Raw genomic sequence first — 43,524 nt, 5'->3', positions numbered from 1 at the left:
CTTCTGGTGTTTTAATGCTTTTAGCAGCTTCTTTAGCAAAAGCTTCAATATCTTTTTTGTTCATGAGTATCTGCCTATCCTTGACTCTCTATAGAGTACGTGTTGATAAGCAGTTACACAAAATTAGTTACAGCCTCAATAATCACAGCAACAATCAGTTAAACGATTACTTAAATAATCATTTCTACGATCAATTCAAACAGAAAGAATGCCTTTAAAAGCTAGTCTGTTGTCGGCACTTTTTCATCAATACTAACAATTTCCATTTTCTTAAATATCAGCAAAAGTCCGACATACACGCCAACCAAATTTAGCCCTAAACCTATCCGTTATATGACACATGTATCATTCAGTAGAGTCTATTAAACAGTAATTATTTAGTTGATATAAAAGCAATTAATATGTCAGTTTTTTGGTGAATGAACATTGAAAAATAAGCTTTTTTAGCAATAACTCCACCTCTAATGTTAGCGCTAACAACTGTTGTGTGATATAAAATAACTCACTTTTTAACTTTGTCGTTACAAAACAGGTTGCTTATGAGTCAACAAATAAACCCAATTTTACCAGGGTTTCATCCCGACCCCAGTATTGTCAGAGTAGGCGATGACTATTACATTGCCGTGTCGACATTTGAATGGTATCCCGGAGTTCAAATTTTCCATTCTGTGGATTTGGTTAATTGGACATTAGTGAGTAGGCCATTAAATCGGGCTGCACTACTGGATATGACAGGTTGTCCTGACTCCTGTGGTATCTGGGCGCCTTGTTTGAGTTATGCGGAAGGTTTGTTCTATCTCATTTATACCAATGTAAAACGATTTGATGGAAATTTTAAAGATACCCCTAATTATCTAACGACGTGTAGCACCATTGATGGTGAATGGAGTAACCCGGTTTATTTAAATAGCAGTGGTTTTGACCCATCATTATTTCATGATGACGATGGCAGTAAATGGTTAGTTAATATGCTGTGGGATCATCGACCAAATAAACATCCCTTTGCAGGGATAGTATTGCAGCAATATTGCCACAAACAGCAAAAGTTAATTGGCACAGCAGTTAATATATTTGCTGGTAGCCCTCATCGCCTTACAGAAGGCCCACACTTGTATAAGATAAATGATTATTATTATTTATTAACGGCAGAAGGTGGCACCAGTTATGAACATGCTTGCACGTTTGCGCGTTCAAAGCATATCGCGGGTCCTTATGAGATTGATCCCAATGTACATGTATTGACGTCTAAAGATCATCTCGATAAACCCTTACAGCGAACAGGTCATGGAGGTTTAGTTCAAACTCAAGAAGGGCAATGGTATTTAACCCATCTGCTCTCTAGGCCGCTAAAACTAGATGATGGTGTTAAGCGCAGCCCGTTAGGGCGAGAAACCGGTATTCAAGCATTAATATTACATGATGATGCTTGGTTTAGGCTGGCATCGGGTGAAGTGTATGGTGAGGTTAATCCTATAGGCTTAACCGTTACACCCAAAAGAGATTTCTCACATTATGATGACTTTTCAACCTCGATATTACCCTGCCATTATCAATGGTTGAGAATCCCAAATCCTGAATGTTTTTATAGTTTAACGGATAAGCCTGGCGCGTTGACTTTGTATGGTAAACATTCTGTAGGTAGTAGCTTTAAACAGGCACTTATCGCGAGAAGACAACAGCATTTATCTTTTGTGGCACAAACTCAATTACGCTTTAAACCAATGAGCTTTCAGCAACAAGCAGGGTTAATTTGCTATTACAATGCGCATAAGTTTCATTATTTGTATGTTTCATATGATGATGAAAAAGGTGTGCATATCGATGTTATGAGCTGTTTGGGTGATGAATCTTTAAAAGCTGATTTTCCCATTTATCAAAAACGGCTGCCAATTAGCAGCGAGACTGTGAGCCTTAGGGCTGAAGTTGATAATGAGCTGCTGACCTTTAGTTATTCGGTTGAGAAGGATGTGTGGTTACCTATTTGCGAATTAGATTACAGTGTTATTTCTGATGAAGCAGGAAAGGGTGAAGGCGCTAATTTTACTGGTGCATTTATTGGGATGTGTTGCCAAGATTTAACCGGCGCAAATATTGCCGCTGAGTTTAACTATTTTGATTATCAAGAAAAGCATTAGCGATTTAACACTTAACACTTAACACTTAACACTTAACAAGTCAGCGGTATAAAATAGGCCATCTTAATATTAAGATGGCCTATTTTTTATTCATTTAAACCTCAAAATAGGGGCTTAATAGAATTCAATGTTAAATATAGCGATTAACCACATTTTCAAGTAATTCTTGGCGTCCAGAAACCGATGTTGGATTGATATTCTGCTCATGGACTACCTTAGCTAAGCTTTCTAAGCTATGTTGACCATCAAAAATATCTTTACCAAGTCCTTTATTCCAGCCTGCATAACGTTGCTCTACAAATGAAGATAACGGTGCATCTTCAATAAGTTGTGCTGCATTAAGTAGTGATTTAGCCATGGTATCCATACCACCAATGTGACCATGGAATAAATCATCATTTTCACACGATTGACGACGAAGTTTTGTATCGAAATTTAATCCGCCGGTTGTAAAACCACCTGATTTTAAAATTTCGTACATCACTAAGGTACATTCAGCAACATCGTTAGGGTATTGGTCTGTGTCCCAACCATTTTGCATATCACCACGGTTAGCATCGATACTGCCCATAATGCCTTCAGCACATGCTACAGCTACTTCATGATGGAAGCTGTGTCCAGCCAAGGTTGCGTGGTTAGCTTCAATATTTACTTTAATTTCATCTTGTAAACCGTGCTTGTGTAAGAAGCCTGCGACGGTTGCAGTGTCATAATCGTATTGATGTTTAGTCGGTTCTTGAGGCTTAGGCTCGATTAACAAAGTGCCTTTAAAACCAATTTTATGTTTATGTTCTACTACCATTTTTAAAAAGCGTGCGTACTGTTCGCTTTCTTGCTTTAAGTTAGTATTCAGTAGCGAATCATAACCTTCACGGCCGCCCCATAACACGTAGTTTTCGCCACCTAAACGGTTAGTCACTTCCATTGCGTGTTTTACTTGAGCTGCGCCATAGGCAAACACTTCAGGGTTTGGATTCGTAGCACCACCTGCACAAAAACGTTTATTTGAGAACAGATTAGCTGTACCCCAAAGTAATTTAACGCCAGTACGCTGCATTTCTTTTTCTAGAATGTCTGCAATGTGGTTTACGTTAGCATGGCTTTCTTTTAACGTTGCGCCTTCAGGAGCAATATCGGTGTCGTGAAAGCAAAAATAGGGTACACCAAGCTTTTCAAAAAATTCGAATGCAACCTTGGCTTTTTGTTCAGCTAGAGCCAGTTGATCACCTACAGGTTGGATCCAAGGGCGATCGAAGGTACCTTCACCAAAAATATCAAAACCCGTTGAACAGAAGTTATGCCAGTAACAAGCGGCAAAACGCAAATGTTGTTTCATTGTTTTACCAAGAACGACACGATTTTCGTCGTAGTAACGAAATGCTAAAGGGTTTTTACTGGCTTCGCCTTCGTATTTTATTTTTTCGATATTATTAAAAAATTGTTCGCTCATGTTGACTCCGTTTCTTTTAGTTAATTTAATACTATTTAAGGGTTTAATTATTAAAATAGATGTTTGGTTGCTTGGTATAAGGCTTTAAATTTTTGATATTGATCGGCGTAATAAACTTGCATTTCAGGGTTAGGTAATACCAGGTGTTCAAGCTTGCCACTGGTGCAGATTGATTCAAGAGGACTCTGTTCTACAGCAATTCTTGCTAACCTTGCTGCGCCATATGCCGGTCCGACTTCACCGCCTTCACGGTATGAAAGTGAACGGTTCAATACGCTAGCAAGAATATCTCCCCATAATCGACTTTTTGAACCACCGCCAATAACCGTAATTTCATCAATGGTTGCACCCGCATCTAGTAACACCTGTTGACCATCAGCAAAAGCAAATGCCACACCTTCTAATACTGCGCGGCCAAGGCTGGCAGCAGTGGTGTTATGGTCTAAACCAAAGAAAACGCCTTTGGCATTCGGGTTATTGTGCGGGGTTCGTTCACCAGAAAGGTAAGGTAAAAACAACACTGAGTTTGGCTGACTAAAATCACATTTAGCGATTTGTTCTAGTAGGGCTGATTCATTGCCATAACCTGTTAGTTTTGTCACCCAACTCAAACAACTTGCCGCGCTTAATACCACCGACATTTGATGCCAGGTATCACTCAAACAGTGACAAAAAGTATGGGCAGCGTTATCTGGATTAGGTAAATATTGCTCATTTGCAACAAAATAAACGCCAGACGTGCCTAGAGATAAAAATGCTTGGTTTGGCTTAATCACGCCGATACCAATTGCGCCAGCGGCATTGTCACCCGCGCCAGCAACAACAGGCACAGAATCCATGCCCCATAAACTGGCAATATTCGGGCTTAACTTGCCTGTTATATCTGTGCCTTCAAATAGCTGCGGCATATGTTCAATGCTTAAAGAAGTTGCCGTTAGCATCGCTTCAGACCAGCAACGATTCTTGACATCTAACCACAGGGTACCTGCGGAGTCAGACATGTCTGATGCAAAATCCCCAGTCATTTTGAAACGTAAAAAATCTTTAGGTAATAATACCTTGGATACTTTGTTAAAGTTTTCAGGTTCATGCTCTTTTACCCATAACAACTTTGGTGCAGTAAAGCCTGGCATCGCAATGTTACCGGTAATATTACGCGAGTTGGGTTCATTTTCTTCTAAGGTTTTACATTGAATTTCGCTTCGACCATCATTCCATAATATCGCCGGACGAATAACTTGGTTGTCGCTATCTAGTAAAGTCGCCCCATGCATTTGACCTGACAAACCAATAGACTTAATCGCTTTGAGTAATTCAGGCTTTTGGGTTTTAAGCTCTGCCATCGCTGAACAGGTAGCTTGCCACCAATGATTTGGATCTTGTTCTGACCATTGGTCGTGGGGACGAGATATTGTCAGTGCTGAACTGGCTTGTGCTAACAACTGATCATTATTGTCTAAGATAATGACCTTCACACAAGAGGTTCCTAAGTCTATTCCAAGGTACATAATTCTATCCGTTGTTATGAGTTTCTATTTTTTTGTTAGCGCTAACATTATCATTGAGTTTTAAATCTATCAAGTGTATTTTGTTTCATTAATGTTAACTTTGGTTGGCTGTTAATCGAGTTAATAGCAGATAGCGCAGGTTTTACAGCGCGATAAATCGCTTTTGATAAGGCAATTTGATGAATATAAAGGGAGTAAAGTATGGCCAAGCTAAATTGGGGGATTGTTAGCGCAGGAAGGATTGCAGCTTTATTTTGTCAGGACTTAGTCTTTTCTGAGAATAGCCATTTATATGCGGTAGCAGCCAGAAAGCAAACTGATGCCGATGAATTTGCCAAGCAATACCAGGTTGAAAAAGCGTATCAAGGCTACCAAGCATTATTTGATGATCCAAAGGTTGATATTGTGTATATCGGCACCCCACATAATTTTCACTTTCAACAAGCCTTCGATGCGTTGACTGCTGGAAAGCATGTACTGTGCGAAAAACCGATGACAGTTTCAACAGAGCAATGCCAAATTTTGGTCACCTTAGCCCAAGATAAAGGCTTGCTGCTGATGGAAGCCTTATGGACTTACTTTTTACCTGCGATGCAACAAGCTAAGCAATGGTTAAATGATGGCCGAATTGGCAAGCTTAAGCACATTAAAGTTGATTTTGGTTATCCCGTGCCGTTTAACCCAGATGGCCGAGAATATAATGCTGAATTGGCGGGTGGTTGTTTATTGGATATGGGAATTTATCCCTTGGCAATTGCAGATTACTTCCTACAGTCTGATATCGATAATCTCTATGTTCAAGCACATGTCTGCGAAACAGGTGTGGAAGATGATGTCATCATTATTGGCAAAAGCGATGATGTGATGGTCAGTCTTGCAACCTCATTTCAATGTCGATTGGGTAATAATGCTTATCTTATTGGCGATAAGGGTTACATCTTGATCCCTGATGCATTTAGAGCGAAAGAATGTCATTTATTTCATCTTGATGATTTAATCGAAAGTTTTAGTGATGATAGACAATCATTAGGTTATCACTTTGAGGCAGATGAAGCATGCCGACTGATTAAGCAGGGCAAGGCTGAAAGTGCAGTGGTTACCCATCAACATAGCTTATTGTTTCAAGTACAGTTAGCCAAGGTTAAGGCGCTTATTTAAGGCTTAAGGTTAGTGTTTCTGTATCATTAAGTTTTTTAATATTAACGATATATTTATGAAGAACGTGAGTAGCTGTTTATATTTTTGACCTGATAATGATGAGTAGGCAAGTTATGGGTAAGGTAAAAAAAGCACGCATACAGGATGTCGCATTAGCAGCTGGTGTCTCAATGATGACAGTATCGCGGGTTTTAAACCAAGATCCTAACGTCAGTGATAATACTCGCAGTAAAGTGCTAGCTGTGGCTAAGCAGTTACACTATCGACCTAATGAATCTGCACGTCGATTAGCCAGTAATAAATCCTATTTACTCGGGTTAATATATGACAATCCAAGTGATGCCTATATTAGCCAGTTTTTGTTAAGTGCATTGAAAAACTGTCGTGCTAAAGGGTTTCACCTCGTGGTAGATGAAGCAGACAATAACCTTGATATAACACTGCAATCAGTAAATGATCTGATTAACGAAACCAAAGTGGATGGAATAATTTTACTGCCTCCGGTTTGTGACCAAAAGGAAATAATTGATTGTTTACAACGGGCTAATGTTCCGTTTGTAAGAGTCGCGCCGGATAGTCAATTAACTGTTTCACCCTATATTTGTATGGACGACTATCAAGCCGCTTTTGATTTAACGGAAACACTAATAAAACAAGGTCATCATAAAATTGGCCATATTATTGGTGATCCGAAGCAAGGGGTTAGTCGTTTACGCTATCAAGGTTATTTAGATGCACTGCGTTCAAATAGAATAAATACCCCACCGGAATACATAGAGCAAGGTTGCTTTAGCTATCAATCTGGAATGTTAGCTGCGAAGAAAATGTTGTCGTTAACTGATAAACCTAGCGCTATCTTTGCAGCTAATGATGATATGGCTGCCGCAGTCATATCAATTGCCCAAAACCAAGGGCTGAATGTCCCTAATGACTTATCTGTTGTCGGTTTTGATGATACAACGCTTGCTACGATTGTATGGCCAAACATCACTACGGTTAGGCAACCTATCAATGACATGGCCAAGTTAGCGGTGAGTTTATTTACCGCTAATAAAAATAAAGACTTTTCTGATCTAAAAGGCACTCAACTACGCAACATTCTAGACTTTACTATTATCCAAAGAGAGTCGAGTAAAGCGAACACGTAAACGACTAAAAGTGTTAATAAACTGGTTTTAACAATACTCACATCAAAAATTTGGAGGCATAAACACACGTTTACACTTGGGTGTTTATGCACTCAACATTTAACTTTTCAGTCTCTCAAAGTATAAATTGAAATTGTATCAGTCATTTACAATTATGATTTTGATGAGTAAAGTGTTTTATAAATTTCTGTTGTGTATGACTTTAGAATAGGGTGTTTAGCTAGCTATTGACTGCTACATCCCCTCAAGTTGTATCACATTGCTTGCTCTATTATTTGGATACCCCCCGTGAACTTTATAAACGAAGTTATTAATGAAGAAACGATTCCAGCTGATTGTATTAGTAACTTAACCGTTGATAATCTTATTTTTACCTTGCATGAAGGTAAGCTAAAAGTATTGCTCGTTAAATACAATCAAGGGCTTGCAACTAACCAGTGGGGGCTCGTTGGACACTGGGTACGCAGTAATGAGAATCTTGAAACGGCGGCATCTCGCGTCGTTAAAAATACCACGGGTGTCGAAAACTTGTACTTAGATCAGCTAGGTGCATTTGGTGATGTTGACCGTTATCCTGCCAGACGTATTATTACCATTGCTTTTTATTCATTAGTGCGTTTTGATGACACTGATTTAGCTCATGGTGCCAATGCTATTGAGTGTGAATGGTTTGATGTGAGACAAGTCCCTAAATTAATGTTTGATCATGGCAACATTCTCGCCAGCTGCTTAAATCATTTAAAATACAAAGTAAGACATGAACCCTTAGGTTTCAGTCTATTACCTGAGAAGTTCACTTTATTACAACTGCAAGAATTGTATGAATCTATATTGGGTTTAACCTTAGACAAACCTAACTTTCGTCGAAAAATTTTAAAGATGGATTTATTGATAGATTGCAAAGAAAAACAACGTAATGTGGCACATCGCGCTGCCGCATTGTACCGTTTTGACATTGATGTTTATGAAAAGCTGACGCAATTCGGTTATACCTTTGAATACTAAAACATAAGTTTTGCTACCCCATCAAAGACAGCAATCGCTGTCTTTTTTACATCCTGTTAATAATTACCTAAAGCTGTTTACAATGTTAATTAATTGATATAGTGTTTGTGACTATAACCTTTAATTGGAATGTAATGGTAATGGAAAAGACGAATAAGAAACTCACCATTAAAGAAAAGCTTGGCTATGGCCTAGGAGACACTGCAAGTAACATCGTGTTTCAAATGGTCGCCAACTTTATGTTGATTTTCTATACCGATGTTTATGGTCTCTCAGCTGCAGCAGCCGGAACCTTATTGTTATCGGTTAGGCTTTTTGACGGATTAACTGACCCTATCATGGGCGGTCTAGCAGATAGAACTCGTACTCGTTGGGGCTCATACCGTCCATACATTCTAATGTTAGCAGTACCTTATGGCGTTTTAGCCTGCTTAGCGTTTATCACCCCTGATTTTGATAGTACGGGTAAGTTGATTTATGCCTACGTGACTTATGGGCTGCTAATGACATGTTACACGGCAATTAACATTCCATATGGTGCTTTAGGTGGGGTGATGGCTTCAGATCCTAAAGAAAGGACCTCTTTACAATCTTTTAGATTTGCCATGGCGATGGCTGCGCTGGTGGTTATTGTTTGGGCAATACCAAGGTTAGTCGAATATTTTGGTCAAGGGAATGATGCTGTAGGTTATCCATTAGCAATGATTTTCATGGGGACATTAGCCGCTATCTGTTTCTTAATGTGTTTTGCAATGACCAAAGAAACACTCACTAACACGGATGCGAGTAAACGCTCGACTCAGAGTATTTTTAAAGATTTCTTTCAGTTATTTAAAAATGATCAATGGTTAGTCATTGCCATTATTAGTCTAGCGACGTTAATTCTTATCGGTATTCGAGCATCTGTTGCACCGCATTATATTAAATATTACATCGGTGATGAATCGCTGCTATCGAATTTTTTAACATTGGCAGCAGTGGGTTCAGTACTTGGTGCGATATCGACTAATTTCCTGTCTAAGTTTATTGAGAAAAAGATCCTGTTTCAGGTGGCATTAGTGGTAGTGATAATTTCACATTCATTATTTTATGTCATAGGCAGTGACCAAATAGCACTTATCTTTATTGCTTACTTCATCGCCAACTTTGCCCATATGATCATAACGCCCATTATGTTTTCAATGGTTGCTGACACTGTTGATTACGGCGTTGAGAAAATGGGTAAACGTTTAACGGCTATCACTTTTTCAGGGCATTTGTTAGCCATTAAATTTGGGTTTGCTATTGGTGGCGCATTAGCTGGTTGGATATTGTCTGCGTATGACTATGTCCCTAATGAAGTACAAACTGAACATACATTGTCAGGCATTTTATTGGCCTTTGCCGGAATACCTATTGCGTGCACCATCATCTGTTTATTTGTCATTAGTAAATATCGTTTAACAGAAATGGAAGTTAAAAAAATTCAATTAAATCTACTTGAAACAAAATGCAGCTAGTTACTTTTAATTATTGAAAATTGTTAATTTAAAAGTATTCGTTGAAATCTTGGTGTTGTATTGGGTGCTAAGGTTAAATAGAAAAGGGAAACCATGATTAATAAAGAAGTAAGTGATGCTGAAAGGAAGCAGCAATTGGATATTGAAAATGCTCATTCTTTTAAACAGAAGGATGAACCATTAGTATCTCATATATATACAGCCGATCCTTCTGCTCATGTGTTTGAGGATAAAATATATATCTATCCTTCACATGATATAGAAACTGATACTCAAATTAATGACGATGGCGATCATTTTGCCATGAAAGATTATCATGTTTTATCTATTGATAATGATACTAATGACGTGATTGATCATGGTGTTGCTCTGAGTGTAGAAAATGTTAAGTGGGCCAGTAAGCAAATGTGGGCGCCAGATGCTGCTCATAAAAATGGCGCTTATTATTTTTATTTTCCGGCTCGTGATTTACAAGGTATTTTTAGAATTGGCGTTGCAACAAGCCATTCACCAGCAGGACCGTTTGTTGCTGAAGATAATTATATTGAAGGTTCATTTAGTATAGACCCGGCTGTTTTTGAAGATGATGATGGCAGTTATTACTTATATTTTGGTGGTTTATGGGGCGGGCAATTACAAAATTGGCATGAAGGCCAGTTTAGTCAGCAAGACATTTACCCTGAAGATGAGCAAGCTGCATTGCCAGCCAAAATGGCAAAGTTATCAGATGATATGTTGTCTTTAGCCGAAGAGGTTCAAGACATCGTTATTGTCGATGAAAAGGGTCATCCAATCACCACAGCAGATAACCAACGTCGTTTCTTTGAAGCGTCTTGGGTACATAAACATAATGGGAAATATTATTTTTCATACTCTACTGGAGATACCCATAATATTGCTTATGGTATTGGTGATAATCCTTATGGGCCATTTGTATATCAAGGTGTGATATTAAATCCCGTTTTAGGTTGGACTAACCATCATTCAATTGTGGAGCATCAAGGAAAGTGGTTTTTATTCTACCATGATGCCAGTTTATCTTCGGGTCAAACACATTTACGTTGTGTGAAAAAAACACAATTACACCATGATTTAGACGGTCAAATAATAACCGTAACAGCATATGAGTAATGCTTTGTATAAAGCTGGATAGCAGCATTTTTATTTGCCTAAATAAGTTATGGTCAATTTGACCAGTAGATTTAAATGATACAGGTAAAGATTAACGAAAAGTTTACACATTTAAATACGCAATAATGAGCAGAGAATCGACAAACTATAGCTTTATATTGAATTTAACGATTTAATAACATACGAATCGATTGCAGTCTTTGTTAGTACTCTTTATTGGATTTTTAAATCAAACGGTTAGTTACTTCTGGGGAGTAATTAATTGAAAAAGGAGTCATTGCCATTTTGGCAATAACGAAGCGAGGGGAGAATGAGATGTTTAATAAAAAGATAATAGCCACTTCAATTCTAGCAGCATTAAGTTCAATGTCTGCAACACATAGCAGTTATGCTGCAGAAGCAGCTGATGAAGTCGAAGTGATTCAAGTGACAGGTATTCGTGGCAGTTTAATCCGTTCAATGGATCTAAAACGCGAAGCCGTAGGTGTTGTTGATGCCATTTCTGCAGAAGATATCGGTAAATTTCCGGATACTAATTTAGCGGAGTCACTGCAACGTATTACTGGTGTTTCTATTGACCGTTCTAACGGTGAAGGTAGTACTGTGACTGTGCGTGGTTTTGGCTCGGCACAAAATCTTATCACCTTAAATGGACGACAGTTACCTAATACTACAGGTAGTCGTACGTTTGATTTTGCCAATGTCGCTGCCGAAAGTGTATCCGGTGTTGAAGTTTATAAAACCTCTGATGCCAGCATTACTACTGGTGGTATTGGTGCAACGATTAATTTAAGTACTTATAAACCACTAGATGCACCCGGTCTAACAGCCAGTCTTTCAGGTAAAGCTGTAGATGATGCTTCGACTGAAACAGGTGGGGTTACTCCTGAGTTTAGCGGTTTATATTCACAAACTTTTGCTGATGATACTTTTGGTATTGCTATTTCAGGTAGTTATCAAGAACGTGAAAGTGGTATGAAACAGTTTTTAGCCGATCAAGGCTATCGTGCCAGTGACGCTAGCAACACAGGTTGGGGCGGCGTACCAGCAGGTGCTGAAGGCGGAACTAATCGTCCAACTATGGGTATTTACTCAAACCCACAACAGCCACGCTATGTCATGGAAGAACGTCAACGCGAACGTATCAATGGCCAATTAACATTACAATATCGTCCAATTGAAAACTTTACCGCAACCCTTGATTACACCACTTTTAGAAATACTATTGAAGAACAACATACTGATGCTTCAGTTTGGTTTAACTATGCTGGCGATCGCAGTGAATCGGTTTGGACGGGTGAGCCCAATGCTGTGCCATTAATTTATTCTGAAATTTATGACATCAACAGCCCTGGTGATTTAAAAGATACTTCATTAACTGTAGGTGCTTGGGGTCGTGAAGAGGTTACTGATTCAATTGGCTTAAACCTTGATTGGCAGGTAACAGAAGATTTAGTGTTAACGCTAGATCATCATAGCTCTAAAGCCAACATGAAAGCGTCGGATCCACGTCACGGTACTCGTAACAACGTGCAATTACCGTCATATACGCGTAGCCGTACCGGCCTTGATTTAACGGGCAGTTTACCGGGCATTGCTGTAGGCGATATCGAAAACTTTAACCCTAGTACCATGCGTTTATCAGGAAGTTGGTTTGCCAATGACAAATACACGTCAGAAATTGATCAAACTCAATTAGATGGTAAATACCATTTTAACAGTGATTTAAGTATTGATTTTGGTGTTTCGCTTAACACTGTGAATAACCGCTATCGTCATACTCAAGTGCAACGCCCAGATTGGGGTGGCGTCGGTGAAGAAGGTGACTTCGAGGATATTAATTGGACTGAAGATACCATCCTAGACAAATTTGATGATACAGGTACCGCTGGTGATTTTGAAGGTACTCCAACCCAAAGTGATTACGATTTATTTAATCGTATTTTCTTTGCTGACTTTGATGAGATCATCAGTGCTGCAGAATATGCCGATCCTATCGCTAATGTTGATGGTCTATATGGTGATTGTAAGGCCGCCTCTGGCGCTGCTGCAGGTCCTAATGGAGAAGGCCAATTCTGTGCTTCGACGAATTGGGATGCTGATACCAACCGCTTTACTGAAGAAGAAACCACCGCAGCATACATTCAAGCTAATTTCTTAGGTGAAATGTTTGATATGCCATATAGCGTACATGTCGGTCTACGTTATGAACAAACTGATGTAGTCTCGACAGCTTCGGCGCCGGGTTATAGCCGCGTTGAATGGAACGAAGACACATCCACCTCTATCACGGGGCAAACAGGTATTGAAACTCTAAAGCAAAGTGCTGACTACGATATTTTCTTACCAAACATTAACTTTAACTTAGATGTGACCGAAGATGTACGCGTTCGCGCAGCAGTAGGTAAAACAATTTCACGTGCGGGTTATAACTCGCTGTTAGGTGGAACGACCATTAATACGGGTGGTAATTTAAGTGGGTACTCTGGCAGTTCAGGGAATCCTGGCTTAGAACCATTAGAGTCAATTAACTATGACTTGTCTGCAGAGTGGTATTACGATGCGGGTAGTTATGCTTCTTTGGGTTATTTCAGAAAGGACGTGTCTAACTGGATTAGCTATGGCTCTACACAGTCTAATATTTTCAATCTATCTAACCCTTTGAGTGGTGATAAATTTAATGCGGCAGTGGCAGCTTTAGGTGCTAACGCATCAAATGAGCAAATTCGTACTTATATTTTTGAAAATTATGCAGATGATCCAAACGTAACACCAAATTTTGATGATGATGGCTTGTTAGATGGCGGTACGATTGCTGGCGACCCATTAACAGATGATGAAGTCGTATTTGACTTAAATGTGCCTATTAATGGTGACACAGAACATACCATCGATGGCATTGAGTTTAATGTACAACACTTATTTGGTGAAACGGGTTTCGGCGGTATTGTAAACTACACCATGGTAGATTCAGATTTACAATATGATGATAGTTCACTTGAAGATACTGAAGCATTAGTGGGCTTAAGTGATACTGCAAACTTAGTGTTATTTTACGATAACTACGGTGTGCAGGCGCGTATTGCTTATAACTGGCGTGATGAGTTCTTGTCAGATAAACGCGTTAATGGCGATTTAACCACGCCTATCTACACTGAAGAATATTATCAAATTGACTTCAGTATCAGTTATGACATTCCAGCAGTTGAAGGACTTACCGTCTTTGCTGAAGGGATAAACATTACTGAAGAAGTGGTTCGTAAGCATGGTCGTCAAAGCCAATTAGTGTTTGAAACAACACAAACAGGTGCGCGATATGGATTAGGGGTTCGCTATACGTTCTAGTAGCGAGCTGTAAATGATAGCGGCTGTCCCCAGTCGCTATCACCCTTATTTACTTGTGTTTGTGGTGAGCAATGAATAATAAAATCACAGAAGTTGTTATTGTTGGCGGTGGTACAGCAGGCTGGTTAACGGCAGGGATCCTTGCTGCACAGTTCAAAAAAAAGTCACTAGCGTTTAATATCACCCTAGTTGAATCCGCTGATATTCCCACGATAGGCGTGGGTGAGGGGACTTGGCCTTCAATGCGTGAAACGCTGAAACATATCGGGATTCGCGAGTCAGATTTTTTAACTCATTGCGATGCCAGTTTTAAGCAAGCGTCGAAGTTTGTTAATTGGAACAATCCAACGACGAGTCATAGTTATTACTACCATCCATTCACACAACCTGTAGCGGCTGATTTTCAACAGATAACCGACAATGCAGTCACTAACCACTCTGCTTGTCATTACGATGGTGCAGCCAGTTTCGCTCAATTATTCTGTTATCAATCAAGTCTTTGCCAGCTTAATTTAGCCCCTAAATTAACCCATACAGCAGATTACGACTATATCGGTAATTATGGTTATCATCTTGATGCGGGTAAATTTGCATTATTATTAAAAAATCATTGTATTGATACACTTAACATCAAACATATCAGCGCTAACGTCATAGGACTTAATGCGGATGCAACAGACTTTATTACCTGTTTACAGACGGATTCTTTAACGTCGCCGCTTGTTAATGGTGACTTATTTATCGATTGCAGTGGTCAACAGGGCTTATTGATAAAACAGCATTATAAAATTCCGTTTATTTGTAAAAAATCTATCTTGTTTAACGACCGTGCCGTTGCGGCTCAGGTGCCTTATTCATCGAAAAACCATCCCATTAATTCAAGTACCCTTGCCACAGCGCAGGCTGCTGGTTGGATTTGGGATATTGGATTGCAATCTCGCCGTGGGGTTGGCTATGTGTATTCCAGTGAGTTTATATCAGATGAAGAAGCCAAGATTGCGTTAACGCAATACATTGGTGGTGAAGTCGACAGCGTAAGCGTTAAACACCTTAGCTTCAATCCTGGCCATTTAAGCAAATTTTGGCATAACAACTGTGTTGCTATCGGCATGTCAGCTGGCTTTATAGAGCCGCTAGAAGCGTCAGCTTTAGCCTTAGTCGAACAATCAGCGATGTTTATTGCTGAGCAGTTTCCGCATCATGTGCAAGTATTGCCTCTTATTGAAGAGCGTTTTAATCAACGAATGCTCAACCATTGGCAACAAATAATTGATTTTTTAAAGCTGCACTATGTTTTATCAAATAGAAAAGACAGTGAGTATTGGCGTAAACATAAAGATGACACCACAACGCCAACTTCTTTACTGAAGTTATTGGCGCTTTGGCAGCACCAAGCCCCGAGTAAATACGATATTACCCAAGCTTATCCGCTTTTTCCTGCTGCCAGTTATCAATACGTGTATTACGGCATGAAGCAACATGAGCTGAGTGACAAACTCGATTTAAGTCAATACTCGGCGCAAATACAGAAGGTCGCTCAGCAGCAACAACAATTAAAACAAGTCGCTATTTGTAATCGAAGTTTACTTAACAGTATTCAGCAAAGCATTATTCAAACAAGCAGAAACAAAGATCTCACTATAAAAAAAAGCCCCATTCATAACCGCGCCGACGATCATCATGACAAGGCTCAATTAGCATAGTGGTATTAATAAAACCCAAAAGGAACGCATCTATGGCTACTCACGCATTATTAAATAACGTTGAACATAAAAATATAAAAATTATTACCGAACGTTCAGCTAAGTATGGCGATGACCAGTGGTTTTCACCGACTTTTGTCGCTGAATTTAAAACGGTTCAGGCTCATTACCCGATTATGTTTCAAAAAAATGCTGACACAGGCGAGTTTACGCCAGTCACCCTGTTTGGGTTTAAAAATAATGAAAACTTATTCTTAAATGAAGGTAAGTGGGATGCCAGTTATATCCCGCTTTCAATGCAAAGATTGCCATTTTACATTGGCACTCAGCATTCGGTAATGAACGGGGTATCTGAGCCACAAAGAGTCATTACCTTAGATATGGACTCACCTAGAGTCAATGATGAGCAGGGCGTTGAACTGTTTTTACCTTTTGGTGGCAATAGTGAATATTTGGAGAATATGGCCAATATACTTGAGGAGTTACATCAAGGGCTCAATGCGAATGCATTATTTGTTGCTGCACTCACTCATTTTGATTTACTTGAAGCGGTGACTATCGACGTGACGTTAAATAATGACAGTCAGCATCAGTTAATTGGTTTTTATACTATCAATGAAGATAAGCTAGCCAGTTTGGCGGCTGATAAAGTGATTAAATTACATCAATCAGGGTATCTTGAAGCCATTTACATGATTATTGCTTCTCAGGCGCATATGAGAAAACTGGTTGAACGTAAAAACAGTCAACTGACCCATTAATGGGATTTTGATGATAAATACTTTATCAGTAAATTTGTTTATTTATTATCATTAATTCGATACCGTATCATGGCTATATATCTTTTAAACAAGCATGCAGGCTACTGAAATGAATAAAAAAATAACAAACGTAGTTATAGCTGGCGGTGGTACTGCTGGTTGGATGGCTGCTGCCGCTTTTGCTAAGTTATTAGGCAAGAATATTAATGTCACTTTAGTTGAATCTGATTTAATTCCTACCGTAGGTGTCGGTGAAGCAACCATACCGACCTTACACATTTTTCATGATTTATTAAAAATCAACGAAGCTGAATTTATGGCTGCGACGAATGCCACGTTTAAATTAGGTATTTCTTTTGAAAACTGGCGTGATGTTAATCAAGACTATATGCATTCATTTGGTTACATAGGCCAAAGTTGCTGGGCTGCAGGATTTCAACATTTTTGGTTAAAAGGTGTTAAGCAAGGGGTTGCCAGTGACATAGGCGATTACTGCCCTGAACACGTGGCAAGTCGTGTAGGTAAATTTGCAGTGCTAGCTAATCATGATAGAAATCATGCGTTTCATACCGATGCAGGACTTTACGCCCGCTTTCTACGTCAGTTTTCTGAAAAGTATGGCGCTAAACGCATTGAAGGAACGATTTCAAAAGTAAATTTAAATGAACAAAATGGTTTTATTGAATCGTTAACATTAGCTGATGGTCAACAGATTGCTGGTGACTTATTTATTGATTGCACCGGTTTTAAAGGCATGCTGATAGAAGAAACACTGCATACCGGTTATGACGATTGGCGTCATTGGTTACCTTGCGATAGCGCAATTGCGGTGCAAACGAAGCAAACGAAACCACTGGTACCTTATACCCGCTCTATTGCGCATCCTTGTGGTTGGCAATGGCAAATACCGCTGCAAAATAGAATGGGTAATGGTTTAGTCTTTTGTAGTCAATATCTGTCTGATGATGACGCTAAATCATTACTGCTTGAAAATATTGAAGGGGAGCTGATCAACGAGCCTCGAGTTATCAAGTTTCGGACTGGTACTCGACGTAAGCATTGGAATAAGAATTGTGTCGCTATCGGTTTATCCAGCGGATTTATTGAACCACTTGAATCAACCAGTATTCATTTGATCCAACAAAGCATTGTTCGATTAATGCAAAACTTGCCAACAACCGCAATGGAAAGTGGCGTGGTTGACAATTTTAATCAAAAGATGCGAATTGAAATTGAGAATATTCGTGACTTTATTGTGCTTCATTATCATGTGACAGAGCGAAAAGACAGTGAGTTTTGGCGCTATTGTAAGCAAATGGATATCCCTGAAAGCTTACAAAAAAGAATAGATTTATTCAAACAAAGTGGCCAAGTGTATAAAACAGATCAAGAGTTGTTTGGTGAAGCTTCATGGCTACAAGTGATGTTAGGCCAAGGCTTGATACCTGAGCAATATCATCCTATTGTCGATAACATGTCTGATGACGAATTGGCGCAGTTTTTAGGTACCATTAAACAAAGCATCGCTAGACGGGTAAATAGCTTGCCTAACCATGTGGATTTTATTAATAACTACTGCAAGTCTACAATCAGTTAAGGCGCTATGTTTAGTATTAATGCTGATATAAAGCCTCGTATTGAATATATCGGTAACAGTAAAATACCTATTGTTATTATTGATGATTATGTCGCGGACATCGAGGTTGTTCGTGACCAGATCATTACTGCTAGTCAGTTTATACAGGATAAACATACCCAATATCCTGGGATAAGAAGTGCCATGTCCAAAGCTGATGTGGTTGCTTACTTAAAACCACTGATGCAAGCCTTGTATTCTATTTTTAATTTGCCCAAACACCTAACGCCAAGCCCTTGTGATAACTATTACTCACTGCTGACCACAGCAGAAGCTGATTTGTCATTAATACAAACCATTCCACACTTTGATACTTATCATCCTAATCTTATTGCCTGTATTCATTACTTATCTTGTCATCAGCATGGCGGTACCGCTTTTTTCCGCCATAGAAGTAGTGGCTATGAATTTATTAATGAAGCCCGATTAGCAGAGTATCAAACAACACTTAATACTTTACAGCATAGTGGCTACTGCACTGAGGAACATCCAGATTTTGAATGTTATAAAGTAATCCCATATCAGCAGAATCGGTTAATTATTTTTCCTGGGCAACTACTGCATTCAAGTCTGGTAAAACCGGCATTTGATATCAATGACAATCCCATTACCGGTAGATTGACGGCAAATTTATTCGTCAAATTTAAATAGGATAATATTACAAATGCATAAATTTTTACTCGTGGTATTTATAGCCATTGTTGGTTTTAACCACCAACACAGCCACGCGACAGGTTTCGAAACCTTAGCGGCTAAACAATTCAACGTACTATTATTTACTAAAACAGCTGGCTGGCATCATAAATCTATTCCAGCAGGCGTCACGGCGTTTGAAAAGCTTGCAGAGAAACATTATTTCAATCTGATCTGGCATGAAGAAAGTCATTACTTTAACGATGAGTACCTCAGCAAGGTTGATGTCGTGGTATTTCTATCTACTACGGGTGATATTTTGTCGAATGAGCAGCAGCAAGCACTTGAACGCTACATTCAGTCTGGAAAAGGTTTTGTCGGGATACATAGTGCATCGGATACTGAATATGACTGGGGCTGGTATCAACAACTCGTTGGGCATACGTTCGTTATACACCCGGTAGTGCAAACAGCTTGGCTGTCTAAAGTGTCTAGTGAATTTCCTGGTCTAGAATCAATGCCTGAAAAGATGCTGTGGACTGACGAATGGTATGAGTTTGGTGAAGCTAATTCAACGGGACTGAATTATCTTTTGACTGTCGATGAAACCAGTTATAACCCTAACGCTGATTGGGGCACCAAGCAGGGTAGCGGCATGGGTGATTTTCATCCTATTGCTTGGTATCACAACTTTGATGGCGGTCGATCGTTTTATACTTCATTGGGCCATATCAAACCAGTTTATCAAAATAAGCTTTTTTTAGACCATCTATATGGCGGACTATATTGGGCTGCTACGGGTAAAGGAATAGTCGATTAATTTGAATGAGTTGTTGATATACCTGCAATCGTTGATTGTAAGGTAAATAAGCCATTACCCGTGGTGATAAGAATGGTTTTTAAATCTTTACCACCAAAAGCCAAGTTGGTAATTTTAGGGGCAATATAAACGCTTTGAAGTAATTCACCTTGCGGGTTATAGACATACAATTTACCTTCATTATGACTGGCAGCATAGATGTTTCCGGCACAATCAACATTGATCCCATCTGGTGAATCAATGTTGATTTTAAAACTTAATGCTCCTAATTCATTATTTTCTGTAAGTTGGTGTGCAAATATTTGATGGCTATAATCACCGATATATAGAGTTTTGTTGTCAGGTGATAAACTAATCCCATTAGGTTTGATGAACTTAGTTGATAGTAAAGTGACTTCATTTTTAACATTAACTTTATAGACACCGGTGAAGGGGGTTTGTTGCGTTCTACCGCTTAATTGCCAGTCGGGATCGGTAAAGAATAATTCTCCAGAAGGATGCTTGATAAGGTCATTGGGAGAATTAAATTTTGTGCTGTTAAAGTCATTTACCATTAACACTCGTTCTTTGGTCGTTAGTGAAAATGTATTCACTGAGCGGGTGTCATGATTCATGCTGATTAACTGTTTATTCTCAGCTAGCAGTCCATTGGTACCGCTATTTTCAATAAACAACTCAACACCGTCTTGCTCATTCCATGAATAAATAGTGGCTTCTGGCCCATTTGTTTGAGCACCATTAAAATCCATTTCTGAAAAATAAAATTTACCTGTCAACCTAGACCAAGTTGGCCCTTCTAAGAATTTGAGTTGAGTGGTGATCAATTTAGGTGATAAGCCTTTTGCAAAAGGACGTATATCCTTAGGGCAGTTTGCAATTATGGTTGAATGTGATTTGGGGGCAATCAAATTGCTTTGTTTATCAGCGGCCTTTATGTTTGGTGCCAAGACTAGCATCAGCCCAAAAACAAAAACACGCTTTAAATTGCCATTAGTTAGTGTATTCATATCTAAACCGTCTCTTTGAATATTGTCATGTTTATCTACCATGCATTGATGCTCAAAAGCTTAGCCGCTTTTTTTGTATCAATAAATTAACAAAATAAATTCAAGTGGTCAAATTGACTATTACATTAAAATCCTCATAAGATAGCTAACACTATTTATACAATGGATGACAGGATGAAACTAAACACAAGGAAAGTAGGCGTAGGGAAACAAGCGTTAACGACATGCTTAGGCGTATCTAGCCTCGCAATATCAAAGTTATCAGTTTTTAAACTAGCTGTGATGCCAATATTTTTTTCAATGTTGTATTCAAGCCATGGCGTTGCCACTGAAGCTGAGATACAGAACGGTCTAATTGAAAATAAATTGTTAAAACAACATTTTAAAAATGATTTTAGAATTGGGGTGGCAGTGAATGATGAAATTGTCTCAGGACAGGATCCTCTTAGCGCTGGCATTATTTCCAAACAATTCAATACCATCACTATTGAAAATGCTATGAAGGCAGAAATCGTTAACCCACTTCCCGATCAATTCAACTTTACGGCAGCGGATCAATTTATTGATTTTGGAAAAAACAACAATATGTTCGTCGTAGGACACACGCTGGTGTGGCATAACCAAACGCCTGATTGGTTTTTTAAGCAAAAGAATGGTGAAGCAAACTCTCCAGAACAGCAAATTGATCGAATGGAGCAACATATTAAACTAGTTGCAGGCAGGTATCTGGGCAAAGTGGATGCCTGGGATGTACTCAACGAAGTCATTGGTGATGATGGTAACTATCGTCAAACCGTGTGGAGTAATGTTATTGGAAGTGGTGACGAAATGGCAAAAGCCGCTTTTACCTTTGCCGCCAAGTACGCGCCTAATACCGAGCTTTATTATAACGATTTTAATGCCTGGAAACCGGCTAAGCGTGACGGTATTGTACGTATGATCAAAATGCTCCAAAGTGAAGGGATAAAAATTGATGGCGTCGGAATTCAAGCGCATTGGGGACTTAACTTTCCCAAAGGTCATCTCATCGAAGAGGCAATTGATGTATACGCAGCATTGGGGCTGAAGGTGATGATCACTGAACTCGATATTGATGTGTTGCCATTTACCAAAGAAGGGCAAGTTATTGGGCAAGGCTTTATGCACCCGCAGTTTCAGGAGCAAGAATTTAAAACTTACTTAGATCCATATTCAGATCATTTACCCGCTGACATTGAAGCAAAATTAGCAGCACGATATACAGAGCTATTTGATATATTCAAAGCAAAGCGTGAAAAGATCGACAGAGTCACCTTTTGGGGATTACATGATGGAATGTCGTGGAAAAATGACTATCCAATTCCGAACCGCACCAATTATCCGCTGCTATGGGATAGAAAACACCAACCTAAGCCTGCATTCAAGGCACTGTTTAACTAAACATTTGATTTCAAGCTGAATGCTGAGCGCCGCAGATAGACATTGTTGTTATTTATTACTTCAAACTCCCGATCTTAGCGGTAGATAAACTTTATAGCCATTTGCCTCTGGCTTTAACGGCTAATGGTGATAACGACTGTAATCATTCGTTTGATGCTGAAGTTAAATCGTCAGTAAATATAAAATCTATGTTACATAAATGTTTTAATAAGCAGCAAAATAGTCTATTTTAGATTAGCTTGTTGTCCAAAGGACTATTTGATAGTTTCTCATTATAACCCTAGCAGTATAGGAATAATCATAATGAGTGCTTTGGACTTGATTTACAAAATGGCGAGAGCAACTGAAATCTTTACTCATCAGTTAGACATTTCTTACCTTGGTATTAGCAGGCTATTAAGTTGCAGGCTTAATTGAGAGCCTGTAATTAAAGCCAATATTTATTCGGATTAGCGACTATCAGTCACTAATTAGATTCGTTTAAACGGCAACTATTAACCTTGTTTGGTCGATGTAATGCATTAATATTCGGCCAGATTACTCACAAATAGCTGGACATGGAAAGTGATGAAAATAATTAATAAATTCAATAAACCTTTAATTGCAGGTTGTGCCACGGTAGTTTTAGCGCTATCAGGCTGTAATAATGACCAAGGTGTCACTCAGCAAACAAAACCTGAAGCAACAGCAACATTGACTCAAGATATTATTTTAAAAAATCAATTTGCTGAAAACTTTAAAATTGGTACAGCAATCAGTAAATCTCAAGTATTGAACCCTACCGATCCTGAGCTATTGTTAGCGGCTAAACACTTCAATACCTTCACGCCTGAAAATTCGATGAAATGGGAGTCGGTGAACCCATTACCAAACGAATATCAATTTGATGTTGCTGATGCATTAGTTAGCTTTGCTGAGCAAAATAATCAACAACTTGTAGGTCATACTCTCGTTTGGCACTCGCAAACGCCTGACTGGGTATTTGAAGATGATGCGGGAAATCCTTTAAAACGTGAACAACTATTAAAGGTTATGGAAACACATATTAAAACTGTCGCTGGTCGTTATGCTGATCAAATATTTGCTTGGGATGTAGTAAATGAAGCACTTAATGAAGATGGCAGTTTACGTGAATCAAAGTGGCAGCAAATTATCGGTGATGACTTCATAGAGCAAGCCTTTATCTATGCACACCAAGCTGCGCCTAATGCCAAACTGTATTACAACGATTACAATATGTTTAAGCCTGAAAAAAGAGCAGGTGCTATTGCGTTAATCAAGCGACTGAAACAAAAGGGCATTCAAATTGATGGTGTAGGTATGCAAGCCCATTACTCTCTTGATTACCCAGACTTCACCGAAGTTGAAGATTCAATTGTCGCGTTTGCTGCAGCAGGTGTTGATGTCATGGTCACAGAGCTTGATATTTCAGTGTTACCATTTCCTGAAAACTTAGCAGCAGGCGCCGACGTCTCATTAGATGTCGCACTGCAACAACAATATAACCCGTACGCTGCAGGTTTACCCATTGCAGTAGAGCAGCAATTGGCATCACGCTATCAAAACTTGTTTGCTCTCTATAAAAAACATAGCGACAGCATAGGTCGAATTACGTTTTGGGGGGTAAGTGACAAGCAAACTTGGCGCAACGGTTGGCCAATGGCAGGGCGAACTGATTATCCGTTACTCATTGATAGAGATATGAAGTTAAAAGCTTTTGTGAATTCTTTATAAGCCTTTATATAAATTACAAAACAGCCACTCTTTGAACAATCACTGAGTGGTTTTTATGATATTTAAAAGTAGTTGATGATATTTTGTAAATCTTAGGAATTTTGAACATAAAAAAACCAGCATAAGCTGGCTGAATTATTATGATTTGAAATTGGTACAACTGAGTGGATTCGAACCACCGACCCCTACCATGTCAAGGTAGTGCTCTAACCAACTGAGCTACAGTTGTAACGTGTCTTTCAAATAATATGGTACAACCGAGTGGATTCGAACCACCGACCCCTACCATGTCAAGGTAGTGCTCTAACCAACTGAGCTACGGTTGTATTGTTGTAAGATGACATCTTCATGTAATCTGTGGAACGAGCGATATCTTACGGGATACGTGTTTTGATGCAAGCAAAAAAATCAAAAATATGAACGAGTGGCGATTTGCTGTGCAAATTGAGTTGTATAGCGTCGTATTCAAGTGTTTTTAATTACGATTACGACGCTCTACCACTGCATTGACACAATCACTTTTAGCTATGGTCTTCAAATGCCGCTTTAAATTTGGCATTCTTCTGAATATAGATTAGACGCAATGCGAACAATATCGCGGCACTGGTTAAACCTGCTATTAAGCCAATCCAGAACCCATGAGCGCCCATAGCGGGCACAATGATATCAGTTCTAGCTAATATGTAGCCCAATGTCATACCAATAGCCCAGTATGACACCAAGGTGATATAGAAGGCGCTCTTGGTATCTTTATAGCCACGTAGTGCACCAGCTGCGACCACTTGGATAGAATCAGATAATTGGTATAAAGCAGCAAGGAACATTAAGCTACCCGCTAGTGCAACGACTTCAGGGTTATTATTGTAAAGCAGGGCTATTTCAGTTTTGAACAATACAGTAATGATTGCCGTCACCACCGCTAATGAAAATGCCAATATCAGTCCTATTTTTGTGACCATTTTGGATATTTCAACTTTATCCTGACCGAGGTAATAACCCACTCTAATCGAAACGGCAATACCGATTGATAATGGCAACATAAATACAATAGATGAGAAGTTTAGGGCAATTTGATGGCCTGCAACAACGTTAGCACCAAGGGGGGCGAGCAATAAAGCTATAACTGCAAATAGACTGACTTCAAAAAATAAAGCCATAGCAATAGGGGTGCCATGCTTCATCATTTCCCAAATGGTTTTCCAATTTGGCTTATTTAATGTCGAAAATGGCGCTATCTCAGCAAATTTCTTGTGAAGTTGCATGTATATCATCATGGCAAATAACATAGCCCAGAACACTAATGCAGTTGCAATACCACAACCAGCACCGCCCATCGCAGGGACCCCGAAATGACCATAGATAAAGATATAGTTTGCAGGGATATTAACCGCAAGACCGACAAAGCCAATAACCATCGTCGGTAATGTATAAGAGATGCCTTCAGAGCAGCCCCGTAGTATTTGGTACAAAATAAATGCAGGTACACCCCACATAAAACCATGTAAATAGCCTGCACTTAACTCGGCTAATTCAGGTTCTAAAGCCATCATGGTAAAAATAGTTTTAGCAAATGAGAGGAACAACAACACACCAACACTGCCAATTATGGCAATATAGAATGCTTGCGACATCAAGGGTTGGATTGCTTTTGGATTATTAGCGCCGTGATGATGGGCAAACACGGGTGTAAATGCCAACAGTAGCCCTTGCACAAACAATAAAGCAGGTAACCATAAGCTGGTACCAATCGCGACTGCAGCCATATCGACAGCGCTGACTCTACCGGCCATAACAGTATCGATAAATCCCATCATTGTTTGGGTAACTTGAGCAATTAATACTGGCATTGCCAGTTGGATTAATTTTTTGGCCTGAAAGCCTGTGTTATTCATTTAAAAACCTTCAACTAAAGAGCACAAATATGTTTACTGGTATCGTACAAGCGACGTGTGATGTTATTACAATTAAAGCACAGAGTGGTTTAAAAACATTTGAAGTTAATATTCCAGGAGAGCTACAGCATGGTTTAGAAACTGGTGCGAGTGTGGCAAATAACGGTGTTTGTTTAACGGTCACAAAGCTGGTGAATAATAGAGTTTATTTTGATGTAATGGAAGAGACCTTACAGCTAACAAACTTAAATTTTATTGAACCGGGTGACAAAATCAATATTGAACGTTCTTTGACCTTCGGAAAAGAGATAGGTGGCCACATTTTGTCAGGTCATGTTCATACCATGGCAACAATTACCCACATAAGTCATACCGATGAGCATTACAATTTAACATTAACAGTACCGGCTAAATGGATGGATTATATCTTCTATAAAGGTTTTATAGGCGTCAATGGATGCAGTTTAACGGTAGGAGAGATTGATCAAGACCAGTTCAAGTTACATTTGATCCCAGAAACGCTCAAATTAACTAATTTGAGTGACTGCAAACTGGGTGACAAAATCAATATCGAAATCGATAGTCAAACTCAAGTTATAGTCGATACAGTAGAAAGAATTTTAGCTAAAAAATCATTGCTAAAATAGCCTACAAAGGCTTAGATTGATGACACATTCTAAGCCTATTAAAGCAGGTTTTTACATGTTCAACTGTTAATAGAACTGTTCATCATCAGAATCTATAAATAATTGAATGGTTCTATTTGAATCGTTTACTTGCAATCGCATATGGATTGGATTGCAGCACACTCGACAATCATCATAATACTCTTGATCTCCACAACTAGTATCAATATGAACATGTTGATTATGGCCGCAATGCGGACAACTTATTACTCGGCTGACTAAATTCATAACTTCCCCCAGTATTTAACATTAAAGCATTTGCAAAACTAAAAAACCTTTAACCGTTTAGCAGAAAGCAGGATTGAGCTTGGAATTAAGTATAGTAAACATTAGTAAAACTCGCGTAATGCCAAAGTTGTCAGTTGAGGTAGCAGCTGCATTGGCTATTAAAAGTTAATCGAGTCATCCAAGAAGTGTAAAAAGCTGTTGTGATGGTGTTTTATTCAATTTTGCGACTGAGTTAGCTTGCTTGCAAAAGGCCTTTTCACATACAATGCGTATTCATGCCACTTATGACTCAGACTCCTGTAATGTCTGATGTTCGGTGGCATTTCTTTTATATATTAATTACCAAGTGGCCCTACGTGTGGGTCACCACTGGATAAGGAAATGAAATGCCTATTATTACTTTGCCTGATGGCAGCAAACGTGAGTTTGCCGATTCTGTTTCTACTTTAGATGTCGCTGGCGACATCGGTCCTGGTTTAGCTAAAGCGTGTATTGCTGGTCGTGTGAACGGAGAACTCGTTGATGCTTGTGATTTAATTACCACAGATTCAGAACTTTCAATCATTACGGCTAAAAATGAAGAGGGTGTTGAAATCCTTCGCCATTCTTGTGCGCACTTATTAGGTCATGCTATTAAGCAAATGTGGCCTGAAACTAAAATGGCAATCGGTCCAGTTATTGATAATGGCTTTTACTACGATATCGATTTAGATCACAAGCTTACTCAAGAAGATATCGATGCGTTAGAAAAACGTATGCAAGCATTAGCTAAAACAAATTATAGCGTTGTTAAGAAAGTGGTTTCTTGGCAAGAAGCCCGTGATACGTTCGAAGCTCGTGGTGAAGAATACAAAATTGCAATCTTAGATGAAAATATCAGCAAAGATGCAACCCCAGCGCTTTACCATCACGAAGAATATATTGATATGTGTCGTGGACCTCATGTACCTAACATGAAGTTCTGTCAAAACTTTAAGTTAATGAGTGTTGCTGGTGCATACTGGCGCGGTAACTCTGACAATAAAATGCTACAACGTGTTTACGGTACTGCTTGGGCAGACAAAAAAGCTCTTAAAGTACATTTAAACCGTCTTGAAGAAGCGGCTAAACGTGACCACCGTAAAATTGGTAAACAGTTAGACCTTTATCATATGCAAGAAGAAGCGCCAGGAATGGTGTTTTGGCACAATGATGGTTGGAGCTTATATTTAGAGCTTGAGAAGTTTATTCGTCAAAAACTAGGGCAATACACTTACCAAGAAGTTAAAGGTCCATTAATGATGGATCGTAACTTGTGGGAACGCTCTGGCCATTGGGACAAATACGCTGATGCGATGTTCACAACGAACAGTGAAAACCGTGAATATGCGATTAAGCCTATGAACTGTCCGGGACACGTACAGATCTTTAACCAAGGGTTGAAGTCTTACCGTGATTTGCCATTAAAAATGGCTGAGTTTGGTTGTTGTCATCGTAACGAACCATCAGGTTCTTTACATGGCCTAATGCGCGTTCGTGGCTTTACTCAAGATGACGCACACGTATTCTGTACCGATGACCAAGTTCAAGAACAAGTCAGTGAATGTATTCAAATGGTGTATGACACATACGGTACGTTTGGATTTGAAAATATCGTCGTTAAATTATCAACTCGTCCAGAAAAACGTATTGGTGATGACGATATGTGGGATCGTGCTGAAGAAGCATTAAAGAAAGCACTTAAGGCTAATGATATCGAATTTGATATTTTACCTGGTGAAGGTGCGTTCTATGGCCCAAAAATCGAATTTACTTTGCATGATTGCTTAGATCGTGCGTGGCAATGTGGTACAGTGCAACTTGATTATGCGTTACCTTCACGTTTAGGTGCTACCTATGTTGCTGAAGATAACACTCGTCAAACACCGGTTATGATTCACAGAGCTATTTTAGGCTCACTTGAGCGCTTCCTCGGTATTCTAATTGAAGAGTATGCAGGTAAATTCCCGACATGGCTTGCACCAGTGCAAGTAATTGTTATGAACATTACTGATAAACAGTCTGATTATGTAGATGAAATTGTTAAAACTTTCAAAGAAAGTGGCATTCGAGCATCTAAAGACTTGAGGAATGAGAAAATAGGCTTTAAAATACGTGAACATACGTTAAAGCGTGTACCTTATTTATTGGTCGTTGGTGATCAAGAGATAGAAAATAAGGAAGTTGCGGTACGAACACGTGACGGTATCGATTTAGGCAAGATTAAAATCAATGATTTTATTGCCAAGATACAAAAACAAATTTCGAGCCGTAGTCTAATTTTGTTGGAGGAATAGGTCATAAAGATCAAGAGAGCAGCAGGGCGACAGCCAGCCCCTAATCGTATTAACGAAGAAATCACTGGCGTACCAGAAGTTCGTCTATCGGATATCGAAGGCGAATCTGTTGGAATCGTAAGTATTTCACAGGCTCAAGAATTAGCTGATGAAGCAGGTGTAGACCTGGTTGAAATTAGTCCTAACGCTGAGCCTCCGGTCTGTCGCATTATGGACTACGGTAAGTTCCTTTTTGATAAAGCGAAAGCTCAAAAAGAACAAAAGAAGAAGCAGAAACAGGTCCAGCTGAAGGAAATTAAATTCCGTCCTGGCACTGATGAAAACGACTATCAGGTAAAACTACGCAACCTGATTCGTTTTCTAGAAGATGGGGACAAAGCGAAAATTACGCTGCGTTTCCGTGGTCGCGAAATGGCACACCAAAGCTTAGGTATGGATCTTTTGAACCGTATCAAAGCAGATTTGGAAACATATGCTGTTGTTGAATCTTTCCCGAAAATGGAAGGTCGACAAGCAGTTATGGTCCTAGCACCTAAAAAGAAATAGTAGGGCAACCAATTAAAAAGTAGCAAAATCCTTTTTGAGGGTTTTGCTCGCCTTACGTTTTATTAATGTCCCAATGCGGAGTTTTAGCAATGCCTAAAATGAAAACAGATAAGGGTGTCCAAAAACGCTTCAGAAAAACCGCTAATGGTTTCAAGCGCAAACAGGCACACTTACGTCATATTTTGACAAAGAAGAGCACTAAGCGTAAACGTCACTTACGTGCTAAATGTTTAGTAGCTAAGTCTGATGTGCCAGCAATTGCACGTCAACTACCATACGCTTAATTAAAGGAGATATGAACAATGCCTAGAGTTAAGCGTGGTGTAACCGCTCGTGCTCGTCACAAGAAAGTACTTAAATTAGCCAAAGGTTATTACGGAGCTCGCTCTCGTACTTTCCGTGTTGCTGTTCAAGCAGTAACTAAAGCTGGTCAATATGCTTACCGTGACCGTCGTCAAAAGAAACGTCAATTCCGTCAACTTTGGATTGCACGTATCAATGCGGCATCTCGTCAAAATGGTCTTTCTTATAGCCGTTTCATTAACGGTCTTAAAAAAGCTTCGATCGAAATCGATCGTAAAATTTTGGCTGACATCGCTGTATTCGACAAAGTTGTTTTCACAATTTTAGTTGAAAAAGCAAAAGAAGCTTTAGCTAAGTAATTAGTTATTATTCTTTAAAAAAGGAACCTTAGGGTTCCTTTTTTTATATCTAAAATTTAGAATCTTGCCATTGTGTTTGACTTATTGGAAGTAGGTGTTATGAAAACCCAGTTAGCAACAGACAGATTATCAATTGCTATTATGACGCTTGATGATGCCGATTTACTTTACGCTCTAGACCAAAATCCCGATGTGATGAAATATATAAACGGCGGAAAACCTACCTCAAAATCTGATATAGAACATATTTCTATACCACGTTTGGCAAGTTATTTAACGCCATCCAAAGGGTGGGGCTTTTGGAAGGTGTTTGAAAAGCGAGAACTAGATACTGTTGATCGTCGTGATAACTTTGTTGGTTGGATATTGATTAGGCCCATGGGCTTTTTCAGTGAGACCCCTGAATTTAATAATCTTGAAATTGGTTGGCGATTCAAACAATCAGCTTGGGGGAAAGGTTATGCGACAGAAAGCGTCAAAGCAGTGATTAAATTATTGGTAGAGGAACAACCAATTATTGAACGTTTTACAGCAATAGCGGATAAGGATAATTTAGGTTCAATTAAAATTATGAAGAAAATAGGAATGGAATTTATCTGTCAGCAGTTTCATTCAGATGTTAATGGCAAAACTGAAGTTGTAATATACAGTTTGAAAGTTAACCATTAAAAAAATGAGTAATGTGCAGTAATAGTGTTAAACAAAAACTGGTCAACTGTATAAACAACAGCCTTCACCTGTGTTATTCACATCGATAAAATACAAACAATAAAAAAGCCATCACAATAATGGATGGCTTGTCGCTACTAGCTCACTATGTGTAAACTAGTAGATTACAAAGTGACGATTCTACTTTTGTGCGTCTAAGTAACGCTCGGCATCTAACGCAGCCATACAACCTGATCCTGCTGAAGTAATAGCTTGACGATAATGTTGATCCATTACGTCACCACAAGCATAAATGCCTTCAACACTTGTCTGAGTTGCGTTACCTTGAAGGCCACTGTTGACGGTAATGTAACCGTAGTTCATATCAAGTTGACCGTCAAAAATACCGGTGTTTGGGCTATGACCAATCGCAATGAAAACGCCAGCAACCTCTAAATCTGAAATTGACTCATCTTTAGTGCTTTTCATTTTAAGACCGGTAACACCCATGTTGTCACCGACGACTTCATCAAGAGTTTGATCTAAGTGTAGGATGATATTGCCATTAGCAACTTTATCCATCAGACGGTTGATCAGGATCTTTTCTGATCGGAAAGAATCACGACGGTGGATTAAATGCACCTCAGAAGCAATATTACTTAAATAAAGCGCTTCTTCAACAGCAGTGTTACCACCACCAACTACAGCCACTTTTTGGTTACGATAAAAGAAACCATCACAGGTAGCACAGGCTGATACACCACGGCCCATAAATGCTTCTTCAGATGGAAGGCCTAAATATTTGGCAGATGCACCAGTTGCAATGATTAATGCGTCACAAGTAAACTCACCATTGTCTCCTTTTAATCGGTAAGGGCGCTGGCTAAAATCAACTTCATTGATATGGTCAAAAATAATTTCTGTATCAAATTTTTCAGCATGCTCTTGCATTCTTGCCATTAATGCTGGGCCAGTTAAATCATTCGCATCGCCAGGCCAGTTTTCAACTTCAGTAGTCGTAGTCAGTTGACCACCTTGTTGCATCCCAGTGATCATTACAGGCTTCAAATTTGCGCGTGCTGCGTAAACTGCAGCAGTATAACCAGCAGGGCCAGAACCTAAAATTAGTAGGTTGATATGACGAGCTTGACTCATTTTTTTATTTCTCCATTACATGCTTTAAGCAATTTGCATGGATTGTAGGGAATTTACAGGGTGGGGTAAAGTAGCGATTGCTCCAAGATATAGATTGAGGCAATCGATACCGTACACAAAAGACACCAAGGACTTATCGCATTAGACTTTTACATGCTAATAACTAATATGACAACTTGGTAAGCCATTCTTTTCTAGATAGTTTTGGTGGTATTCTTCCGCCGGATGAAAGGTTTGAACCGGTACAATTTCAGTTACAATTTGTCGTAATCCCCATTTACCACTTTGAATTAGCAACAATTTAGATTGCTCTGCTAATAATTTTTGTTCTTGGCTGTGGAAAAAAATAGTGCTTCGATATTGGCTGCCAATATCACCACCTTGCATATTTAGAGTGGTTGGATTGTGGTTTTGCCAAAAAACGGTCAACAACTCTTCATAGCTAACGATATGTTCGTCAAACTCAACCTGTACCACTTCTGCATGGCCCGTTACGCCCGCTTTCACTTGCTCGTAGGTCTGAAATTTGTCATTTCCCCCCATATAACCGCATTGTGCTGCAACTACACCATTTATTTGTTTAAAAAAATATTCAACGCCCCAAAAACAGCCTGCACCAAAAGTTGCTATAGTCATACGATACCCGTAAAGAAGTCTAGATGGCTAAAAGTATATTTATTCTAATAAATAATGCAAGCAAAGATTTACACTCTGTTAAATGTTACTTAACGTTAGCTTCCCCTAAATGTGATAGAATCCGACTACCGTTTGAAACCATTCAATATTTAAAGCCGCATCAAGGAGTCAGCGTGTTTCAACAATTAATGGATGACAAAGATTTTTTAGCATTTACGTTAACTAACATTAATAACAAGGTGCCAGAACAGCGCTTTGAATTGTCAAATAAAACAACAGTTACGATTTTAGATAACGGGATTATTTGTTTTAATCCAGCTCAAGGGTCGACTAAAGACATTGTTTTATCTTGTGCCATACATGGTAACGAAACAGCACCTATTGAAATCTGTAACGAACTCATAAATAATTTATTAAAAGAAACAATCGTTACAAAACAAAGAGTCCTGTTTATAATTGGCAATCCAGATTCCATACTCAGCCAAACACGCTTTGTAGAAGAGAATATGAATCGTTTGTTCAGTGGGGCACATTCTTCCGGTTTAGGTTTATCAAATAAAGAAAGAGTTAGAGCAAAAAAATTAGAGGAATATGTAGCTAATTTTTATCTTCAAAATAATAGCTCACAACGAATACATTACGACTTACACACCGCGATAAAGCCGTCTAAACATGAGAAATTTGCGATTTATCCTTACAGGCCTGGACGTAGCTTTAGTGCTGATCAAATTATGTTTTTAGCGGGTTGTGATGTTGACACCATTTTATTCCATCATGAACCTACCACTACTTTTAGCTATTATTCATCAGAACAATTCAAAGCCGATGCATTTACAGTCGAACTGGGTAAAGTGATGCCTTTTGGCGAGAATGATATGTTAAAATTTGCCAATACTAAAAAGATGCTTTTGCAGTTGATAACTCAACAACAAGTTGAACTAGCTCCTTTTGATAAAGACAAACTTCACTTATATAAAGTGTCTCGTTCCATTAACAAGCAGTTTGATGATTTCAAATTCACCTTTGATAAGACAACGGTAAATTTTTCTGGGTTCAAGCAAAATCATGTATTAGCAACGGAAGGTGACACTGAGATTAAGGTCATTTATCCATACGAAGCTATCGTTTTTCCTAATGAAAATGTACCTGTGGGCCAACGTACAGTATTATGTTTAGTGCCAGCACCTAATGAAGACATTCAATAAGTTGTAAAGCTAAATATACATTATATATGACAGGATATTCACTAAGTGGAATGAACATTAGTTGATAGTAAGTTTACGTTAACGTAATGTTCGTTCGCATATAATAAATTACGCTTTATTTTTAAGGCTACAAATAACAAGAGCACAATATGAGCAACGCAACACTGACTAATGAAACAGTGCATCGTGTCAGCTTCTTAGACAAAGCTTCATTGCACATTCCTATTTTAAAAATTCTGCAAGCTGATGGCACAACTTACGAAAATGCCGTCATGCCCGTTATTGATAAAGCCTTGGCTGAACGTATACATGATACTTGTGTTTTTACCCGAGTATTAGATGAACGTATGTTAAGTGCTCAAAGGCAAGGTCGTATTAGTTTTTATATGACTTGTACTGGCGAAGAAGCCTCTATCATTGGCAGTACTGCTGCACTTGATGACGGTGATGTCATATTGGCGCAATACCGAGAGCATGCATCACTTAGATATCGTGGTTTTACCACTGAACAATTTATGAATCAAATGTTCAGTAATGAAAAAGATTTAGGTAAAGGCAGACAGATGCCAATTCATTACGGTAGTAAAGAATTAAATTACCAGACAATTTCATCACCACTAGCGACTCAAATACCACAAGCTACCGGTGTTGCACATGCTTTTAAATTACAAGGCAAACGTAACGTTGCTATTTGTTATTTTGGCGAAGGTGCAGCATCAGAAGGTGACTTTCACGCAGGCCTAAATATGGCTGCAGTTTTAAAGTCACCAACGATCTTTTTCTGTCGTAACAATGGTTACGCGATTTCAACGCCAACTGAAGAGCAATTTGCAGGTAATGGCATTGCCAGTCGTGGTGTTGGTTATGGTATGCACACTATTCGTGTTGATGGTAACGATATGCTTGCGGTACTCGCAGCAACTCAACAAGCTCGAGCTCATGCGTTAGAACATAATGCGCCAGTACTCATCGAAGCGATGACGTACCGTTTAGGTGCACATTCATCTTCAGATGACCCATCGGGTTATCGTTCAAAAGAAGAAGAAGCTAAGTGGGAGCAACATGATCCTGTTAAGCGCTTTAAACTTTGGATGATCAATAAAGATTGGTTAAACGAAAAAGATGATGCTGCAGCTTATGAACAATACCGAGAAGAAGTACTTAATGCCGTTAAAGTGGCAGAAAAAGTGGCTTTACCGCATATCGACTTGTTAATCACAGATGTATTAGATAAACCAACACCTGCTTTAGAGAAACAATTAGCTGATTTAAAACAACATATTAAAAAATATCCTAAGTCGTATCCTAAAAGTGCAGGGAGAATTTAATCGTGGCTGAAATGAACATGTTACACGCCATTAATGATGCGTTATCAATTGCGATGACCGCGGATGAAAGAATGGTGGTATTTGGTGAAGATGTTGGACACTTTGGTGGTGTTTTTCGAGCGACATCTGGACTACAAGAAAAATTCGGCCGTGATCGTTGTTTCAATACACCGTTAACCGAGCAGGGTATTGCTGGCTTTGCTAATGGCTTAGCCTCAAATGGCATGACTGCTGTGGCAGAGATCCAATTCGCTGATTATATCTTCCCTGCATTTGACCAAATCGTTAATGAATCAGCAAAATTCAGATATCGCAGTGGTAATCAATTTGATGTTGGCGGACTGACTTTTAGAACCCCTTATGGTGGCGGTATTGCAGGCGGCCATTATCACTCGCAATCTCCAGAAGCGTACTTTACCCAAACGCCTGGTTTAAAAGTTGTCATTCCACGTAACCCAGAGCAAGCAAAAGGGCTGTTACTTGCTTCTATACGTGACCCTAATCCAATTATTTTCTTTGAGCCTAAGCGTCTTTATCGTGCTTCAGTTGGCGAAGTGCCCGCTGGCGATTATGAAATCGAGCTAGGTAAAGCAGAAGTGGTTAAATCAGGAACTGATATCACATTACTAGGTTGGGGCGCGCAAATGGAGATCCTTGAAAAAGCAGCGCTTATGGCTGAAAAAGAGGGTATTTCATCTGAAATTATCGATTTGCGCACTCTGGCACCATGGGACATAGAAACCGTTGCTGCTTCAGTTAAGAAAACGGGTCGGTTATTAATAAACCATGAAGCGCCGTTAACAGGTGGCTTTGCTGGTGAAATTGCAGCAACAATTCAGCAGGAATGTTTCTTAAGTCTTGAATCACCCATTAGTCGAGTATGTGGTTTAGATACACCATACCCGCTTATTCTTGAAAAAGAATACATGCCAGATGAGCTTAAAACATTCGAAGCCATTAAAGCATCAGTTAATTTCTAGGAGCAAGATATGATTAAAGATTTTATTTTGCCGGATATTGGTGAAGGTGTTGTTGAATGTGAGCTTGTCGATTGGATGGTTAAAGAAGGCGACTTAGTCGTTGAAGATCAACCCATCGCTGATGTCATGACCGATAAAGCTTTAGTGCAAATTCCTGCACCACATGGTGGCGTAATTACTAAGCTGTATTATGCCAAAGGCGATATTGCTAAAGTACATGCACCACTTTATGCCGTAGATATGGATGTAACTGCTGCCGAACCTTTTGTCATTTCGACAGCGGCGGAAGTAAAAAATGATTCAAGCCATACACCTAGCAATGCCTCGATTCAAAATACGCCACAAGCCCCTGTTACAGGTAAAGCGATTGAAGAGTTTTTATTGCCAGATATTGGTGAAGGTATTGTAGAGTGTGAACTGGTTGAGTGGTTAGTCGAAGAAGGCGATAGCGTGGTTGAAGATCAACCTATTGCTGATGTGATGACAGACAAAGCTTTGGTTCAAATTCCAGCAATAAAAAATGGCACTATTGTTAAACTTCATTATCGAAAAGGCCAGCTTGCAAAAGTACATGAACCTTTATTTGCCATCGAAGTTGAATCTACCTCAGTAGCAAATACCCTTGTAGATGATGCTCCAGCAACCCAAGTGGCTTTAGATGTTTCACCTGAGCCTGTTATACAAGGCAAAGCATTAGCCAGTCCTGCAGTGCGACGTTTAGCCCGCAGCTTAGATATCAATATTGCTGATGTGAAAGGAACAGGCAAAAGTGGCCGTGTCTATAAAGAAGATATTGAAAGCCACTTAACTGCAGCGACGCCTAAATCTACGACAGTTTCTACTCCTGTGGTCAATAACCAAGCCCCAGCAGTTACGCCAGCGACGACCGTGTCAAGCGCTACTGATAAAGTCGAACCTATCAAAGGTGTTAAAGCGGTTATGGCGAAAATGATGGTGGAGTCTGTTTCGACCATTCCGCATTTTACCTATTGTGAAGAGTTTGACTTAACAGATCTAGTTGCCTTGCGCGCCGAAATGAAGCAACGCTACTCTACTGATGAAGTTAAGCTAACAATGATGCCATTTTTCATGAAAGCAATGTCGTTAGCCATCAATGAATTCCCTGTGCTGAATAGCCAGGTCAATTCCGAGTGTACTGAGCTGACGTATAAAGCTTCTCATAACATAGGTATGGCTGTTGATTCAAAAGTTGGTTTGTTAGTACCTAATGTAAAAGACGTGCAAAACAAATCTATTCTAGAAGTTGCTGCTGAAATTACTCGTTTAACCACTGCTGCTCGTAGTGGCCGCGTTTCACCTGCAGATCTTAAAGGTGGCACGATTTCTATTTCTAATATTGGTGCACTCGGTGGCACAGTGGCAACGCCAATCATCAATAAACCTGAAGTAGCCATTGTAGCGTTAGGTAAACTGCAAACTCTACCGCGCTTTAATGAAAACGGTGAAGTTGAAGCGCGTAAAATAATGCAAGTTAGTTGGTCTGGCGATCATCGCATAATTGATGGTGGCACCATTGCCCGTTTTTGTAATTTATGGAAGCTCTATCTGGAACAACCTCAAGAGATGTTATTAGCCATGCGCTAATTCCTTCACCTTCAAAATAGGTTACCCAGTTACACGAAAGGACGCGAAAGCGTCCTTTAATTTTATGGGCCGATTTTGTATAATACTCAAACGTTGTAACTTCTCGGAATCAAAATGATCACTTCGGCACCGAATATCGCTTCAATCGAATATCCTTTTCCCGCAAAACCCGCTGTATTAAATGAAGCCGAAAAGGCTGATTATAAACAAAAAATTAAACAGCTTTTAAAAGAACAAAATGCGGTTCTTGTTGCACATTACTATACTGATCCTGAAATTCAAGCCTTAGCAGAAGAGACAGGTGGATGCGTATCTGATTCTTTAGAAATGGCACGCTTTGGTCGTGATCATCCTGCTAAAACGTTAATTGTTGCTGGCGTTAAATTTATGGGCGAAACGGCTAAAATTCTTAGCCCTGAAAAAACCATTCTAATGCCTACTTTAGATGCCACCTGTTCACTTGATATTGGTTGTCCTATTGAGCAGTTTTCGGCATTTTGCGATGCTCATCCAGATCATACCGTTGTGGTCTACGCTAACACCTCTGCCGCTGTTAAAGCGCGTGCAGATTGGGTTGTTACATCAAGTATCGCCCTTGAAATCGTTGAACACTTAGATAGTGAAGGCAAGAAAATCATCTGGGGCCCAGATAGACATTTAGGCAGTTATATCGCTAAAGAAACTGGCGCCGATATGCTGATGTGGCAAGGTGATTGTATTGTTCATGACGAATTTAAAGCAAAAGCCTTACGTGAATTAAAAATACAATATCCAGATGCTGCTGTGCTAGTTCACCCAGAATCACCAGCAAATGTGGTAGCGTTAGCTGATGCTGTAGGTTCAACTAGTCAGTTAATTAAAGCTGCACAAACTATGGACAATCAGCAATTCATTGTAGCAACCGATCGCGGCATTTTTTATAAAATGCAACAAGCTGCACCGGGTAAGACACTTATTGAAGCGCCAACAGGCGGTAATGGCGCCACTTGTAAAAGCTGTGCCCATTGTCCTTGGATGGCTATGAATGGTCTTCAATCGATTGAAGCATCGCTCAGTAGTGTCGATAAAACAACCCATGAAGTGTTTGTTGATGACGCTTTACGTGATGATGCGTTAGTGCCACTTAATAGAATGCTAAATTTTGCTCAAACCCTTAATATGAAAGTAAAAGGCAACGCCTAATTAAGTTTGTAAGATTTAGCTTAGTATTACTAAGCTAAATGACAGACAATAAAAAGCCCTGCAATTGCAGGGCTTTTTCATATTAGTCAAATGACTGCTATGAATTATTTAGCTGTCATTAATGCAACAGTATTATCTAACATGCGGTTACTGAAACCCCATTCGTTATCATACCAAGCCATTACTTTGACAAGTCGACCATTAACACGTGTTTGAGTCGCGTCAAAGTTAGAAGAAAATGCATTATGGTTGAAGTCGATAGAGACTAAAGGTTCAACATTAATAGCAAGCGCTTCATTCAATGGTGAAGTTTTTGCTGCATCTGCCACTATCTGGTTAATTTCTTCAACTGTGGTGTCACGAGACGCTTGGAAAGTGAGATCTACAAGAGATACGTTGACTGTCGGTACACGTACAGCTAAACCGTCAAACTTACCTTGAAGCTCAGGAACCACTAAACCTACAGCAGCAGCTGCCCCAGTTTGAGTTGGGATCATAGACATTGCTGCTGCACGAGCACGACGTAAATCAGTGTGGTAAACATCTGATAAGCGTTGATCATTGGTGTAAGCATGAATAGTAGTCATTAAACCTGATTCAATACCAACAGAGTCATTCAACGGTTTCGCAAAAGGCGCTAAACAGTTGGTTGTACATGAAGCATTTGAAATCACAGTCATGTCAGCAGTTAGTACGTCATTGTTTACGCCATAAACAACTGTAGCGTCAACATTTTTACCTGGTGCTGAAATAATAACTTTCTTCGCGCCCGCTGTTAAATGTGGCTGTACCGCTTCTTTAGAAGTGAAAATACCAGTACATTCATACACAACATCAACATTCAACTCTGCCCAAGGCAATTTAGAAGGGTCACGTTCTTGGAAAGTTAGGATTTTATCGCCATTAACGTAGATGGCTTCATCATCATGATCAACTTTAGCATTAAAACGACCATGAACTGAATCATACTTGGTAAGGTGAGCATTAATTGAAGCATCACCTAAATCGTTGAGTGCAACGATTTCAATTGGGTAATCCTTTTCGCTTTCATAAAGCGCACGTAAAACATTTCTACCGATACGGCCATAGCCGTTAATTGCTACACGGATAGTCATTGCATATCCCTCAAGTGATTATAAAATCTGTTTCGTAAATCATGTGGTAGTAAAATTACCAAATTAACGATTTTCGTCAAGTAAAAAAGCCGAAAAATGGCAATTTAAGCGTCAAATGTCTGTATTTTATTTACAGAATTCAATATATCACACACTTTTTGTGTTTTTTTGTAAGTCGTCAACAAATAAGTGAAAAATATAATGTGTTCATTGTAGTTAATAACGCGCTAGTTTTTTAATCAATTTGCGTTTTAAATTGGCTGATATCGAATTGACCTAAGGAAAGTTGATTAACTAACATTTGCGCATCGAGGTCTAATTGGGCTGCCAAGGTTTTATTATTGCCAATTAAGGCTAAAAGCCTCTGCTCAGAAGCCACATAATCACTCATCAACAAATTGACTTTGGTAAACAAGTATTCATTTTGTGAATTTTGTTCACGTCGATAAATGCTCGCTAAACCTAAAAGCCAGTCTGGATCCAAAGTTTCTGCGTTTGAGTTAGCTAAAAGTGATAAATACAGTGCTTTTGATTGGCTGGTATTTATTTTTAAATAATAACTGGCAATGTGGGACAACATGAAAACTTCATTAACTTCACCAGATTGTTCTGCGGCGATGACAGCATCTCGTGAATCACCATCATTAAAAGTGGTCCAGCGGTAGTAAGCCAAATAAAGATCTGGGTTATCTTGAGTAGATTCTCTTAATTGGGCTAAGTTTTGGGTACTAATAGCATAAGCACGTTCTCGATCTTCAGTACGGTGAGTATTAATAACATGTTTAACCCCGGCAGCAAGTTCGATGCATTTACTATAAGACTCAAGCTTGATGAGTTGCTCATAGAGTAACTTTCCTGAAGGGGTTTCTATCTGCTTTAATTGGTAACGACTGCGAATTAAGTCGCCTTTTTCTACTAAACACCAACTATCTTGGTGTAAATCGGCACAAAGTTCAGGATTTTTTTTACATATGGCGGCACTATTTAGACCAACATCACAACCGAAAAGGCCGAATAATGCAGCGAATAAAGAAAATGATGTAATTATTACTAAACTTTTGTTCAAAACTGGCTCCGCATGGTTATTTTTTCTAATAAAATTACAGGTTTAGTAAAAATTTCTTACTGGTGAAATGCGTCAAATTTCATTACAATGACGGCGACTAATAAGGGATAACCCTACAATAATCTGATTATTGGTCTTTTCTTTCTGTTACTCAATTCTTTCTGCGACAAAGCCGAAATATGAGATAAAGGATCTTTTTAATGAGCGCTGATAAACACCTACAAAGTTGGCAAGAACGTTTCGAAATGGCTGAGGCTATGCAGCCTTTACTTGGGAAATTATACCGTAATCAAGGCGTTGAAGTCTTAATTTTTGGTAAACCACTTTTAAACGCATCAACAATAGAAATTATTAAAGCGCATCGCTTAGTTCGTCGTCACATTGGCGATAAGTTACGTTTACGCGAAAGTTTCCCATTTGTAGAAGCGTTAAGTAAGTTGTCAGTTAAGCATTGTAAAGTCGATATTGGCAAGCTTGCCATTAATTACTGGCGTGAACACTCTGATGCATCACAAATTCAATCTTATATGACTCACGCTTTAGAAGCGGGCATAAATTTTGGAGATGATGTTGCCGCTAAAGATGTCGTGCTATACGGTTTTGGTCGAATAGGGCGGTTATTAGCACGCCTGATGATCGAAAAAACCGGTCAAAGCAACAAATTATGTCTTCGTGCTATTGTACTTCGTGGTGGCAAGAAAGGCGATTTGGAAAAACGCGCCAGCTTATTACGTCGTGATTCGGTGCATGGTTCTTTCAATGGCTCAGTTGAAGTTGATGAAGAGAACAACGCATTAATCGCCAATGGTACTTACATTCAAATAATCTATGCTAATTCACCTGATGAAGTCGATTATACCCAATACGGTATAAATGATGCATTGGTTGTTGATAATACCGGTATTTGGAAAGATGAAGCTGGCCTTGGTTTGCACCTTAAGAGTAAAGGTGCCAGTAAGGTTCTGTTAACGGCACCAGCTAAAGGCGCCATTAAAAATGTTGTTTATGGTGTCAATGAAAATGACATTTTACCAGAAGACATCATTGTTTCTGCTGCTAGTTGTACTACTAATGCTATTACACCGGTTCTAAAAGCGGTTAATGATAAGTACGGTATTGAAAATGGCCATGTAGAAACTATTCACTCTTATACGAACGATCAAAACTTGATTGATAACTATCACAGTGCTGATCGCCGTGGCCGTAGTGCGCCATTAAACATGGTTATTACTGAAACTGGTGCTGCTAAAGCCGTATCTAAAGCGTTACCTGTGCTAGAAGGTAAGCTTACAGGCAATGCGATACGTGTACCTACACCTAATGTGTCAATGGCTATCATTAGTGTTAATTTAAACGGTGAAACAAACCGTGACGAATTAAATGAATACCTCAAAGATGTGGCATTAACTTCAGAGCTGCGTAATCAAATTGATTTTACTGAATCTACTGAGATTGTTTCTAGTGATTTAGTGGGCTCGCGTTATGCAGGCGTTGTTGACTCTCAAGCAACAATTGCAGAAGGTAAACGTGCAATTTTGTATGTTTGGTATGACAATGAATTTGGTTATAGCTGTCAGGTAGTGGGCGTTATGCAAAAAATGCTGGGTATTACGACTTTGTCTTTACCGAGCGCATAAACAGAACCTAATTAATGCCTAAGCGCAATTCACCTATTAAAAGCACTTCTTTGAAGTGCTTTTTTATTAGCAAACCATTATCACATTGCAGTTTTTGAATATTCTCAGCTGAAATAGCCCAGTCTTTTCAAATTAAGATTTTTCATACTGAATAGCTTTTAACCAAGTTCAGTTAATATTTATTCGATGCGTTTATTTATGCGACAAACGCACTAAAAACAACGAAAAAACTATAAAACTTCATTGACAGAATTGCTTAAAACAGTAAAAATGCATCCCGAAGTCAACGACAACACCTTGTTATTGATTCTGTAAAGCGACATTAGCTCAGTTGGTAGAGCGATACCTTGCCAAGGTATAGGTCATCGGTTCGAACCCGATATGTCGCTCCAATTCATTAAATGAATTGCGGCGCGATGGCAGAATGGCTATGCTGCGGATTGCAAATCCGTCGACCTCGGTTCGACTCCGGGTCGCGCCTCCACAATTTTGTTTAGTTGTTAAATTAACAATTAAATGACACTTTTGCCCGAGTGGTGGAATCGG

Annotated in this window: 36 protein-coding genes and 4 tRNA genes; 29 read left to right on the top strand and 11 right to left on the bottom strand. The window is 39.2% G+C overall.

The window, feature by feature from the left end; translation table 11 throughout:
- Positions 1-218, top strand: a 218-nt coding sequence (locus AB4160_RS18155) for a hypothetical protein (protein ID WP_372005825.1), incomplete at its 5' end; no start/stop codon positions are given.
- Positions 219-539: 321 nt separating this feature from the next.
- On the top strand, positions 540-2,135 hold the full coding sequence (locus AB4160_RS18150) for a glycoside hydrolase family 43 protein (protein ID WP_372005823.1): 1,596 nt from the start codon (positions 540-542) through the stop codon (positions 2,133-2,135).
- A 130-nt stretch (positions 2,136-2,265) separates the two neighbouring features.
- Here the strand turns inward: AB4160_RS18150 and xylA are convergent, their stop codons facing one another.
- Complete coding sequence (gene xylA / locus AB4160_RS18145; RefSeq protein ID WP_102435458.1) at positions 2,266-3,585, bottom strand: xylose isomerase; 1,320 nt, start codon at positions 3,583-3,585, stop codon at positions 2,266-2,268.
- Between the two features lie 50 nt (positions 3,586-3,635).
- On the bottom strand, positions 3,636-5,093 hold the full coding sequence (gene xylB / locus AB4160_RS18140) for a xylulokinase (protein ID WP_102435456.1): 1,458 nt from the start codon (positions 5,091-5,093) through the stop codon (positions 3,636-3,638).
- Between the two features lie 201 nt (positions 5,094-5,294).
- Between xylB and AB4160_RS18135 the strand changes: the two genes are divergently transcribed.
- From AB4160_RS18135 to AB4160_RS18085, 11 genes are all read left to right on the top strand, one after another.
- The gene (locus AB4160_RS18135) at positions 5,295-6,251 is read left to right on the top strand and encodes a Gfo/Idh/MocA family protein (RefSeq protein ID WP_102435454.1); all 957 of its coding nucleotides are present in this window, start codon (positions 5,295-5,297) and stop codon (positions 6,249-6,251) included.
- Between the two features lie 113 nt (positions 6,252-6,364).
- Entirely contained in the window at positions 6,365-7,399 is a 1,035-nt protein-coding gene (locus AB4160_RS18130; protein ID WP_102435453.1) for a LacI family DNA-binding transcriptional regulator, read from the top strand.
- Between the two features lie 297 nt (positions 7,400-7,696).
- The gene (locus AB4160_RS18125; protein ID WP_372000266.1) at positions 7,697-8,404 is read left to right on the top strand and encodes an NrtR DNA-binding winged helix domain-containing protein; all 708 of its coding nucleotides are present in this window, start codon (positions 7,697-7,699) and stop codon (positions 8,402-8,404) included.
- Between the two features lie 140 nt (positions 8,405-8,544).
- A complete protein-coding gene (locus AB4160_RS18120) occupies positions 8,545-9,903 on the top strand; it encodes an MFS transporter (protein WP_102435449.1) in 1,359 nt (452 codons plus the stop codon).
- A 93-nt stretch (positions 9,904-9,996) separates the two neighbouring features.
- Positions 9,997-11,034: a glycoside hydrolase family 43 protein gene (locus AB4160_RS18115; protein ID WP_372005821.1), complete on the top strand. Its 1,038-nt coding sequence runs from the start codon at positions 9,997-9,999 to the stop codon at positions 11,032-11,034.
- Between the two features lie 315 nt (positions 11,035-11,349).
- Complete coding sequence (locus tag AB4160_RS18110; protein ID WP_102476771.1) at positions 11,350-14,379, top strand: TonB-dependent receptor; 3,030 nt, start codon at positions 11,350-11,352, stop codon at positions 14,377-14,379.
- 71 nt (positions 14,380-14,450) lie between these two features.
- Positions 14,451-16,082, top strand: a complete 1,632-nt coding sequence (locus AB4160_RS18105) for a tryptophan halogenase family protein (RefSeq protein WP_102476772.1) — start codon at positions 14,451-14,453, stop codon at positions 16,080-16,082.
- 32 nt (positions 16,083-16,114) lie between these two features.
- A complete protein-coding gene (locus AB4160_RS18100) occupies positions 16,115-16,843 on the top strand; it encodes a SapC family protein (protein ID WP_102435441.1) in 729 nt (242 codons plus the stop codon).
- A gap of 109 nt (positions 16,844-16,952) precedes the next feature.
- A complete protein-coding gene (locus tag AB4160_RS18095; RefSeq protein WP_372005819.1) occupies positions 16,953-18,440 on the top strand; it encodes a tryptophan halogenase family protein in 1,488 nt (495 codons plus the stop codon).
- A 6-nt stretch (positions 18,441-18,446) separates the two neighbouring features.
- Entirely contained in the window at positions 18,447-19,130 is a 684-nt protein-coding gene (locus AB4160_RS18090; protein WP_372005817.1) for a DUF6445 family protein, read from the top strand.
- Positions 19,131-19,143: 13 nt separating this feature from the next.
- Entirely contained in the window at positions 19,144-19,932 is a 789-nt protein-coding gene (locus AB4160_RS18085) for a ThuA domain-containing protein (RefSeq protein ID WP_372005815.1), read from the top strand.
- Here the strand turns inward: AB4160_RS18085 and AB4160_RS18080 are convergent.
- The gene (locus AB4160_RS18080; RefSeq protein WP_372005813.1) at positions 19,929-20,981 is read right to left on the bottom strand and encodes an SMP-30/gluconolactonase/LRE family protein; all 1,053 of its coding nucleotides are present in this window, start codon (positions 20,979-20,981) and stop codon (positions 19,929-19,931) included. The genes AB4160_RS18085 and AB4160_RS18080 overlap by 4 nt on opposite strands.
- Positions 20,982-21,113: 132 nt before the next feature.
- Here AB4160_RS18080 and AB4160_RS18075 point away from each other — a divergent pair, with 132 nt between their 5' ends.
- Positions 21,114-22,358: an endo-1,4-beta-xylanase gene (locus AB4160_RS18075; RefSeq protein ID WP_372005811.1), complete on the top strand. Its 1,245-nt coding sequence runs from the start codon at positions 21,114-21,116 to the stop codon at positions 22,356-22,358.
- 567 nt (positions 22,359-22,925) lie between these two features.
- On the top strand, positions 22,926-24,092 hold the full coding sequence (locus tag AB4160_RS18070; RefSeq protein WP_303446336.1) for an endo-1,4-beta-xylanase: 1,167 nt from the start codon (positions 22,926-22,928) through the stop codon (positions 24,090-24,092).
- A 152-nt stretch (positions 24,093-24,244) separates the two neighbouring features.
- Here the strand turns inward: AB4160_RS18070 and AB4160_RS18065 are convergent.
- The 3 genes from AB4160_RS18065 to AB4160_RS18055 all read right to left on the bottom strand — a co-directional run bounded on the left by AB4160_RS18065 (position 24,245) and on the right by AB4160_RS18055 (position 25,984).
- A tRNA-Val gene (locus AB4160_RS18065) sits at positions 24,245-24,321 on the bottom strand.
- A 20-nt stretch (positions 24,322-24,341) separates the two neighbouring features.
- Positions 24,342-24,418 (bottom strand) — tRNA-Val (locus AB4160_RS18060).
- A 195-nt stretch (positions 24,419-24,613) separates the two neighbouring features.
- Entirely contained in the window at positions 24,614-25,984 is a 1,371-nt protein-coding gene (locus tag AB4160_RS18055) for an MATE family efflux transporter (protein WP_372005808.1), read from the bottom strand.
- Between the two features lie 29 nt (positions 25,985-26,013).
- Between AB4160_RS18055 and AB4160_RS18050 the strand changes: the two genes are divergently transcribed.
- The gene (locus tag AB4160_RS18050) at positions 26,014-26,631 is read left to right on the top strand and encodes a riboflavin synthase subunit alpha (RefSeq protein ID WP_102519543.1); all 618 of its coding nucleotides are present in this window, start codon (positions 26,014-26,016) and stop codon (positions 26,629-26,631) included.
- A 66-nt stretch (positions 26,632-26,697) separates the two neighbouring features.
- Here AB4160_RS18050 and AB4160_RS18045 read toward each other — a convergent pair whose 3' ends face one another.
- The gene (locus AB4160_RS18045; protein ID WP_102435425.1) at positions 26,698-26,898 is read right to left on the bottom strand and encodes a CPXCG motif-containing cysteine-rich protein; all 201 of its coding nucleotides are present in this window, start codon (positions 26,896-26,898) and stop codon (positions 26,698-26,700) included.
- A gap of 386 nt (positions 26,899-27,284) precedes the next feature.
- On the opposite strand from AB4160_RS18045, the gene thrS reads away from it, so the two are divergent.
- The 5 genes from thrS to AB4160_RS18020 all read left to right on the top strand — a co-directional run bounded on the left by thrS (position 27,285) and on the right by AB4160_RS18020 (position 31,090).
- On the top strand, positions 27,285-29,213 hold the full coding sequence (thrS, locus tag AB4160_RS18040; RefSeq protein WP_372005806.1) for a threonine--tRNA ligase: 1,929 nt from the start codon (positions 27,285-27,287) through the stop codon (positions 29,211-29,213).
- A gap of 3 nt (positions 29,214-29,216) precedes the next feature.
- Complete coding sequence (gene infC / locus AB4160_RS18035; RefSeq protein ID WP_076540890.1) at positions 29,217-29,759, top strand: translation initiation factor IF-3; 543 nt, start codon at positions 29,217-29,219, stop codon at positions 29,757-29,759.
- A gap of 89 nt (positions 29,760-29,848) precedes the next feature.
- Positions 29,849-30,043 carry a 50S ribosomal protein L35 gene (rpmI, locus tag AB4160_RS18030; RefSeq protein WP_055023949.1) on the top strand — a complete coding sequence of 65 codons (195 nt, stop codon included), beginning with the start codon at positions 29,849-29,851 and terminating at the stop codon, positions 30,041-30,043.
- Between the two features lie 18 nt (positions 30,044-30,061).
- Positions 30,062-30,421 carry a 50S ribosomal protein L20 gene (gene rplT, locus AB4160_RS18025; protein ID WP_076540889.1) on the top strand — a complete coding sequence of 120 codons (360 nt, stop codon included), beginning with the start codon at positions 30,062-30,064 and terminating at the stop codon, positions 30,419-30,421.
- 99 nt (positions 30,422-30,520) lie between these two features.
- Entirely contained in the window at positions 30,521-31,090 is a 570-nt protein-coding gene (locus AB4160_RS18020) for a GNAT family N-acetyltransferase (protein ID WP_372005803.1), read from the top strand.
- A gap of 180 nt (positions 31,091-31,270) precedes the next feature.
- On the opposite strand, the gene trxB is transcribed toward AB4160_RS18020, so the two are convergent.
- Together trxB and msrA are read right to left on the bottom strand one after the other, a co-directional pair.
- The gene (gene trxB, locus AB4160_RS18015; protein ID WP_102519545.1) at positions 31,271-32,224 is read right to left on the bottom strand and encodes a thioredoxin-disulfide reductase; all 954 of its coding nucleotides are present in this window, start codon (positions 32,222-32,224) and stop codon (positions 31,271-31,273) included.
- A gap of 156 nt (positions 32,225-32,380) precedes the next feature.
- Positions 32,381-32,860: a peptide-methionine (S)-S-oxide reductase MsrA gene (msrA, locus tag AB4160_RS18010; RefSeq protein ID WP_102435417.1), complete on the bottom strand. Its 480-nt coding sequence runs from the start codon at positions 32,858-32,860 to the stop codon at positions 32,381-32,383.
- Between the two features lie 173 nt (positions 32,861-33,033).
- Between msrA and astE the strand changes: the two genes are divergently transcribed.
- From astE to nadA, 5 genes are all read left to right on the top strand, one after another.
- Positions 33,034-34,065, top strand: coding sequence for a succinylglutamate desuccinylase (astE, locus tag AB4160_RS18005; RefSeq protein WP_102476866.1), 1,032 nt, complete (start codon positions 33,034-33,036; stop codon positions 34,063-34,065).
- A gap of 149 nt (positions 34,066-34,214) precedes the next feature.
- Entirely contained in the window at positions 34,215-35,393 is a 1,179-nt protein-coding gene (locus AB4160_RS18000) for a thiamine pyrophosphate-dependent dehydrogenase E1 component subunit alpha (RefSeq protein ID WP_102435415.1), read from the top strand.
- A gap of 2 nt (positions 35,394-35,395) precedes the next feature.
- Positions 35,396-36,373 (top strand): alpha-ketoacid dehydrogenase subunit beta, encoded by a 978-nt coding sequence (locus AB4160_RS17995; RefSeq protein ID WP_102435413.1) that lies wholly within the window; start codon positions 35,396-35,398, stop codon positions 36,371-36,373.
- A gap of 9 nt (positions 36,374-36,382) precedes the next feature.
- Entirely contained in the window at positions 36,383-37,978 is a 1,596-nt protein-coding gene (locus AB4160_RS17990) for a dihydrolipoyllysine-residue acetyltransferase (RefSeq protein ID WP_372005801.1), read from the top strand.
- A 114-nt stretch (positions 37,979-38,092) separates the two neighbouring features.
- Entirely contained in the window at positions 38,093-39,160 is a 1,068-nt protein-coding gene (gene nadA, locus AB4160_RS17985) for a quinolinate synthase NadA (protein ID WP_372002269.1), read from the top strand.
- A 104-nt stretch (positions 39,161-39,264) separates the two neighbouring features.
- On the opposite strand, the gene gap is transcribed toward nadA, so the two are convergent.
- Positions 39,265-40,275: a type I glyceraldehyde-3-phosphate dehydrogenase gene (gene gap / locus AB4160_RS17980; protein ID WP_102435407.1), complete on the bottom strand. Its 1,011-nt coding sequence runs from the start codon at positions 40,273-40,275 to the stop codon at positions 39,265-39,267.
- Positions 40,276-40,510: 235 nt separating this feature from the next.
- Positions 40,511-41,341 carry a DUF2989 domain-containing protein gene (locus tag AB4160_RS17975; RefSeq protein WP_372005798.1) on the bottom strand — a complete coding sequence of 277 codons (831 nt, stop codon included), beginning with the start codon at positions 41,339-41,341 and terminating at the stop codon, positions 40,511-40,513.
- 200 nt (positions 41,342-41,541) lie between these two features.
- Between AB4160_RS17975 and AB4160_RS17970 the strand changes: the two genes are divergently transcribed.
- The 3 genes from AB4160_RS17970 to AB4160_RS17960 all read left to right on the top strand — a co-directional run bounded on the left by AB4160_RS17970 (position 41,542) and on the right by AB4160_RS17960 (position 43,462).
- A complete protein-coding gene (locus AB4160_RS17970) occupies positions 41,542-42,978 on the top strand; it encodes a glyceraldehyde-3-phosphate dehydrogenase (RefSeq protein ID WP_076540871.1) in 1,437 nt (478 codons plus the stop codon).
- A 316-nt stretch (positions 42,979-43,294) separates the two neighbouring features.
- Positions 43,295-43,370, top strand: a tRNA-Gly gene (locus AB4160_RS17965).
- Between the two features lie 18 nt (positions 43,371-43,388).
- Positions 43,389-43,462 (top strand) — tRNA-Cys (locus AB4160_RS17960).
- Positions 43,463-43,524 lie beyond the last annotated feature (62 nt).

This window comes from Shewanella sp. 10N.286.51.B8, from assembly GCF_041469325.1.
Taxonomy (GTDB): Bacteria; Pseudomonadota; Gammaproteobacteria; order Enterobacterales; family Shewanellaceae; genus Shewanella.
This window is presented reverse-complemented; position numbering and strand designations above follow the sequence as displayed.

What these genes read in the sequence shown, in the direction of transcription:
- AB4160_RS18150 (WP_372005823.1), top strand. Translation starts at nt 540, where the DNA reads ATGAGTCAACAAATAAACCCAATTTTACCAGGGTTTCATCCCGACCCC.
- xylA (WP_102435458.1), bottom strand. Translation starts at nt 3,585, where the DNA reads ATGAGCGAACAATTTTTTAATAATATCGAAAAAATAAAATACGAAGGC.
- xylB (WP_102435456.1), bottom strand. Translation starts at nt 5,093, where the DNA reads ATGTACCTTGGAATAGACTTAGGAACCTCTTGTGTGAAGGTCATTATC.
- AB4160_RS18135 (WP_102435454.1), top strand. Translation starts at nt 5,295, where the DNA reads ATGGCCAAGCTAAATTGGGGGATTGTTAGCGCAGGAAGGATTGCAGCT.
- AB4160_RS18130 (WP_102435453.1), top strand. Translation starts at nt 6,365, where the DNA reads ATGGGTAAGGTAAAAAAAGCACGCATACAGGATGTCGCATTAGCAGCT.
- AB4160_RS18120 (WP_102435449.1), top strand. Translation starts at nt 8,545, where the DNA reads ATGGAAAAGACGAATAAGAAACTCACCATTAAAGAAAAGCTTGGCTAT.
- AB4160_RS18115 (WP_372005821.1), top strand. Translation starts at nt 9,997, where the DNA reads ATGATTAATAAAGAAGTAAGTGATGCTGAAAGGAAGCAGCAATTGGAT.
- AB4160_RS18110 (WP_102476771.1), top strand. Translation starts at nt 11,350, where the DNA reads ATGTTTAATAAAAAGATAATAGCCACTTCAATTCTAGCAGCATTAAGT.
- AB4160_RS18105 (WP_102476772.1), top strand. Translation starts at nt 14,451, where the DNA reads ATGAATAATAAAATCACAGAAGTTGTTATTGTTGGCGGTGGTACAGCA.
- AB4160_RS18100 (WP_102435441.1), top strand. Translation starts at nt 16,115, where the DNA reads ATGGCTACTCACGCATTATTAAATAACGTTGAACATAAAAATATAAAA.
- AB4160_RS18095 (WP_372005819.1), top strand. Translation starts at nt 16,953, where the DNA reads ATGAATAAAAAAATAACAAACGTAGTTATAGCTGGCGGTGGTACTGCT.
- AB4160_RS18090 (WP_372005817.1), top strand. Translation starts at nt 18,447, where the DNA reads ATGTTTAGTATTAATGCTGATATAAAGCCTCGTATTGAATATATCGGT.
- AB4160_RS18085 (WP_372005815.1), top strand. Translation starts at nt 19,144, where the DNA reads ATGCATAAATTTTTACTCGTGGTATTTATAGCCATTGTTGGTTTTAAC.
- AB4160_RS18080 (WP_372005813.1), bottom strand. Translation starts at nt 20,981, where the DNA reads ATGGTAGATAAACATGACAATATTCAAAGAGACGGTTTAGATATGAAT.
- AB4160_RS18075 (WP_372005811.1), top strand. Translation starts at nt 21,114, where the DNA reads ATGAAACTAAACACAAGGAAAGTAGGCGTAGGGAAACAAGCGTTAACG.
- AB4160_RS18070 (WP_303446336.1), top strand. Translation starts at nt 22,926, where the DNA reads ATGAAAATAATTAATAAATTCAATAAACCTTTAATTGCAGGTTGTGCC.
- AB4160_RS18055 (WP_372005808.1), bottom strand. Translation starts at nt 25,984, where the DNA reads ATGAATAACACAGGCTTTCAGGCCAAAAAATTAATCCAACTGGCAATG.
- AB4160_RS18050 (WP_102519543.1), top strand. Translation starts at nt 26,014, where the DNA reads ATGTTTACTGGTATCGTACAAGCGACGTGTGATGTTATTACAATTAAA.
- AB4160_RS18045 (WP_102435425.1), bottom strand. Translation starts at nt 26,898, where the DNA reads ATGAATTTAGTCAGCCGAGTAATAAGTTGTCCGCATTGCGGCCATAAT.
- thrS (WP_372005806.1), top strand. Translation starts at nt 27,285, where the DNA reads ATGCCTATTATTACTTTGCCTGATGGCAGCAAACGTGAGTTTGCCGAT.
- rpmI (WP_055023949.1), top strand. Translation starts at nt 29,849, where the DNA reads ATGCCTAAAATGAAAACAGATAAGGGTGTCCAAAAACGCTTCAGAAAA.
- rplT (WP_076540889.1), top strand. Translation starts at nt 30,062, where the DNA reads ATGCCTAGAGTTAAGCGTGGTGTAACCGCTCGTGCTCGTCACAAGAAA.
- AB4160_RS18020 (WP_372005803.1), top strand. Translation starts at nt 30,521, where the DNA reads ATGAAAACCCAGTTAGCAACAGACAGATTATCAATTGCTATTATGACG.
- trxB (WP_102519545.1), bottom strand. Translation starts at nt 32,224, where the DNA reads ATGAGTCAAGCTCGTCATATCAACCTACTAATTTTAGGTTCTGGCCCT.
- msrA (WP_102435417.1), bottom strand. Translation starts at nt 32,860, where the DNA reads ATGACTATAGCAACTTTTGGTGCAGGCTGTTTTTGGGGCGTTGAATAT.
- AB4160_RS18000 (WP_102435415.1), top strand. Translation starts at nt 34,215, where the DNA reads ATGAGCAACGCAACACTGACTAATGAAACAGTGCATCGTGTCAGCTTC.
- AB4160_RS17990 (WP_372005801.1), top strand. Translation starts at nt 36,383, where the DNA reads ATGATTAAAGATTTTATTTTGCCGGATATTGGTGAAGGTGTTGTTGAA.
- nadA (WP_372002269.1), top strand. Translation starts at nt 38,093, where the DNA reads ATGATCACTTCGGCACCGAATATCGCTTCAATCGAATATCCTTTTCCC.
- gap (WP_102435407.1), bottom strand. Translation starts at nt 40,275, where the DNA reads ATGACTATCCGTGTAGCAATTAACGGCTATGGCCGTATCGGTAGAAAT.
- AB4160_RS17970 (WP_076540871.1), top strand. Translation starts at nt 41,542, where the DNA reads ATGAGCGCTGATAAACACCTACAAAGTTGGCAAGAACGTTTCGAAATG.